The organism is Phenylobacterium sp., from assembly GCF_030651185.1.
Taxonomy (GTDB): domain Bacteria; phylum Pseudomonadota; class Alphaproteobacteria; order Caulobacterales; family Caulobacteraceae; genus Phenylobacterium.
In genome coordinates this window covers 164,115-218,531 of the sequence record NZ_JAUSCJ010000041.1, presented here as the reverse complement: position 1 = coordinate 218,531, position 54,417 = coordinate 164,115, and the positions used below count along the sequence as shown (strand labels likewise).

General features: G+C 68.9%; 60 protein-coding genes (2 of these 60 running past the window's edge). 28 read left to right on the top strand and 32 right to left on the bottom strand.

Going from position 1 to position 54,417, the window contains the following annotated elements; genetic code table 11:
* On the bottom strand, positions 1-820 hold the start of the coding sequence (locus tag Q7J39_RS20515) for a TonB-dependent receptor (protein ID WP_304829938.1). It extends 1,457 nt beyond the left edge of the window; the window shows 820 of its 2,277 coding nt (coding positions 1-820); it begins with the start codon at positions 818-820; its stop codon lies off the left edge, out of view.
* 70 nt (positions 821-890) lie between these two features.
* Entirely contained in the window at positions 891-1,268 is a 378-nt protein-coding gene (locus Q7J39_RS20510; RefSeq protein WP_304829935.1) for a DUF2946 family protein, read from the bottom strand.
* 144 nt (positions 1,269-1,412) lie between these two features.
* Here Q7J39_RS20510 and Q7J39_RS20505 point away from each other — a divergent pair, with 144 nt between their 5' ends.
* The 7 genes from Q7J39_RS20505 (at position 1,413) to Q7J39_RS20475 (ending at position 7,412) form a co-directional block, all read left to right on the top strand.
* A complete protein-coding gene (locus Q7J39_RS20505; RefSeq protein WP_304829932.1) occupies positions 1,413-1,889 on the top strand; it encodes a PaaI family thioesterase in 477 nt (158 codons plus the stop codon).
* Positions 1,889-2,938 carry an alpha/beta fold hydrolase gene (locus Q7J39_RS20500; protein ID WP_304829929.1) on the top strand — a complete coding sequence of 350 codons (1,050 nt, stop codon included), beginning with the start codon at positions 1,889-1,891 and terminating at the stop codon, positions 2,936-2,938. The genes Q7J39_RS20505 and Q7J39_RS20500 overlap by 1 nt, the downstream gene beginning before the upstream one ends.
* Before the next feature lie 84 nt (positions 2,939-3,022).
* Entirely contained in the window at positions 3,023-3,253 is a 231-nt protein-coding gene (locus Q7J39_RS20495) for an aa3-type cytochrome c oxidase subunit IV (RefSeq protein WP_304829926.1), read from the top strand.
* 184 nt (positions 3,254-3,437) lie between these two features.
* A complete protein-coding gene (locus Q7J39_RS20490) occupies positions 3,438-4,571 on the top strand; it encodes a Re/Si-specific NAD(P)(+) transhydrogenase subunit alpha (RefSeq protein WP_304829923.1) in 1,134 nt (377 codons plus the stop codon).
* A gap of 17 nt (positions 4,572-4,588) precedes the next feature.
* Entirely contained in the window at positions 4,589-4,933 is a 345-nt protein-coding gene (locus Q7J39_RS20485; protein WP_304829921.1) for an NAD(P) transhydrogenase subunit alpha, read from the top strand.
* On the top strand, positions 4,930-6,354 hold the full coding sequence (locus Q7J39_RS20480; RefSeq protein WP_304829918.1) for an NAD(P)(+) transhydrogenase (Re/Si-specific) subunit beta: 1,425 nt from the start codon (positions 4,930-4,932) through the stop codon (positions 6,352-6,354). Before Q7J39_RS20485 ends, Q7J39_RS20480 begins: the two co-directional genes overlap by 4 nt.
* Positions 6,355-6,668: 314 nt before the next feature.
* Positions 6,669-7,412 (top strand): M23 family metallopeptidase, encoded by a 744-nt coding sequence (locus Q7J39_RS20475; protein ID WP_304829915.1) that lies wholly within the window; start codon positions 6,669-6,671, stop codon positions 7,410-7,412.
* Here the strand turns inward: Q7J39_RS20475 and Q7J39_RS20470 are convergent.
* A complete protein-coding gene (locus Q7J39_RS20470; protein WP_304829912.1) occupies positions 7,402-7,803 on the bottom strand; it encodes a hypothetical protein in 402 nt (133 codons plus the stop codon). The genes Q7J39_RS20475 and Q7J39_RS20470 overlap by 11 nt on opposite strands.
* A 116-nt stretch (positions 7,804-7,919) precedes the next feature.
* Between Q7J39_RS20470 and Q7J39_RS20465 the strand changes: the two genes are divergently transcribed.
* Together Q7J39_RS20465 and Q7J39_RS20460 are read left to right on the top strand one after the other, a co-directional pair.
* Entirely contained in the window at positions 7,920-8,423 is a 504-nt protein-coding gene (locus Q7J39_RS20465; RefSeq protein ID WP_304829909.1) for a hypothetical protein, read from the top strand.
* A 47-nt stretch (positions 8,424-8,470) separates the two neighbouring features.
* A complete protein-coding gene (locus Q7J39_RS20460) occupies positions 8,471-9,334 on the top strand; it encodes an alpha/beta fold hydrolase (protein ID WP_304829906.1) in 864 nt (287 codons plus the stop codon).
* Here Q7J39_RS20460 and tilS read toward each other — a convergent pair.
* The 14 genes from tilS to Q7J39_RS20390 all read right to left on the bottom strand — a co-directional run bounded on the left by tilS (position 9,331) and on the right by Q7J39_RS20390 (position 20,729).
* Entirely contained in the window at positions 9,331-10,542 is a 1,212-nt protein-coding gene (tilS, locus tag Q7J39_RS20455) for a tRNA lysidine(34) synthetase TilS (protein ID WP_370690129.1), read from the bottom strand. The genes Q7J39_RS20460 and tilS overlap by 4 nt on opposite strands.
* Positions 10,539-11,387: a tol-pal system protein YbgF gene (ybgF, locus tag Q7J39_RS20450; RefSeq protein ID WP_304829902.1), complete on the bottom strand. Its 849-nt coding sequence runs from the start codon at positions 11,385-11,387 to the stop codon at positions 10,539-10,541. Before ybgF ends, tilS begins: the two co-directional genes overlap by 4 nt.
* A gap of 124 nt (positions 11,388-11,511) precedes the next feature.
* Positions 11,512-12,048 (bottom strand): peptidoglycan-associated lipoprotein Pal, encoded by a 537-nt coding sequence (pal, locus tag Q7J39_RS20445; RefSeq protein ID WP_304829899.1) that lies wholly within the window; start codon positions 12,046-12,048, stop codon positions 11,512-11,514.
* Positions 12,049-12,177: 129 nt separating this feature from the next.
* The gene (gene tolB / locus Q7J39_RS20440) at positions 12,178-13,473 is read right to left on the bottom strand and encodes a Tol-Pal system beta propeller repeat protein TolB (protein WP_304830126.1); all 1,296 of its coding nucleotides are present in this window, start codon (positions 13,471-13,473) and stop codon (positions 12,178-12,180) included.
* A 23-nt stretch (positions 13,474-13,496) separates the two neighbouring features.
* Positions 13,497-14,318, bottom strand: a complete 822-nt coding sequence (locus Q7J39_RS20435) for an energy transducer TonB (protein WP_304829895.1) — start codon at positions 14,316-14,318, stop codon at positions 13,497-13,499.
* A 7-nt stretch (positions 14,319-14,325) separates the two neighbouring features.
* Positions 14,326-14,820 (bottom strand): ExbD/TolR family protein, encoded by a 495-nt coding sequence (locus Q7J39_RS20430; protein WP_304829891.1) that lies wholly within the window; start codon positions 14,818-14,820, stop codon positions 14,326-14,328.
* A gap of 3 nt (positions 14,821-14,823) precedes the next feature.
* Complete coding sequence (gene tolQ, locus Q7J39_RS20425; protein ID WP_304829887.1) at positions 14,824-15,534, bottom strand: protein TolQ; 711 nt, start codon at positions 15,532-15,534, stop codon at positions 14,824-14,826.
* A gap of 75 nt (positions 15,535-15,609) precedes the next feature.
* A complete protein-coding gene (locus tag Q7J39_RS20420) occupies positions 15,610-16,047 on the bottom strand; it encodes a YbgC/FadM family acyl-CoA thioesterase (RefSeq protein WP_304829884.1) in 438 nt (145 codons plus the stop codon).
* Positions 16,044-16,415, bottom strand: a complete 372-nt coding sequence (locus Q7J39_RS20415) for a hypothetical protein (protein WP_304829881.1) — start codon at positions 16,413-16,415, stop codon at positions 16,044-16,046. Before Q7J39_RS20415 ends, Q7J39_RS20420 begins: the two co-directional genes overlap by 4 nt.
* A 42-nt stretch (positions 16,416-16,457) precedes the next feature.
* Complete coding sequence (gene ruvB, locus Q7J39_RS20410; RefSeq protein ID WP_304829878.1) at positions 16,458-17,492, bottom strand: Holliday junction branch migration DNA helicase RuvB; 1,035 nt, start codon at positions 17,490-17,492, stop codon at positions 16,458-16,460.
* A 49-nt stretch (positions 17,493-17,541) separates the two neighbouring features.
* A complete protein-coding gene (ruvA, locus tag Q7J39_RS20405; protein ID WP_304829875.1) occupies positions 17,542-18,156 on the bottom strand; it encodes a Holliday junction branch migration protein RuvA in 615 nt (204 codons plus the stop codon).
* Complete coding sequence (ruvC, locus tag Q7J39_RS20400) at positions 18,153-18,653, bottom strand: crossover junction endodeoxyribonuclease RuvC (protein WP_304829872.1); 501 nt, start codon at positions 18,651-18,653, stop codon at positions 18,153-18,155. Before ruvC ends, ruvA begins: the two co-directional genes overlap by 4 nt.
* Positions 18,654-18,727: 74 nt before the next feature.
* Positions 18,728-19,882: an acyltransferase gene (locus Q7J39_RS20395; protein ID WP_304829870.1), complete on the bottom strand. Its 1,155-nt coding sequence runs from the start codon at positions 19,880-19,882 to the stop codon at positions 18,728-18,730.
* Positions 19,883-20,021: 139 nt separating this feature from the next.
* Positions 20,022-20,729 (bottom strand): hypothetical protein, encoded by a 708-nt coding sequence (locus Q7J39_RS20390; protein WP_304829867.1) that lies wholly within the window; start codon positions 20,727-20,729, stop codon positions 20,022-20,024.
* A gap of 83 nt (positions 20,730-20,812) precedes the next feature.
* On the opposite strand from Q7J39_RS20390, the gene Q7J39_RS20385 reads away from it, so the two are divergent.
* Positions 20,813-21,241 (top strand): PaaI family thioesterase, encoded by a 429-nt coding sequence (locus tag Q7J39_RS20385; RefSeq protein ID WP_304829864.1) that lies wholly within the window; start codon positions 20,813-20,815, stop codon positions 21,239-21,241.
* Positions 21,242-21,341: 100 nt separating this feature from the next.
* Here the strand turns inward: Q7J39_RS20385 and Q7J39_RS20380 are convergent, their stop codons facing one another.
* Positions 21,342-21,773, bottom strand: coding sequence for a VOC family protein (locus Q7J39_RS20380; RefSeq protein ID WP_304829860.1), 432 nt, complete (start codon positions 21,771-21,773; stop codon positions 21,342-21,344).
* Between the two features lie 86 nt (positions 21,774-21,859).
* Positions 21,860-22,279, bottom strand: a complete 420-nt coding sequence (locus Q7J39_RS20375; protein ID WP_304829857.1) for a hypothetical protein — start codon at positions 22,277-22,279, stop codon at positions 21,860-21,862.
* Between the two features lie 77 nt (positions 22,280-22,356).
* On the opposite strand from Q7J39_RS20375, the gene cytX reads away from it, so the two are divergent.
* A complete protein-coding gene (cytX, locus tag Q7J39_RS20370) occupies positions 22,357-23,649 on the top strand; it encodes a putative hydroxymethylpyrimidine transporter CytX (protein ID WP_304829854.1) in 1,293 nt (430 codons plus the stop codon).
* Here cytX and Q7J39_RS20365 read toward each other — a convergent pair.
* Positions 23,621-23,890: a hypothetical protein gene (locus tag Q7J39_RS20365; RefSeq protein ID WP_304829851.1), complete on the bottom strand. Its 270-nt coding sequence runs from the start codon at positions 23,888-23,890 to the stop codon at positions 23,621-23,623. The genes cytX and Q7J39_RS20365 overlap by 29 nt on opposite strands.
* 222 nt (positions 23,891-24,112) lie before the next feature.
* Between Q7J39_RS20365 and Q7J39_RS20360 the strand changes: the two genes are divergently transcribed.
* Complete coding sequence (locus Q7J39_RS20360) at positions 24,113-26,230, top strand: ATP-binding protein (protein WP_304829848.1); 2,118 nt, start codon at positions 24,113-24,115, stop codon at positions 26,228-26,230.
* Positions 26,231-26,271: 41 nt separating this feature from the next.
* Positions 26,272-27,078, top strand: coding sequence for an acyl-CoA thioesterase II (locus tag Q7J39_RS20355; RefSeq protein WP_304829844.1), 807 nt, complete (start codon positions 26,272-26,274; stop codon positions 27,076-27,078).
* On the opposite strand, the gene Q7J39_RS20350 is transcribed toward Q7J39_RS20355, so the two are convergent.
* Positions 27,075-28,496, bottom strand: a complete 1,422-nt coding sequence (locus tag Q7J39_RS20350; protein WP_304829841.1) for an aminotransferase class V-fold PLP-dependent enzyme — start codon at positions 28,494-28,496, stop codon at positions 27,075-27,077. The two genes, Q7J39_RS20355 and Q7J39_RS20350, sit on opposite strands and share 4 nt — an antisense overlap.
* Positions 28,497-28,614: 118 nt before the next feature.
* The gene (locus Q7J39_RS20345; RefSeq protein WP_304829838.1) at positions 28,615-29,358 is read right to left on the bottom strand and encodes a YebC/PmpR family DNA-binding transcriptional regulator; all 744 of its coding nucleotides are present in this window, start codon (positions 29,356-29,358) and stop codon (positions 28,615-28,617) included.
* Between the two features lie 109 nt (positions 29,359-29,467).
* Here Q7J39_RS20345 and Q7J39_RS20340 point away from each other — a divergent pair, with 109 nt between their 5' ends.
* Positions 29,468-29,689 (top strand): hypothetical protein, encoded by a 222-nt coding sequence (locus Q7J39_RS20340; RefSeq protein WP_304829835.1) that lies wholly within the window; start codon positions 29,468-29,470, stop codon positions 29,687-29,689.
* On the opposite strand, the gene Q7J39_RS20335 is transcribed toward Q7J39_RS20340, so the two are convergent.
* The 6 genes from Q7J39_RS20335 to Q7J39_RS20310 form a co-directional block, all read right to left on the bottom strand.
* Positions 29,670-30,080, bottom strand: coding sequence for a hypothetical protein (locus Q7J39_RS20335; RefSeq protein WP_304829830.1), 411 nt, complete (start codon positions 30,078-30,080; stop codon positions 29,670-29,672). The genes Q7J39_RS20340 and Q7J39_RS20335 overlap by 20 nt on opposite strands.
* Positions 30,077-30,658, bottom strand: a complete 582-nt coding sequence (locus Q7J39_RS20330; RefSeq protein WP_304829828.1) for a histidine phosphatase family protein — start codon at positions 30,656-30,658, stop codon at positions 30,077-30,079. Before Q7J39_RS20330 ends, Q7J39_RS20335 begins: the two co-directional genes overlap by 4 nt.
* Positions 30,655-31,440, bottom strand: coding sequence for an SDR family NAD(P)-dependent oxidoreductase (locus Q7J39_RS20325; RefSeq protein ID WP_304829825.1), 786 nt, complete (start codon positions 31,438-31,440; stop codon positions 30,655-30,657). Before Q7J39_RS20325 ends, Q7J39_RS20330 begins: the two co-directional genes overlap by 4 nt.
* A 34-nt stretch (positions 31,441-31,474) precedes the next feature.
* Positions 31,475-31,909: a DUF3995 domain-containing protein gene (locus Q7J39_RS20320; RefSeq protein ID WP_304829822.1), complete on the bottom strand. Its 435-nt coding sequence runs from the start codon at positions 31,907-31,909 to the stop codon at positions 31,475-31,477.
* Positions 31,906-32,739, bottom strand: coding sequence for an alpha/beta fold hydrolase (locus tag Q7J39_RS20315; protein ID WP_304829819.1), 834 nt, complete (start codon positions 32,737-32,739; stop codon positions 31,906-31,908). The genes Q7J39_RS20320 and Q7J39_RS20315 overlap by 4 nt, the downstream gene beginning before the upstream one ends.
* A gap of 159 nt (positions 32,740-32,898) precedes the next feature.
* Positions 32,899-33,864 carry a zinc-binding alcohol dehydrogenase family protein gene (locus Q7J39_RS20310; RefSeq protein ID WP_215338356.1) on the bottom strand — a complete coding sequence of 322 codons (966 nt, stop codon included), beginning with the start codon at positions 33,862-33,864 and terminating at the stop codon, positions 32,899-32,901.
* Positions 33,865-33,961: 97 nt separating this feature from the next.
* Here Q7J39_RS20310 and Q7J39_RS20305 point away from each other — a divergent pair, with 97 nt between their 5' ends.
* From Q7J39_RS20305 to Q7J39_RS20270, 8 genes are all read left to right on the top strand, one after another.
* Complete coding sequence (locus tag Q7J39_RS20305) at positions 33,962-34,645, top strand: VOC family protein (protein WP_304829814.1); 684 nt, start codon at positions 33,962-33,964, stop codon at positions 34,643-34,645.
* A 63-nt stretch (positions 34,646-34,708) separates the two neighbouring features.
* Positions 34,709-36,400, top strand: a complete 1,692-nt coding sequence (locus Q7J39_RS20300) for an alpha/beta hydrolase (RefSeq protein ID WP_304829811.1) — start codon at positions 34,709-34,711, stop codon at positions 36,398-36,400.
* 289 nt (positions 36,401-36,689) lie between these two features.
* Positions 36,690-37,208 carry a hypothetical protein gene (locus Q7J39_RS20295; RefSeq protein WP_304829808.1) on the top strand — a complete coding sequence of 173 codons (519 nt, stop codon included), beginning with the start codon at positions 36,690-36,692 and terminating at the stop codon, positions 37,206-37,208.
* Positions 37,209-37,312: 104 nt separating this feature from the next.
* Complete coding sequence (locus Q7J39_RS20290; RefSeq protein ID WP_304829805.1) at positions 37,313-37,954, top strand: hypothetical protein; 642 nt, start codon at positions 37,313-37,315, stop codon at positions 37,952-37,954.
* A gap of 8 nt (positions 37,955-37,962) precedes the next feature.
* Complete coding sequence (locus tag Q7J39_RS20285) at positions 37,963-39,129, top strand: hypothetical protein (RefSeq protein ID WP_304829802.1); 1,167 nt, start codon at positions 37,963-37,965, stop codon at positions 39,127-39,129.
* Positions 39,130-39,146: 17 nt separating this feature from the next.
* Complete coding sequence (locus Q7J39_RS20280) at positions 39,147-39,608, top strand: DUF1425 domain-containing protein (RefSeq protein WP_304829799.1); 462 nt, start codon at positions 39,147-39,149, stop codon at positions 39,606-39,608.
* Positions 39,609-39,635: 27 nt separating this feature from the next.
* Positions 39,636-40,493 carry a hypothetical protein gene (locus Q7J39_RS20275; protein WP_304829796.1) on the top strand — a complete coding sequence of 286 codons (858 nt, stop codon included), beginning with the start codon at positions 39,636-39,638 and terminating at the stop codon, positions 40,491-40,493.
* 213 nt (positions 40,494-40,706) lie between these two features.
* A complete protein-coding gene (locus tag Q7J39_RS20270; protein WP_304829793.1) occupies positions 40,707-41,609 on the top strand; it encodes a patatin-like phospholipase family protein in 903 nt (300 codons plus the stop codon).
* A 48-nt stretch (positions 41,610-41,657) separates the two neighbouring features.
* Here the strand turns inward: Q7J39_RS20270 and Q7J39_RS20265 are convergent, their stop codons facing one another.
* Together Q7J39_RS20265 and Q7J39_RS20260 are read right to left on the bottom strand one after the other, a co-directional pair.
* On the bottom strand, positions 41,658-42,821 hold the full coding sequence (locus Q7J39_RS20265) for a DegT/DnrJ/EryC1/StrS aminotransferase family protein (RefSeq protein WP_304829790.1): 1,164 nt from the start codon (positions 42,819-42,821) through the stop codon (positions 41,658-41,660).
* 240 nt (positions 42,822-43,061) lie between these two features.
* On the bottom strand, positions 43,062-44,585 hold the full coding sequence (locus tag Q7J39_RS20260; RefSeq protein WP_304829788.1) for an AMP-binding protein: 1,524 nt from the start codon (positions 44,583-44,585) through the stop codon (positions 43,062-43,064).
* Positions 44,586-44,984: 399 nt separating this feature from the next.
* On the opposite strand from Q7J39_RS20260, the gene Q7J39_RS20255 reads away from it, so the two are divergent.
* Positions 44,985-46,484, top strand: coding sequence for an ATPase domain-containing protein (locus Q7J39_RS20255; RefSeq protein ID WP_304829786.1), 1,500 nt, complete (start codon positions 44,985-44,987; stop codon positions 46,482-46,484).
* Positions 46,481-48,148: a response regulator gene (locus Q7J39_RS20250; protein WP_304829783.1), complete on the top strand. Its 1,668-nt coding sequence runs from the start codon at positions 46,481-46,483 to the stop codon at positions 48,146-48,148. The genes Q7J39_RS20255 and Q7J39_RS20250 overlap by 4 nt, the downstream gene beginning before the upstream one ends.
* On the opposite strand, the gene Q7J39_RS20245 is transcribed toward Q7J39_RS20250, so the two are convergent.
* Together Q7J39_RS20245 and Q7J39_RS20240 are read right to left on the bottom strand one after the other, a co-directional pair.
* Positions 48,145-48,549 carry a DUF2177 family protein gene (locus Q7J39_RS20245; protein WP_304829780.1) on the bottom strand — a complete coding sequence of 135 codons (405 nt, stop codon included), beginning with the start codon at positions 48,547-48,549 and terminating at the stop codon, positions 48,145-48,147. The two genes, Q7J39_RS20250 and Q7J39_RS20245, sit on opposite strands and share 4 nt — an antisense overlap.
* A gap of 12 nt (positions 48,550-48,561) precedes the next feature.
* Positions 48,562-49,590, bottom strand: a complete 1,029-nt coding sequence (locus Q7J39_RS20240) for a cyclopropane-fatty-acyl-phospholipid synthase family protein (RefSeq protein WP_304829777.1) — start codon at positions 49,588-49,590, stop codon at positions 48,562-48,564.
* Positions 49,591-49,721: 131 nt separating this feature from the next.
* Between Q7J39_RS20240 and Q7J39_RS20235 the strand changes: the two genes are divergently transcribed.
* The 4 genes from Q7J39_RS20235 to Q7J39_RS20220 form a co-directional block, all read left to right on the top strand.
* A complete protein-coding gene (locus Q7J39_RS20235) occupies positions 49,722-51,062 on the top strand; it encodes an NAD(P)/FAD-dependent oxidoreductase (RefSeq protein WP_304829774.1) in 1,341 nt (446 codons plus the stop codon).
* A 2-nt stretch (positions 51,063-51,064) separates the two neighbouring features.
* A complete protein-coding gene (locus Q7J39_RS20230; RefSeq protein ID WP_304829771.1) occupies positions 51,065-51,844 on the top strand; it encodes a DUF1365 domain-containing protein in 780 nt (259 codons plus the stop codon).
* 248 nt (positions 51,845-52,092) lie between these two features.
* Complete coding sequence (locus Q7J39_RS20225) at positions 52,093-53,892, top strand: ABC transporter ATP-binding protein (protein WP_304829768.1); 1,800 nt, start codon at positions 52,093-52,095, stop codon at positions 53,890-53,892.
* Positions 53,889-54,417, top strand: partial view of an ABC transporter ATP-binding protein gene (locus Q7J39_RS20220; protein WP_304829765.1) — the start only. Its footprint extends 1,337 nt past the window's final position; the window shows 529 of its 1,866 coding nt (coding positions 1-529); the start codon lies at positions 53,889-53,891; its stop codon lies off the right edge, out of view. The genes Q7J39_RS20225 and Q7J39_RS20220 overlap by 4 nt, the downstream gene beginning before the upstream one ends.

The window sequence follows — 54,417 nt, the reverse complement described above, 5'->3', positions numbered from 1 at the left end:
GGCGAAGCTGGTCCTGCACGACATGGACCGGCGAGGCGGCGCCGAACACCGGGCTCGCCAGCCGCTTGTCGTCATAGGCGCCGGTGACAGGTGTTCCCGTCCCCGTTGTGGCGGTGAGCAGGTTGTAGGTCATCGACTGGCCGACATTGTCGAAATGCCGGAACCCGCCGCGCACGCTCCAGGGACCAGCTTTCTGCTTGTAGGAGGCGCCGCCCTCGGCGCTGTAGCCTCGGAAGGTCTGGTCGAAGCCGTACTCCTGGAACGGCATGACGAAGGTCTGGGCCGAGGCGTAGACCTCCTGGCCCTCCGGGGCGCGGGTGGTGACCGAGATCACCCCGCCCATGGAGTTGCCGCCGTAGCGGGCCGAATAGGGACCATAGACGATGTCGAACTGGCGCACCTCCGACGGCCCGACCACGTTCCACTTGGGCGGATAGTCGTACCGGTTGCCCAGGAAGTTGGAGACCACGAAGCCGTCCACCAGAACCAGGGTCCGGGCGCTCTGCACCGTGTTGGCGCCGCGCAGGGCGACCACGGCGTTGTCGTCGCCCGCGAAGCGTTTGCGCACGAAGAAGTTCGGCGCGTACTTCATCAGGTCTTCGACATTGATGGCGTTGATCGCCTCGAACTCGGTCTGGCCGAGCGAGACCGAGAGCCCGCGGGGCTGCACGGTGATGGGGCGGTCGCCCTGGCCAACGACGATGAGTTCGCTGACGGTTCCGGCGTCGCCGCCTTCAGCGGCGTGGGCGGCGGGGGCTTTGGCGAGGAAGGCGATGGCGAGGGCGAGCGGCGAAACGCCGCCGCGCAGATAGCGCAGCATGATCTTGGAATCCGATAATCCGAACGGAAAGGGCCGGCCGCGCGGAGCGGGCCGGAGCTTGGGACGTCGTTCAGAGTCGGGCGGGTGGTCCTGTGGTGGGGGGCGGCGGGGCGGCGAGGCCGAGGCCGGGGCGCTGGGTGGAGGGCAGCAGGGACGCCGCCACCCGGACCAGCGGCATGGGCGTGATGACCGCGATCAGCTGGGGCGCGACGACCGCGGCGCCGGTGGCGGCGAAGGTGCAGGCATGGCTGGGTCGGTCGGACTTTGAATCGTCGTCCGTGTGGCCCTGGTCATCGATCGCCTGGAAGCGGCCCTCGGCGTCGATGGACATCATCACCGCGCCCTGGGCGGTGCAGATCTCCAGGGTGGGCAGCGACGCCCGGTCCGGCGACAGCATGAAGCCGGCGGGAAGCAGCAGGCGCACGATCAGGGCGAGAGCGGCGAGCATCAAGCCCGCGTCCCCCCATCCTTGCGATCCTTGCTGGCGCCCCACCATGCCGCCCGCCTAGACCCGCAGCGCCCGCCTTGTCCAGATGCTTTCCCACGGGACAGGGCTTGCCATTCGGCGACCGCCCGTTCATTTCCCTGCGCGATGTCCGATGATCTGACCGAAGTCCAGACCGCCATCGTCCCCGATGGTTTTGTCATCAACCTCTGGAACCGGGGGTTCGGCCGCACGGTCGGGCCGTTCTATTCCAGCCGCGACGCCGCGACCGGCGACGAGGTGATGGCCTTCCGGGTCGAGGAGCACCACGCCAACGGCATGAACAACTGCCACGGCGGCATGCTGATGAGCTTCGCCGACATGGCCTGGGGCCGGGTGATCTCCAACAAGCGCGAGATCGGCTGGGTGACCGTGCGGCTGACCACTGACTTCCTCTCCGGCGCCCACATGGGCGACTGGGTGGAGGGGACCAGCGAGATCATCACCGAGCAGGACGACGTCTTCACGGTCCGGGGCCGGATCTGGTGCGGCGACCGCACCCTGATCACCGGCACCGGCGTCTACAAGGGTATCCGCTCGATCTCCCGCAAGGCGGGCGAGCGAGAAGTGCGAGGGGTGGCCTGATGGCTCTGGATCCGGCGATCAAGGAAGGCGCGCCCGTCGGCTACGACGACCGTCCCATCCATTCCGAGCCCGGCAGCCTGCCGCCTCAGGTGCAGGCGCCGCTGGCGCCGTTCCGCGGCCGCCATCCCGATGCGCCGGAATGGTTCCTGGACGCCATCGCCCAGGAGCCGGAGCGCAGCTTCGTCACCTCGCTGGGCACAAAGATCGAGGCCCTGACCTGGGGCGAGCTGGGCAAGCCGGGTTTGCTGCTGGTTCACGGCAACTCCGCCCACGCCGACTGGTGGAGCTTCATCGCCCCCTATCTGGCCCAGGACTACCGTGTGACCTCGATGTCGCTGGCCGGCATGGGCGCGTCGGACTGGCGCGAGAGCTACGCCTTCCAGGACTTCGCCGAGGACGCCGAGGCCGTGGCCCGCGCCACCGGCCTCTATGAGGCAGGCAAGCCGATCTATATCGGCCACTCCTTCGGCGGCAGTCAGGTGTTCTTCGCCGCGGCCGCCCACCCGGAGCGCATGCGCGCCGCGGTGCTGGTGGACACCGGCTTCGGCGGTCCGCCGCCGGACTCGCCGGAGGCCAAGCGGATGCAGGAGCAGCAGGTCCGCAATATCCCCACCGGGGATCGCGCCGCTCGTGTCTATCCGACGGAAGAGGCGGCGCTCGCCCGCTTCCGCTTCATGCCTCCCCAGGTGGCCGGCAACCTGTTCATCGCCGACTTCATCGCCCGCCGCTCCCTGAAGCGCGCGCCGCTGCCGGATGGCGGCGGGGAGGGCTGGACCTGGCGGTTCGACCCGGCGATGTGGAACAAGCTCGACCGCAGCGTGATGATGGGCATGACCGCCGAGGGGCCGCCCAAGGTCACCGTGCCCCTGGTGCACATCTATGGCGACCGCTCGGTGGTGAAGTCGCGGATCAGCGACGACCGGCCCTCACCCCTGCCCAAGGACATGCTGGAGATCGCCATCCCCGATTCGGCGCACCACATCATGGTCGACCAGCCCCTGGCGCTCATCGCGGCGCTGCGGGGGCTTCTGGCCCGCTGGCCCGGCTGAGATACAAGGCGCTCTTGAGCCGACGGGGCGGACCGTGTAGGTCCGCTTTCTCCCATTGCTTCCCAAGTTGAGAGACGCCCTTCTATGGCTTCCGAATATCACCGCGGCGACATGGACATTTCCGAGCAGGTCGCGACGTTCAACCTGTTCAACGGCCTGACCAAGTGGGGCTCGCTGTCGATCGCCGCCCTGATGGTGCTGCTGGTGGTCTGGTTCTGCACCCCCGCGGGCTTTCTGGCCGGCTTCATCAGCGCCGCCGTTATGACCGTTCTGGGCGTCGTCTTCCTGCGCGAAAAGCCCGACGCCGCACACTAAGGTGGCTGGCGCGCGATCGCCGCGCGCCGTCCTGAAAGACCTGTCGGGCGCGCCGGATCCTCGGCGCGCCCGATGTCGTTTGGGTGATTCAAACAAACGTTCGGATATCCCAGGTCGATAGCTGGACAAGCTCAGCCTGCCCCCCGTATGGTCCGGCCAACACTGACTTGGGGGAAACAGGCGCATGGCCGTCATAGCCGTCACCACTGAACGCCGCGCCGGCGAGACCCGGGTCGCCGCCGTCCCCGAGACGGTGAAGAAGCTGATCGCCGCCGGATTCTCGGTGGTGGTCGAGAGCGGCGCCGGAACGGCGGCGGCCTATCCCGACGCCGACTATCAGGCCGCCGGCGCCGAGATCGCCAAGGACGCCAAGGCCGCCATCGGCAAGGCCGACATCCTGTTCAAGGTCCGCGCCCCCGAGGCCGCCGAGATCGCGGCTCTGAAGTCCGGCGCCCTCGTCGTGGCCCTGCTCAACCCGCACATGGACAAGGACGCGCTGAACGCCATCGCCGCCAAGGGCGCGACGGCCTTCGCCATGGAGTTCGTGCCGCGCATCACCCGGGCCCAGGTGATGGACGCCCTGTCCTCCCAGGCCAACCTGGCGGGCTATCGCGCGGTGATCGAGGCCGCCGAGGCTTATGGCCGGGCCATGCCGATGATGATGACCGCGGCGGGCACTGTCGCCGCCGCCAAGGTCTTCGTGATGGGGGTCGGCGTCGCCGGCCTGCAGGCCATCGCCACGGCGCGCCGTCTGGGCGCTGTCGTCACCGCTACCGATGTCCGTCCCGCCACCAAGGAACAGGTCGAGAGCCTCGGCGCCAAGTTCCTGGCGGTCGAGGACGAGGAATTCAAGAACGCCCAGACCGCCGGCGGCTACGCCAAGGAGATGAGCGCCGAGTACCAGGCCAAGCAGGCGGCCCTGGTGTCCAGCCACATCGCCAAACAGGACATCGTCATCACCACCGCCCTGATCCCCGGCCGCCCGGCGCCCAAGCTGGTGAGCGCCGAGCAGGTGGCCTCCATGCGCCCCGGCTCGATCCTGGTGGACCTGGCCATCGAGCAGGGCGGCAATGTCGTCGGCGCCAAGCTGGGCGAGGTGGCGGTCACCGCCAACGGCGCCAAGATCCTCGGCGTCGCCAACCTGCCCGGCCGTATCGCCACAGACGCCTCGGCCCTTTACGCCCGCAACCTGTTCGCCTTCGCCGGCCTGCTGCTGGACAAGGAGGGCAAGTTCGCCCCCGACCTGGAGGACGAGATCCTCAAGGCGGCCCTGGTCACCCAGGGCGGCAAGGTCGTCCACCCCGCGCTCAACAGCTAGATCCCAAGGAGGAAACGATGGAAGCCGTCGATCCCACAGTCTTCCGCCTGGCGATCTTCGTGCTGGCGATCTTCGTCGGCTACTATGTCGTCTGGAGTGTGACCCCCGCCCTGCACACCCCGCTGATGGCGGTGACCAACGCCATCTCCTCGGTGATCATCGTCGGCGCCCTGCTGGCCGCCGCCGCCAGCGGCGGGCCTGATGCGGGCCTGACCCAGAACGTGATGATCTCGAAAGGGGCCGGCGCCATCGCCGCCGCCTTCGCCGCGGTGAACATCTTCGGCGGCTTCCTGGTCACCCAGCGGATGCTGGCCATGTACAAGAAGAAGGACAAGCCCGTGCAGAAGGACGCCGCGAAGTGAACGCCAATCTCGCGGCCATCGCCTACATCGTCTCGGGCGTCCTCTTCATCCTTGCCCTGCGCGGCCTGTCCAGCCCCACCACCAGCCAGGCGGGCAACCGCAACGGCATGATCGGGATGGCCATCGCGGTGGGCACCACCCTGCTGACCCTCTGGGGCCAACAGGCGCTGGACACCATCACGCTGGGCCTGATCGTCGGCGGCGTCGCCATCGGCGGCACGGTCGGCGCGGTGATCGCCCGCAAGGTCGCCATGACCTCCATGCCGCAGCTGGTGGCCACCTTCCACAGCCTGGTGGGCGCCGCGGCCTGTCTGGTGGCTGTCGCCGCCATCTACACGCCCGCCGCCTATGGCATCCTCGGCGAAGACGGCACGATCCACATCAACTCCCTGGTGGAGTTGTCGCTCGGCCTGGCCATTGGGGCCGTGACCCTGACCGGCTCGATCATCGCGGCCCTGAAGCTGAACGGCAATATGAGCGGCGCGCCGATCATGCTGCCGGGACGCCACCTGCTGAACATCGTTATCGCGCTGGCCATCGTCGCCCTGGTGGTGGTGCTGGTGATGGGGGGCGGGCAGCCTGAGGTCATCTGGGCCTTCTGGGCGATCCTCTTCCTCAGCCTGCTGATCGGGATCACCCTGATCATCCCCATCGGCGGCGCCGACATGCCCGTCGTGGTCTCCATGCTGAACAGCTATTCCGGCTGGGCGGCGGCGGCCCTCGGCTTCACGCTCGAGAACGTGACCCTGATCATCACCGGCGCGCTCGTGGGCTCGTCCGGCGCGATCCTCAGCTACATCATGTGCAAGGCGATGAACCGCAGCTTCATCTCCGTGATCCTGGGCGGGTTCGGGGCTGATGACGCGGCCGCGGCCAGCGGCGGCAAGGTCGAGACCCGGCCGGTCAAGCAGGGCTCGGCCGAGGACGCGGCCTTCATCATGAAGAACGCCTCCAAGGTGATCATCGTCCCCGGCTACGGCATGGCCGTCAGCCAGGCCCAGCATGCCCTGCGCGAAATGGGCGACAAGCTGAAGGAAGAGGGCGTGGAGGTGAAGTACGCCATCCACCCCGTCGCCGGCCGGATGCCCGGGCACATGAACGTGCTGCTGGCCGAGGCCAATGTGTCCTATGACGAGGTCTTCGAGCTGGAGGACATCAACGCCGAGTTCGCCAGCGCCGACGTGGCCTTCGTGATCGGCGCCAACGACGTCACCAACCCGGCCGCCAAGACCGACCCCACCAGCGCCATCTACGGCATGCCGATCCTGGATGTCGAAAAGGCCCGCACCGTGCTGTTCGTGAAGCGTGGCATGAGCTCCGGCTATGCCGGGGTCGAGAACGAACTCTTCTTCCGCGACAACACCATGATGTTGTTCGGGGACGCCAAGAAGATGGTCGAGGGGATCCTCAAGGGTCTCTGAGCGGTCACCACCGCGCGCCGCCGGAGTCTTCGCAAGGACCCGGCGGCGGCTTCCTGCCAATTTGCCGCAGGTTTGTAAGAACACCGTTTACCAGTGGACTCTATGGTGGCGCTTCGTTCGCCGCCGCGACAATAGGTCAAAGGTAAATCATTAACCCTGCCGCTTTTTCGTCCAAAAGCCCCGGCATCTAGCCCACGCACATCCGTGGGAAATGGTCGAAGCTGGTCCGCACACCTCTAGCGGACGCTTTTTAAGCTCGACTGTACTGGAAGAGGTTCCGCTTGTTTTCGAAGTTCTTGCCGACAAAAGACCGCGTGCGCCATTTCGGCCTGGAGGCTGCCTTCGCCGGCGCCCTGGCCCTGGGAGTCGCCACGGTCGCCTATGCGGCCCTGCCCAATGTCGCCAAGCCCGAGAGCAAGCCCGTTGTCGTCGAGGCTCCGGTCGAGGACGCCGCGCCGCCGGCCCCGCCGCCGGCCTTCGAGTGCGGCAATCCGGTTCCGGGTGAGAAGATCAACTCCCCCTTCGGCCTGCGTCGCCTGCCCTGGGAAGACCGCGGCCGCCTGCATGAGGGCGTCGATATCGCCGGGCCCACCGGGACCCGCGTGGTCGCGGTGTCCGACGGCATCGTGAAACGCTCTGGCGAGAGCCCTTCCTATGGCCGCTATGTCGAGGTCGAGCACGGCGTGGGCCTGACGAGCTTCTACTCCCACCTCGGCAAGATCGAGCGCGGCGTGAAGAAGGGAAGCTACGTCGAGGCCGGCAGGACGGTGGGCCGCATGGGCTCGACAGGCACCTCCACCGGCCCGCACGTCCACTTCGAGATCCGCCAGGACGGCAAGCCGTTGAACCCGCTGGTCTTCATTGGCCGCGAATTCGCCACCAAGGCCGACCTGCCCATCAAGCTCGGCGCCTATGTCTCGCCCCGCGTGCGCCTGGCCACGGTCTCCGAGATTCCGGAGAGCAAGAAGGCGCTGATGGAGGCCAAGGCCGGCAAGGGCAAGAAGTCCAAGAAGGGCAAGCGGGTCCGCGAGACCCTGACCTTCGCCGCTAATTCCTAGCCTTGCCTGAGGCGCGGTCCGCCGCCACGGCCGCAATCAGCACTGCGATCACAAGGCCCACCCGCGTCCACAGCGGATAGGCGGTCGTGGCCATCGTCCAGGCGGCGAAGGCCAGGAACAGGCCGCTGACGATGCGGCCGGCCAGGGCCCGGCGTCCGGCGATCAGGTTGGCGCTCCAGGCGCCGCCCAGCGCCCCCAGCAGCCAGGCCAGAATGGCGCCGACCTGCGCGCCGAAGGGCAGGACCGCGGTGGCCGCGCGGATGGCCGCAGGATCGGTGAGGTTCACGCCGGCCGGCGGCGGGAAGATCGTGTTGGCCGCGCCGTCGACGGTGCCCAGCACGACAAGCCCGATCAGGGGCCCGAGAATCACCGCCAGAATCAGCCTCAGCATGGTCGAATTCCTCTCCCTGGGACCGCAAACCTAGCCCCTGTAAGGGTTCCGCGCACGGCCTTGTGTGTGGCCAAGCTTCTGCCCATCCTCGTGTCATAAAAACGAGGAAACGACCCATGCGTTCAGGCTTCAGCGGGCTTGCGCTCGCGTCCGTCCTTCTACTGAGCAGTTCTCTCGCCGCCTGCGGGAAGAGCGAACCCGCGGCTCCGGCGGCGCCGGCGAGTCTGGCGCTGTCCACCGCCGAGGGCGCCCACGGCATCCTTCCGGCCCAGAGCGTCGAGATCAAGACCAAGGGCTCGGTCGCGACCGTGGCCATGACCCCGAACTGGCGGGTGGGGGGGCGGCAGCTGAATATCATGTGGTACGCCGGCGCCAGCCAGACCAAGCGCTTCTTCGTGGTCACCGAGACCGGCGCCGCGGCCGACCAGCCGGGCTTCCTGGCCAATCCGGAAACCGGGGTGCGCAATGTGCGGGTCTCTTTCGATGGCGGCGCGCCGGTGGCCTTGAAGCCCACCACCCCCCGCGCCCCCTTCGACGTGCCGGCCGGCGCCAAGGCGGTGACCCGGGTGGAGATCGACTACGGCCCCTCCGAGGCGCCGCAAACGGTTGTCTGGAAATAGCCCCAAACGGACTTGCGTGAGACCTGGGCGGCGCCTAGGTCTCGCCCATGGCCAAGGCGGGTTTCCATCCCACGCGCGGAGAGCTCGTCGACATCGGCGGGCGGCGGTTGCGCGCTGTGCGGGCGGGACCTGAGAGCTCCCGGCCGCTGATCGTCTTGGAGTGTGGCGCCTTCGGCTGCGCCGCCGACTGGGCGGTCGTCCAGCAGCGTCTGGCCGACAAGGGCCTGCGCAGCCTGGCCTATGACCGGGCGGGTCTCGGCTATTCCGATCCGGGCCCCCGGCCCCGCGACGGCCGGGCCATCGCCATCGACCTGGAGATCCTGCTGGCTCATGTGGGCGAGGCTGGCCCGCTGATCCTCGTGGGCCATTCCATGGGCGGCCTGCTGCTGCGGGTGTTCGTCGGCCGCAACCATGACCGGGTGGCCGGCGTGGTGCTGGTGGACGCCGTCACGCCGGAGACCATCGAGAGTCCCGGCGCCGCCCGCGTGATCAACGGCTTCCGCAACGCCATGAGGCTGGTCGGCCGCTGGTCCGGCCTTGGCTTCATGAAGCCGTTCGCCCTGGTGGTCGGCGACAAGATCGGCCTGGAGGGCGAGGCCTCCATCGAGAAGCGCCGCATCTACGGCCTGGCCAGCCACGCCCACTGGTCGGCGGAGGAGGTGGTCCATTGGGCGGCGACCTCGGCGCAGGGCCGCGAGATCGGCCACTATCGTCCCGACCTGCCGGTGGCGGTGGTCAATGCCGGGGCCACGCGATTGCCCGCGCGCCTGAAGGCGATCCAGGCCGCCCCGGCCCACGCCTCGGCCCGCGGCTATGTCGCCGACATCGCCGGCGCCAACCACTCGACCCTGCTGGGCAAGCGTTTCGCCGATCCGATCATCGTCGGGATCGAGCACGTGATGGCGGGCTAGGCCGGTTCCATTTGCATGACGCCACAGACCGCCCGCAGGCGGTCCAGGGCCAGGGGACGCGCCGAGACCCCCGGGATCGCCGCCAGCAGGGGCGAGCCTTCGCCGTCGATGAAGGGCAGCGCGCCCCGCGCGCCGGCCGGCAGACGCTGCAGGGCCGCGCGCTGAAGGCGCGAGAGCCCGGCGGCGTGGCCGGTCAGGGCCCGGATGGTCAGCGGCCGCGCGGCGGTGATCTCGAGGCGCCCGTCCCAGACGTCGGTCTCCCCGGCGGCCAGGGTCAGGGCGGCGAGGCCGCCCCGCCGAGCCTCTCCCGCCTCGCGCAGGAACCGCCCCTGGTCCCCATCCGCCTCGATCCGCGCCCCGGCCAGGGTGGCGGTGAGGTCGGCGTCTCCCCTGAGCGCCTCCGCAAGACGCTCAAGGCGGGCGCCACGGGGCGGCCGACTGGTTCCGGCGGCGCAGAGGCAGGCGGCGGCGAGGAAGGCCTGTGACGCCTCCCGCAGGCGCTCGCGGGGCAGGCCGAGCCCGCCCGCCAGATCGGTCACGGCGCCGGCGAGATCGGCGAGGTCCGGAGCCATTGCGATGTCGTCGGTCTCGATGCCCGTCAGGCCCGCCCGAGCGCGAGCCCGGGCGAAGCGGCTATCCTCGTTGGCGGGGTCCTCGATCCAGGTCTCGCCGTGGGCCGCCAGCCAGACGCGGAGCTCGGCGCGGGTCTGGGCGAGCATCGGTCGCAGCAGGAAGACGCCGCGGCCCTCGGGCCAGGCGGGCGACGGGGCCCATTCCCGCGGGCTCGGGGTCGTGGCGCCGGCCTGACGCATCGCGGCGGCCTCCAGGCGGTCGCTGGCGGTGTGGCCCATCAGGACCACCTTCGCGCTCGCCGTGCGGGCGGCGTCGGCGATCAGGCGGTGCCGGGCGGCCCGCGCCGCGGCGGGCAGGCCGGTGGCGGGCTTGTCGCCCTCCCAGGCGAGCGCCTGAAAGTCCGCGCCGAGCCGGTCGGCGGTGGCGGCGCAGGCCTGGGTCCAGGCGGCGCTTTCAGGGCGCAGGCGATGGTCGACGGTGAGGATCAGCAGGCGCCGCCCGTGGGCCCGGGCCCAGTCGGCGGCGATCAGGGCCAGGGCCAGGGAATCCCCGCCCCCCGAAAGCGCCAGGGCGATCGGCGCGAGGGAGGCGCTCAGCAGTCGGCGGTCTAGAACCTCGTGGACGGCGGCGGTCAGACCGCGCACTTGGCCTGGGTCCGGGCGGCGGTGGCGCGGTCCTTCACGGCGGCGGTCGCCTTGGGATAGCGGCGGTCGAACTCGCCCAGGATCTGGCAGGCGTCGGTGGGCTTCTTGATGGCCACCAGCGAACGGGCCAGTTCCACCGTGGCGTCGGGCGCCCAGGCGGTGGCGGGCCAGCCACGGATCGCGCCGATATAGGCCTGGGCCGCGTCGGCGTTGGCGCCGCGGGCGGCCAGAGTCTTGCCCAGCCAGTAGCGGGCCTCCGGCGCCTTGGCGCTGTCCTCATAGCGGCCGACATAGTCGCGGAACGCCTCTTCCGCGCCGGTGTAGTCGCCGCCGAGCATCAGCTGGCGGGCGGCGGTGAACGCCTCCGACGCGGTCTGGACCGGGGCGGCGGCGTAGGCCGAGCCGCCGGCGAGGTCCGGCGCCGGGGTGTCAGGCGCGGGGGCGACCTGGCGCTGCTCGACGCCGCCCAGGCGGTCGGCCAGGGCCTTGTTGTCGCGCTTCACGGCCTCGGCGTCGCGCTTGACCAGTTCCAGGTCGTGGTTGGTGGTCTCGAGCTGGCCGTTTACCCGGGTCAGGGCCTGTTCAAGGTCGGCGATGCGCCGGGTCAGTTCCTGCAGCTGGTAGTCGGTCTCGGCGGGCTGCACGACCACCGGCTTTCCGGAGTCGCGGCCCTGGAAGACGATGGACCGCAGCTCGCGCATCACCTGTTCCATGCGGTCCAGGCGCCGGGCGTCGCGGGCGTCCAGGGGATCGATGGGGGTCTGGGCCAGGGCGGGCGCGGCGCTGACCAGGGTCAGGACGGCGGCGGAGGCGAGGGCGAGGCGGCGAAGGGTCATGCGGTCATCATCTTCAGGTCGGGTGGGCCAAATTGGGGCCCGTCCAAAGGATTAGTCCAGAACGCAAAGAGGGGTCCCGCTGCGGGGACCCCTCTCGCACTCTCCTCGAACTGAACTTCAGCTCTTAGCGCGCGCCGCCGGTGATGGCGGTGTGGCCGTTCCGGTTGCGCTGATAGGCGTCCTCGCTGGTGCCCGGATCGATCGGGCGTTCCTTGCCGAAGGACACCGTGGAGATCCGCGCCGGCGAAACGCCGCGGCTCACCAGATATTCCCGGACCGAGTTGGCGCGGCGGGCGCCAAGCGCCAGGTTGTATTCCCGGGTGCCGCGTTCGTCGGCATTGCCTTCGATGCGCACCATCACGCTGGGATAGCGCATCAGCCACTGGGACTGGGCGTCCAGCACCGGGCCGGCGTCGGAGCGGATGTCGTACTGGTCGAAGTCGAAATAGACCCGGTCGCCGATGTTGACGACGAAGTCCTGGATCGAGCCGGGGACCACGTTCCCGACGCCCGGGCCAGGGCCCGGTTGCGACGGATAGCCGGGGCCGGGGCCAGGGCCGACGCCCGGACCGGGCTTGGGCTTGCTGGCGCAGGCGGCCATGGACAGAGCCGCGGTGGTGACAAGCGCCAGTCGAAGGGCGTGCTTGGTGCTGAAGCTCATGTCGGGCTTCTCCTTAAGCTGGGTTTCGCCGGCGCCAACCGCGCCATTCACTAATCTGTACCTGCATTTTGATGTGCCGGACATTTCAAATGACCGCCACTATGCAAACGTTACACCTGAATTCTCTCATCAGTTGAGCAGCGGAGACCAGGCTGGGTCTGATCCGGAGCCCGGATAGGGCGCCGGGCGCAGGATCCGACCTGTTACATCCACCGTCCACAAACGCGGAGGTCCGCCTGATGTTTCACGGCTGAACATCAGCACGCGCCCATTCGGCGCCCAGGTGGGGCTCTCGTCGAGATAGCTGGTGGTCAAAAGCCGCTCATCCGAACCGTCCGGGCGCATGACCCCAATGTGGAACTCCCCGCCCGTCTGCTTGGTGAAGGCGATGAAGTCCCCCACGGGGCTCCAGACCGGAGTGGTATAGCGGCCAGATCCGTAGGAAATGCGACGAACCCCCGAGCCGTCGGAATTCATGATGTAGAGCTGGGGTGAGCCGCCGCGGTCGGAGTTGAAGACGATCTTGGTCCCGTCCGGCGAGAACGAGGCCGAGGTGTCGATGCCGGGGTCGGAGGTCAGGCGCGCCGAGACTCGGCTCTTCAGGTTCATCACATAGATGTCGCTGTTGCCGCCCCGCTCCACGGAGAAGGCGACGCGGCCGCCATCGGGCGAGAAGCGCGGCGCATAGACCATGCCCGGGAACTGGCCGATGCTTTCGCGGCGCGCCGTCTCCAGATTGAACAGATAGATGGCCGAGCCCTCCGGCCGCAGGGTCATGTAGGTGATCTCCTGGCTGGTGGCCGAGAAGCGCGGCGACATGACGATGTAGGAGCCGTCGGTCAGATAGCTGGGATTGGCCCCGTCCTGGTCCATGATGGCCAGGGTCTTGGTGCGGTTGATGCGGCCCCCGGTCTCGGAGACGAAGACGATGCGGGTGTCGAAATAGCCCTTCTCCCCGGTCAGCCGTTCATAGACGGCGTCGGAGATCTTGTGGGCCACGCGGCGCCAGTTCTCCGGCGTGGAGGTGAACTGCAGGCCCAGCAGCTGCTGCTCGGAATAGATGTCCCACAGGCGGAAATCGACCCGCAGCCGGCCGCCCTCGACGGTGACCTGGCCGTTGACCAGGGCCTGGGCGTTGATCGCCTTCCAGTCGGGGAAGCGCGGCTGGACCGCCACGTTCAGGCCCTTCTCGATATGGACCTGCTGGCCGATGGGGGCGAAGAGGCCCGAGCGTTCCAGGTTGCCGGTGATGACCTGGGCGATGTCGGCGCCGCGGGTTCCGCCAAAGGCTGGAATGGCGATGGGCAGGGGCTGGACGTCGCCCTTGTTCACATCGACCTCGATCTGGGCTGCGGCTGGCGTGGCCACCGACACCGTGGCGAGCATGAGGCTGGCGAGAGCCAGGCAGAGGGCCTTCAGTCGCATCGGACGGGTCTCCTTTAGGGCGCTCATTGGCAGGCTTCCTGGGCGTTGAAGGTGGGGGCCCAGGCCTGGCCGTAGACTTCGCGGGGCAGGGCCTTGTCGGCGGCGGCCTGGCGGACGGCGCGGATGGCGCGTTCCGCGGCGGCCCGGACGACGGGATTGGACGAGGATTCCTGGCCGCCGGCCTCGACCGCGCCCACCACTTGGCCGGTAGCCGAGAGGGTGAAGGTGACGCGCACCCGCACGTCGCGCCCGCCCTCGACCTCGCAGTTGGGGTTCCAGCGGCGCTCAATCTGAGAGACCAGGCCCGCCAAGGCGCTGGCCGAGACCCCCTTGCCTGCCCCGGCGGCGGCGCGCGCCTCCAGCGCGGTCTCCTGCTTGGTGGGGCCCTTGGCGGCCGACGAGGCCTTGCCGCCGGAGGGGCGGGACTTGGCGATGCTGGCCGAGAGCGCGTCGAGGTCGAGGGCCTTCTGCGGCTTGGCGGCGGGTTTCTGGACGCCCTTGGCGTTTGGATCGACCGTAGGCTTGGCCACGGCCGGCGCGGGCTTGACGGGGCTTGGCGCGGGGAGGGGCGCGGGGGGCGCGGGGTCGGGCACGGGCGCCTCGACGGCGGCCTCGGGCGGCGCGTCGGCGACCGGCTGCTCGGTGGTGGCCATCTGCGCCTGGGCGGCCTGGGCGGCGGCGCGCAGGTCGGTGTAGGTGGCGTTGGAGATGATGTTCACCGGCACGGTGGTCCCGACCTGGGTCGGTTCCTGCGGCCAGGAGATCAGGGCGGCCACGATCACGCCGCCGTGCAACAGCACCGACACGATCATCGCCGCGGAGAAGTCCGACCGGGTGCGCATCATGCCGGCCTCAACCCGCCGGAGCGTCCGGGGCGGGGGTCCCGCCGGAGGAGGGGCCGCCGGTGTCGGTGATCAGGTTGATCGAGGTGAAGCCGGAGGTCGACAGCGCCGCCATCACCTGGGCGACGATCGAATAGGAGGCTCGGCCGTCGGCCCGCACATAGATCGGCTTGGTGGTGTCGCCGGCCATGGCGCGCAGGCGCGGCGAAAGGCCGGCGAAGACCACGGGTTCCTCCTGCACGAACAGTGAGCCGTCGGCGCGGATGGAGACCGTCAGCGGTTCGGACTGGTCCTGCATGGAGCCGGCCTCCGTCTTCGGCAGCTCCACGGGAACCCCCACCGTCAGCAGCGGAGCGGAGATCATGAAGACGATCAGCAGCACCAGCATCACGTCCACCAGGGGCGTGACGTTGATCTCCGACAGGGCGCCTCTGCGGCCGCCACGGCGGCGCCTGCGGCCGCCGCCGCCTGAGGCTGAGAAGGCGTCATGGCTCGAGATCGCCATGGCTCAGGTCCGGTCCGCCAGCCGCCGCTGGATGGCGGTGGAGAGGTCGTCTGCGAAGCCCTCGAGGCGGCCGGCATAGCGCGAGGCGTCGGTGGAGAACTTGTTGTAGGCGATATAGGCCGGGATGGCGGCGATCAGGCCGATGGCGGTGGCGAACAGGGCTTCGGCGATAGAGGGGGCGACCACGGCCAGGTTGGTGTTCTTCTGGATGGCGATCTCCTGGAAGGCCTGCATGATCCCCCAGACGGTGCCGAACAGTCCGATGAACGGCGAGGCGGTGGCGACGATGGCCAGCGAGCCGAGACCGTCCTCCACCCGCTGCGCCTCGCGGGCGATGGTGGTGTCTAGCACCCGGTCGATCCGCTGGATCAGGAAGGCCGCCTGGCTGTCGGTGGACAGGCCCTTGCCGCGGGCGTCGCGCCACTCGCGCAGGGCGCCCTGCAGCATGCGGGGCAGGGCGTGCTTGGGTCGCTCGCCGGCCTCGGCGGCGATGTCTTCAAGGCTGCGGCCGGAGGACACCTGGTTCTCGAACTTGTCGGCCTGACCGTTCAACACGCTGAAGCGGAAGAACTTGTCGATGATCACGGTCCACGACCACAGGGACGACAGCGCCAGGCCCGTCATCACGCTCTTCACCACCCAGTCGGCGCGCATGAAGAGGGAGATGAAGGAGAAGGTGTCGGCGGTGATCGCGGCGGGGACTGCGGGGTCCATGCGGCCTGGGCTCCGTGGTTTGCGTCCGGCCAGGATTGGCTTGGGACGGCGCAGTGTCGAACTTATGGCCAAGCCCTAGCAAAAGAGAGGCCGAAGCGTCGCTATGAGTTCTTTAGGCGGCTTTCGTGGCCGTCCTGCGAGATCGATACAGGCGGCCTCGACAACCGCCTGCGCAATCAGCTGCTCGCCACGCGTGATCCTCTGGTCGATGAACAGGCGAGGTCCCGCCATCCGGTCATAGGTGGTGCGCACCAGCAGCGCGTCGTCGATCCGGGCCGGCGCCTTGAAATCGATCTCCAGCCGCACGACGGTGAACGCCGCCGGGTCCGGACGGTCCAGCAACTGCGCATGACCGATGCCCGCGACCCGCAGGAAGTCGCTGCGGCCACGCTCGAAGAACCGCACGTACTGGCCATGGTAGACGACGCCGGTGAAGTCGGTGTCCTCGTAGTAGATGCGGACCGGCAGGCGGTGTTCGCGCCCGACGATCTCGCCGGCATAGGGTTGGGTCATGGGCGTCGGTCCTGCAGCATGGCCGAGGTGAGGAGGGCGCCGACCCCGAACAGCAGCCAGGCCGCGCCGTTCACCAGGCGCGCGGGGTTGGAGGCGTAGAGCTCGGGCGACCAGGTCATGGCCACGGCGTCCAGCAGCACCCCCACCAGGCAGATGATGGCCGCGGTGGGCAGGCGGGGCGTCTGGCCCCCGGCGGTGAGCCGGTGGACGCTGCTCAATAGCACCGGCGCCAACAGGGCGGTGAGGCCAAACAGGATCGCGGTGACGTATCCGCCGCTGAACACCCCCCAGGGCATGGCCAGCCGGATGAACACCGCGGCGAGGAACCAGAGCACGGCGCCCAGCAGGATCAGGGAAAGGGTACGCATCGCCCCCTTATGCCCGGCGGGGGGGCGAGGGCCAATGCCCGCTCACTCCTCCTCGAACAGCCCCGCCTGTCCGCCCGCCTGGACCTGCGGCGGCGGGGTCAGGCCGATGTGGGTGTAGGCCTTGGCGCAGACCATGCGGCCGCGCGGCGTGCGCTGGATGAAGCCCTGCTGCAGCAGGAAGGGCTCAATGACGTCCTCCACCGCGTCGCGGGCCTCGGCGATGGCGTAGGCCAGGGTCTCCACCCCGGCCGGGCCGCCGCCATAGTTCTCGATCAGCGCGCGCAGGTAGCGGCGGTCCAGCGCGTCCAGGCCCGCCTCGTCCACGTCCAGCCGCGCCAGGGCCTTGGCGGCGACCTTCTGGTCGATGAGGGTCGCGCCGTCGGCGGCGGCGAAGTCGCGGACCCGGCGCAGCAGGCGGCCGGCCACCCGCGGGGTGCCCCGCGCCCGGGCCGCGATCTCCAGGGCCCCGTCCGGCGACAGTTCCAGGTTCATCTTCCGCGCCGCCTGGGTCAGCACCTTCTGCAGCTCTGCGTGGGTGTAGAACTCCAGGCGCAGGGGAATGCCGAAGCGGTCGCGGAGCGGCGTGGCCAGCAGCCCGGCGCGCGTCGTGGCCGCCACCAGGGTGAAGGGGGCCAGATCAATGCGGATCGAGCGGGCCGAGGGGCCGTCGCCGATGATCAGGTCGAGGACGTGATCCTCCATGGCCGGATAGAGGATCTCCTCCACATTGGCGGGCAGGCGGTGGATCTCGTCGATGAAGAGCACGTCGCGGGGTTCGAGATTGGTCAGGATGGCCGCGAGATCTCCGGCCTTGGCCAGCACCGGGCCCGAGGTCGCGCGGAAGTTCACCCCCAGCTCACGGGCGACGATCTGGGCGAGGGTGGTCTTGCCCAGGCCGGGCGGGCCGAACAGCAGGACGTGGTCCAGGGCCTCCTCGCGGGCCTTGGCGGCCTCGATGAAGACCGAGAGATTGCCCTTGGCCTGCTCCTGGCCGACGAACTCAGCCAGGGTCTGGGGCCGCAGGGCCTTGTCATGGCTCTCCAGGGGGACCTCCTCCCCCGAGACCAGGCGGGTCATATCTTTTCCTCCCCTGCGAAGCGGGGGAGGAAAAGCGCCACATCAGCCTTCAACGCCCCAACTCCTGCAAACCAGCCTTGATCAGGGCCTGGACAGTGGCCTCGTCGCCCAGGCGCAGGGCCGCCTGCTCAACGACGCGGCGCGCGTTCACCTCGGCTATCCCCAAGCCCATCAGGGCCGAGACCGCCTCGCCGGTGGCGGAGGGGGCACTCGGCGCCGGCGTCGTGGCGGTGGCGTGGAAGGCGGCCACCGGACCGTCGGTCAGCGGCTTGTCCTTCAACTCGGTGACGATGCGCAGGGCAAGCTTGGGGCCGACGCCGTTGGCGCGGGCCACCGCGGCCTTGTCCTCGCGGGCGGCGGCCTGGGCGAGCTCGCCCGGCGACAGGATGTCCAGCACGCCGAGCGCCGCCTTGGGGCCGACCCCCTGGATGGATTGCAGGACCACGAAGGCGCGGCGCTCGTCGCGGCCGAGGAAGCCGTAGAGCCGCATGCCGGTGGCCTCCGACCACTGGGTCTCGACGTGCAGCACCGCCTCCTCGCCCAGGGCCGGCAGGTGGCCGAGCGTGCGCGATCCGCAGCGGACCACATAGCCGACGCCGGCGACGTCGATTAGGGCGTCCTCCTCGCCGACCTCCGCAACCAGGCCCCGCAGCCGCCCGATCACGCCACGGCTCCGAGTTGGCGGGCCTTGCGGGCGTGGGCGTGGGCGATGGCGACGGCCAGCGCGTCGGCGGCGTCGGCGCTGGCGGGCCCGGCCTTGGGCAGCAGGCGGGCGATCATGAAGGCCACCTGGGTCTTGTCGGCGGCCCCGGTGCCCACCACCGATTTCTTGACCACGGTGGCGGCGTATTCCGCCACGGGCAGCCCGGCGCGGGCCGGCGCCACCAGGGCCATGGCGCGCGCGTGGCCCAACTTCAGGGCCGAGGCGGCGTTGTTGTTCATGAAGGTCTCCTCCACGGCCGCCTCGTGCGGCGTGTGCTCGGCGACGATGGCGCTAATGCCCTCGAACAGGGCCAGCAGGCGCTCGGAAAACGGCAAGGAGTCCTTGGGTGCGATCACGCCGTGGGCCACGTGGGTCAGCCGCGCCCCGTCGATCTCGATCACGCCCCAGCCGGTGCGGCGAAGACCCGGATCGAGGCCGAGGATACGGATGGCGGTCATGACGGGACTCAAGGCGTGTTCGGGATATGTTCCGGTGATACAGCGGCCTTCAGGGTTAAGGAAGGGTGTTCTGGTCAGGCCGTCTCGGCGCCCGGTTGGGGGCCGGCCTCGGGTCGGGCGGTGGTGCGTTGGCCGATCCGGCGGCCAAGATTCATCCCCGGTTCTTCGATCAGCCGGTAGAGGCCCCAGGACAGGGGCGTCAGGACCGCGAGCGTGACCAGGACGGCGACCGGGAACCGCACGCCTGAGCCGCCCGGCAGGGTGTTGATGCTCGCATAGGCCCCCACGCCGGTGAGCGCCGAGATCACGTACGGATGGGTGAGGTAGAGGCTGAAGCTGATCTTGCCCAGGAACCGGGTGACGCGATTGGAGAGGATGGCCGGCGGGTTCTGAGCCATGGCCAGGCAGAGCAGGGCGAATGGCGCGCCCCAGAGGGCTTGGAAAACCGTGTTGCCGATCCGGCCGGGCATCAGGGGCGTCGGCCAGACGGCCATGCCGTACAGGACGAGCAGGCCGGCGACGGCGGCCACCAGAGCGGCGCCGCCCAGCCGTGGCGACATGTGCCGATAGCTGAAATAGGCCAGCAGGCCGAAGCCGAAATAGGGCAGGTTGAACAGGAAGCCGTGCTGGATAAAGGCCCCGGGCACGTCCCCCAGCAAGTCCATCCTCAGGGCGAAGAGCACCGCCGCGACGGTGGCGGCCACCGTGCCGATGGCGGCGGACACCGGCCCCCGTACGGCCATCAGGACCAGGGGAAAAATAGCGTAGAACACCATCTCCACCCCGATGGACCATGAGGCCGGGCTGATCCCCTCGACGAGGTCGGGGAACAGATTGAAGACGAAGGCGAGATTGGCGGCGATCTCCCCAACCCGGGCTCCCAGCGAGGACGTGTTGCCGACGGTCAAAAGGTTGTAGGCCACCATCGCGTAGAACAGCGGCGCGATCCTGAAGACGCGCCGCAGATAGAACTTCCACACATCGGCCGGCGCCCCCAGCCGACCCTCATAGCCGTAGGCGAGGCTGAAGGCGCTGACGACGAAGAACAGCGGCACGCCGAAGCCGAAGTACCACTTCATGAACTCCAGGCTGTGTGGAAGGGGCGTGCCGGTCAGGTGGATGACGTGGAAGATCACGATGGCGCAGGCCGCGTAGGCGCGCAGGGATTCGATGCCGCCAAGGTGGGGACGGCTCGCGAGCCCAGGGACGGTGGCGGCGTTGGTCGGCATGGCGCCCCCCCCGACGGATTGCTGAGGCGCAGGGTCTATCCCTAGCCAAGCCGACAAACAACCTTGAGGCGTGGGCTTCGCGCGAGTCTCAACTAGCCGTTTGAAGCTTGGCCATGGCGCGCTCGTATGACCCCGCGGGTCAGCCCCGCATCTCGACCGCGAGAATCTGGTGCCCGGGTCCCTTGCGCACCACCAGGTCGGCCTGGTCGCGGGCGGGAAGGATGTGATCGCGGAGATTCTTCAGGTTGACCTTCTCCCAGACCATCCTGGCCAGTCCCTCCACCTCGGGCCGGCTCATGGCGCGGAAACGGGCGTAGAACGAGGTGGGATCATGTTCGGCGGCCTCCCACAGGCCCATGAAGCGGGCGATGTACCAGGCCTCCAGGTCGTACTCCGGCGCGTCGAGATAGATCAGGCTGTCGATCAGGGACGGGCCGTGGGTGGGGATCAGGTTCAGACCCTCGATCACCAGGACGTCGGGCCGATCGATCGTGCGGGCCAGCCCCGGATCGACATCGTAGGTGACGTGGGAATAGCCGGGAAAGACGGTTGGCCCGTGGCGCACGTTCTCCAGGGCCGCGCGCAGGGCGGTGTGGTCGTAGGAGGGCGGGAAGCCTTTCTGGTTGGAGAGGTCGAGTTCGGCGAGCCGGGCGTTGGAGAACAGGAAGCCGTCGGTGGCCACCTGTTCGACCGTGGCGCCGTCGGCGGCCAGATGCTCGGTCAGGGCTCTGGCGAAGACGCTCTTGCCCGCCGCCACCGCCCCGGTGATTCCCACGACAAAGGTCCCGGACGCCGGACGCCGCGCGGCCAGGCGGACCACCACCTCGGTCAGGTCGATCTGCGGCATGGGTTCCCCCGGCTTCCAGCGCGTGGACCCTGACACAAGGACCTGATCCTGGGCTAGATGGCGCCAGCAAACGGGGGAACCACATGGCCACGACCAACCGCACGTCCGTCGAGGACTTGAACCGCGCCAATGAGGGCAAGCTGCCGGGTCATCTAGGCCTGACCGTCACCGAGGTCGCCGATGGCCGCGTCGTGGGGCGCTTCGACGTGCGGCCTGACCTGGTGGCCCATACCGGCTTCCTGCTGGCCGGCTGCCTGCTGTCGGTGGCCGATATCCTCTGCGCCTACGGGGTCTCCACCGTCTGGCCGGAGGGCGCCAGCGGCTTCACCACCGCCGAGGTGAAGTGCAACTTCATGAGCACCCTGCGGGAAGGCGCGGTGGTTTGCACCGCCCAGCTGCTGCACGGAGGCCGCACGACCCAGGTCTGGGACGCCACCCTCACGGACGGCGCCACCGGCAAGCTGATGGCCGCGTTCCGCTGCACGCAGATCATTCTGTACCCGAGGGCCTAAAGCTGGAGCCGCGTACAATTCCCGTCATCCCGGACGCCGATCGGCGATCCGGGACCCAGGGGGGATGGCTGCGGCCCTTGGGTCTCGGGTCTTCGCTGCGCTACGCCCGGGATGACGTCGTGGCGGATTGCGCTTCACCCTTCGCGGGCGGCGCCTGCAGCAGTTCGATGGTGTAGCCGTCTGGGTCCTTGGCGAGGCCCACGACCGCGCCGCCCAGGCTGGCGATGGGGGCGGGCTCGCGGATGATGGTCATGCCGTCGGCCTTGATGCGGTCGCTCACCGCCTTGGGGTCGGTGACGTAGAACACCAGCTTGATCGGGTTGTCCTTGTAGTTCCGCGCCGAGCCGTCGGTGTAGTGCATCAGCACCACCGCGGTGCGGCCCTCGAAGGCCACGACCACCTCGTCCATATAGTCCAGCTTGAAGGTCTGAACCTGCTTCATGCCCAGGACTCGAGTGTAGAAGTCGGTAGAGCGGGCCAGGTCGCTGACCCCGATGCCGGTGGCGCCGAGATAGTCGGGAGAGCGGGGCATGGGTGTTTCCTTGTCAGCTACTTTCGTTGTCGCCTGACCATACCGGAACAAAGGTTTTGATGGATAGGGCCCAGGCCCTCGACGTCCTACCGATCCCTTCGGAACTTCGCCGCGTCCGCCGCCAGGGACGACTGCATCTTGGCCTCCACGTCCTCCTCGGCCTGATAGGGCAGGCTTCCGGCCACGCCACGGATGGCGAGCCAGAGCTGCAGGCTGAACTGAGGCAGGATCTTGAGAGGGCGGCGTTTGTCGGTTACGTCCCAGCCAGCGGCCTCGAAGGCCTCGACCTGATCTCGTTCCGGCTTGCGGTCGATCCTGTCCCAGTCGGCGGGCAGGGGGACCTCGTCGGCCTCGTCGATCGTCAGGCCGAAATTGGCGCGGCTGACCTCGTCCAGTTGCGGAAACTCCGCCTGCGCCCCCGGCTCGCGCAGGGCGGGCTTCATGACGGAGGCGAATTCCAGGTCGGCGATGCCGGGCAGGTCGATCAGGCGGCGCAGGGTGCTCATGGCGCGGAGTTTAACCCAGAGCCCGGCGCGGCCCAAGCGAGGCTGGCCGCGCGGCCCCCGCCTGCTACACCTTGACCATGCCCGCCCCAGACGACTCGTACGACCCCCTGAAACCGGTCCCGGCGATCCGCCGGATCTTCGCCACCGGCGACGCCTTCTCCCTGTGGTTCAGCCTGGGCATCGGCCTGCTGGTGCTGCAGGCCGGGGCCTTCCTGGTGCCGGGCCTCAGCCTGCCGCATGCGCTGGCCGCCATCGTGGTGGGGTCGTCGCTGGGTGTGCTGCTGCTGTCGCTGGCTGGCGTGGTGGGGGCTGACACCGGGCTCTCGGCCATCGCCAGTCTGAGGCCGGCGCTGGGCGTGCGGGGGGCGGCGATCCCCGCGGTGCTCAACGCGGTCCAGCTCACCGGCTGGGGCGCCTTCGAGATCATCGCCATGCGCGAGGCCGCCGACGCCCTGGCCAAGCAAACCTTCGGCGTCTCCAATCCGCTGGCCTGGACCCTGCTGTTCGGCGCCCTGGCCACCGCCCTGGCGGTGATCGGGCCGGTGTCCTTCGTGCGCCGTTTTCTGCGCGCCTGGGGCCTGTGGCTGCTGCTGGCCGGTGCGGCCTGGCTGAGCTGGAAGCTGCTGGCCGATTACGACCTGCCGGCCTTGATGGCCAAGGCGGGCACCGGCGAGATGAGCTTCGGCGCGGGAGTCGACCTGGTGGTGGCCATGCCGCTCTCCTGGCTGCCGCTGATCGCCGACTATTCGCGGTTCGGCCGTTCGCCGCGCCAGATGTTCCGGGGCACGGCGGCGGGTTACCTGCTGGCCAACATCTGGTTCTTCAGCCTGGGCGCCTGTTACGCCCTGGCCTCGGGCGGCGGGGACGGCATGCTGCTGAGCGCGCTCGCGGCCGCCGGCGGCGGCGTCGCCCTGCTGATGATCCTCATCGACGAGACCGACAACACCTTCGCCGACATCCATTCGGCGGCGGTCTCCACCGCCACCCTGGTGCGGGCGCGGCCAAGCCGGCTGGCGATCGGCTACGGCCTGATCTGCACCGCCATCGCGGTGGCCGCCCCGCTGGCCAGGTACGAGGGCTTCCTGCTGCTGATCGGCTCGGTGTTCGCGCCCCTGTTCGGGGTGCTGCTCACCGACCACTTCATCGTGCGCGGCCGGACCATCGAGGCCGATGACATCGATCGCAAGGGCGGCGCCTACTGGTTCGTTGGGGGCTTCAGCCTGCGCGGCCTGGCTGCCTGGATCGTCGGCATCGCGGCCTACCAGGCGGTGACGCGGCTGGCGCCTGGTCTCGGGGCCACCCTGCCGGCCTTCGGCGTCGCCGCGGCCGCCTACATGTTGCTTACGACCGTGCGGCCCCGCCGCTCGTGATGTCCTTGATCAGCGCCTGGAGCTGCGGTTTGCCGCCGGCGTTCCAGACGGCCTTCATGTGGTCGAGGGTGCGGGCGGCCGCGTCCTCGAACTTCCAGTCGCAGTCCTCGAAGCGGCAGTCCTTGAACACCGGGGCCTCGCCGCCGGCATAGACCAGGCGGCACTTCTGGAAATCGCAGTCGTGGAAGGTCTCGCCGTCGAGCTGGACGGTTTCACGGGTGAAGGAGGTGGAGCTTTGCATGGCGAGATCTTCCTGAGGTCTTTGGGGCGAGGCGGCGGGCCCACCGCGAAGGTCGCGGGTCAGGTTCGGAGAAGCGCTCGGCAGGGCGGCTAGACACCTGAACGGCGGGGAGAAAGCAAGCTTGCGCTACTCAAATCGGAGCTAGGCGAAATAGTCGCACCCTCGATTAGCACTCCGGGGGCGCCAGAAAAGCTATGAAGGGAATCGGAGGGACCGGACGAAATGCGTCAGAATTGGCTTCGGAAAGCGGGCGACGTTCCATTTCGCGCGCGCCTGGATCAGGCCATCACCGGCATCCGCGAGGCGACCCCGGTCCGTTTGGTGGTCTGCCTCTGCGCCTTTGTCATTTTTACCGTGCTCCTCAGCCCAGTCCAGGCGGCGGTCTGGCTGATCACCGTGCTCGTGATGGAGATCTGGGTGCTTCGCGCCATCGCGCGTTATCGGCGTGGACCCGTGGATCGACGCGCCCGTTTCGGAGTCCGGGGGGCCATGATCGGCGTGGTCCTCTGCTGGACCACCCTGGCGCTTCTGCTCTGGCGCGACGCCGGCCTGGCGGGCCAGGCCTGCGCGCTGATCCTGGTGATGACCCTCGTCGCGGTGTCCATCCTGCGGTTCTTCAGCACCCCGGCGATCTTCGTCGTCGCCGGCTCGGCGCCCGCCCTCGTCACCTTCCTGTTCCTGGGGTTCCGGGAGGGGCGTGACCTGACGGACCTGCTGGCGATCAGCCTGGCCCTGAGCCTCAGCGTCGTCTTTTCCCTGGGCCGCGCCATCGCGACGCCCTCGGCCCAGGCCCAGCAGTTGCGGATCAACGACACCCTGCGCGAGCTCCAGATCCTGACCGACAACGTCACCGACGTGATCGCGCGCACCGATATGGCCGGCGTCCACACCTATCTTTCGCCCTCGGTGGAGAAGGTGCTCGGCTATCGCCCCGAGGAACTGATCGGGGTCTCCCGGGCGGATATTGTCGACCCGGCCTATTATGCGCTCATCCTCGAGGCCAGCGCGCGGATGCAGGCCGATCCTGAGCGGTCGGAGGTGATCACCTGCCGGGTCCGCCACAAGGATGGCCGCTGGCTGTGGATCCAGACCAACGCCAAGCTGGTCTATGAAAATGGAATCCCGGCGGCGGTCATCGACGTCAGCCGCGACATCACTGAACAGGTGGCCAAGGACCTGGCCCTGCGCGAGGCCAAGGCCGAGGCCGAGAGCGCCACCCAGGCTAAGGCCGACTTCCTGGCCAATGTCAGCCACGAGATCCGCACCCCGATGAACGGGGTGCTGGGCGCCCTGCAGCTGCTGGAGCGCGAGCCCATCTCGCCCGAGGGTCGCGAGCTGATGCGCCAGGCCGCCGACTGCGGGCTGATGCTGTCGCAACTGCTCAACGACGTGCTGGACTTCTCGAAGATCGAGGCCGGCCAAATCGACCTGACCCCCGCGCCGATGGATGTCGGCGAGGCCCTGGACGCCGTGATGGCGCTGCTGGACGGCCAGGCCCGCGCCAAGGGAATCGAGCTGTATCGGGAAATCAGCGGAGCGGACCTCTGGATCGCCGCCGACCCGGTGCGGGTGCGGCAGGCGATGTTCAACCTGCTGGGCAACGCCATTAAGTTCACCCCGGTCGGCCACGTCGCCGCCCGCCTGACGGTCACGACGGAGCCCGACGGCCAGCGCCACGTCCGGCTGGAGATCGAAGACACCGGGGTCGGTATCCCGCACGAGGCCCAGCCCCATCTGTTCGAACGATTCCGCCAGGCCGAAAGCTCGACGGCGCGGCGCTTCGGCGGCTCAGGCCTGGGTCTCTCCATCACCCGGGCGCTGGCCCAGCTCATGGGCGGGGATATCGCCTTCACCAGCACCCAGGGTGTGGGCTCGACCTTCTGGCTGGACTTCACCGCCCCGGCCGCGACCCCGGTCCTGGCCTCCCCGGTGGACGAGGGGCTGCTGGAGGGCGTGCGCATCCTGCTGGTGGAGGACAACCCCACAAACCGTCTGGTGGCCCGCACCCTGCTGACCCGCCTGGGCGCGCAGGTGGCCGAGGCCGAGGACGGGCTGGTCGGCCTGAACGCCGCTCGCGATGGCGGCTTTGATCTGATCCTGATGGACGTGCAGATGCCCAACATGGACGGCATCGAGGCGACGCGGGCCATCCGCGCCCTGCCAGGCGTCGTGGCCCAGACCCCGATCATCGGCCTGACCGCCAACGTCATGACCCACCAGCTGGGGGCCTATCGCGCCGCCGGCATGAACGGGGTGGTGGCGAAACCGATCGCGGTCGCCGCCCTGATCGGTCAGATCGCCGGCTTGCTGGGTGAGGACGACACCGCCATCGCGGTCTGAAAATAGAGGACAGGCGCGGCTGAGCGGCGTATCGGCCCGCCATGACCGAACTCTTCTTCGACCTGCAGCCGACCCATAACCCGCACCGCTGGTTCATGCCCCTGACGCCGGCCGTCTGCGTGGGCCCGCCCGGCAACCTGTTCATGTACGGCGGCATCGGCCTGGCCAGCGCCATCGCGGCCATGGAGCGGACCTGCGGACGGCCGGTGATCTGGGCCACGGCCCAGTACCTCTCGTATGCGCGGCCGGGCTCGGTGGTGGACCTGGACGTCCGGGTGCCGGTGCAGGGCAAGTACAACAGCCAGGCCCGGGTGATCGGCCACGTCGGCGACCAGGAGATATTCACCGTCAACGCGGCGCTGGGCGCGCGGCCCAGCACCGTGTCCCACCAGTGGGTGAGCATGCCCGACATGCCGGCGCCGGAGGATTGCGAGCGCTCGGTGCTGTGGGGCGACCAGGGCGACAACCTCAACGGGCGCCTCGATGTGCGCATGGCCAAGGGCCGCTATGGCGAGGGGCCGCGCACCGGCCAGCTCAGCGCCGATGGCCGGCTGGTGATGTGGATCAAGCCGGTGGAGGACTACGCCGTCGACGCCAGCATGCTGGCGATCGTGGCCGACTATGTGCCCTCCGGCGTCGGCGCGGCGCTCGGCCGCCAGGGCGGCGGCAACAGCCTGGACAACACCCTGCGCATCCGCCGGATCGTCCCCACCCGGTGGGTGCTCTGCGACATCCAGATCACCGGCATCCACGGCGGCTTCGCCCACGGCATCATGAACCTGTTCGCCGAGGACGGGGAGCTGATGGCCACCGCCAGCCAGTCGGTGATCGTGCGGATGATGGACTAGGATCGGCGCCCCGCAGGGCTGCCCGCCCGGATCACGTGCAGGGCGTTCAGCGCATATTCCACGTCCTCCACCGTGTTGCGGAAGCTCGGCGTCAGGCGGACGTGGCGTTCGGCATAGGGCGAGACCGAGCCGATGATCTTGTAGTTCCGCAGCCGCCGGGACACGCCGTCCGACGACAGGCCATCGACATCAAAGGCGACGATGCCGGCCGACAGCCGCGGATCGCGGGGCGTGCGCAGGCGAATGTGGGGCATCTGGACCAGGCCCTCCTTCAGGCGGCCGGCCAGCTCCACGGTGCGGTTGCGGATATTGCTCTTGCCCACCTGCTGGTGGAAGCCGAAGGCCTCGCTCAGGGCCCAGACCTGCTCGAAGGCCTTGAAGCCGCCGGGCGTCATCCGCGCCCCGGTGGTAGGGCCCGGATCGTAGCCGCCGAGCCAGGCGGAATAGGCGCCTTCCGCCAGGAAGCTCGGCACGGTGGGCTCGACCCGGGACCAGCCGAGCGGGGTGCCGAAGATCACGCCCGTGCCCCGCGGCCCGAACAGCCACTTGTGGCAGCCGGCCACCAGGAAGTCGCAGCCCAGCGCCGGCAGGGTCGTATCCTCCACCCCGAACCCGTGCACTCCGTCGACGCAGAACAGCACCTTCTCGTGCGGCGCGCGGTTGGCGTTGATGGGGATCAGCGCGTCGGCGATCGCCCGGATCGGCATCTTCAGGCCGGTGGAGGAGTGCACCCAGGTCAGGGCCAGGACGCGGGTCTGGGGTCCGATATTGGTGATGATCCGCCCGACGATCTGTTCGACCGTCACGGTCTCCACCCGTTCGAACAGGCTGATCTTGCGCACCGTCCCGCCACCGCGCAGGGCGGCCAGCCGCAGGCTCTCGTGGGTGACATAATAGTCGTGGGTGGTGGTCAGGACCTCCTGGCCGTAGCGAAGGCCCAGGCCGTTGTAGAGCAGGCCGATGCCGGAGGTGGTGCTTTCACACAGGGCGACGTTCTGCGCCGGCACGCCGAAATAGGTGCCGGCGGCGGCGCGGGCGGCGTTCTGAAGCGGCCGGTTGTTCCTCTCCAGATAGCGGACCGGATTGGCGTCCAGGGCTCGGCGGTGGCGGTCAATGGCGTCGCGCACCGGCTTGGGGTTGGACGCAAACAGCATGGCGGAGAGATCGACCTCGCTCCAGTCCAGGGCCCACTGGCTTCGCACCCAGGCCCAGTCGACAGTTCCCGGCGCGGGCGGCGGCGGGCCGGGCTGGGGCGCGGCGGGAACATGGGGCTCGCCATCAGCGAAGTCGGGATCGGTGGGGGCTTCGCTCTCCTGCGCCAGGACGGCGGGCGCGAGGGCGGCGGCGCTCAGCGCGAGACCCGAGCGCGCCAGCAGGTCACGCCGGCTGGGCGCGTCGCCGCGGGATTTCGAAGCCATGGCTCCCCCTCTTGGACTGTCCTGGCCGACAGCCCGAGGCGGATAGTCAGGTCAGAGTCCGCGGCGTTCACCCTGTTTCTTGCCCAGGATGAATCGGGAGCGGTATTACTCGGCAGGGTTAGCCGAACTTCTCCATGTCCTCGTCGGAGATCTCGTAGTCGCCGTAGACGCTCTGGACGTCGTCGTCGTCCTCGAGGGCGTCCAGCAGCTTCATCAGCGTGCCCACGGGATCGCCGCTGATCGGCGTGCCGCCCTTGGCGCGCCAGATGATCTTCGTGGACTTGGCCTCACCGAGGCTGGCTTCGAGGGCGGCGGCGACCTCGGCGAAGGATTCGTAGGCGGTGAAGATGGTGTGGGTCTCCTCGTCGGACTCCACATCCTCGGCGCCGGCCTCGATGGCGGCCTCCATCACCTTGTCCTCGCTGCCGACCTTGGCCGGATAGACGATTTGGCCCAGGCGATCGAACATGAAGGCCACCGAGCCGGTGGCGCCCATGTTGCCGCCGTTCTTGGAGAAGGTGGACCGGATGTTGGCCGCCGCGCGATTGCGGTTGTCGGTCAGGCCCTCGACGATCAGGGCCACCCCGCCGGGGCCGAAGCCCTCGTAGCGCACTTCGTCATAGGATTCGGCGTCGCCGCCGGCCCCCTTCTTGATGGCCCGGTCGATATTGTCCTTGGGCATGGACTCCGCCTTGGCGTTGGCCACGGCCAGCCGCAGGCGGGCGTTCATGGTGGGGTCGGGCAGGCCCGACTTGGCGGCCACGGTGATCTCCCGCGATAGCTTGGAGAACAGCTTGGAACGCACCGCGTCGGCACGTCCTTTGCGGTGCATGATGTTCTTGAACTTGGAATGTCCGGCCATGAGTGGTCTGTTGTTCTCGTTCAGGCGGTGGGTTGAGGGCTTCTAACGCCAGGGGGCGCGGAAGGCCAGCGGGGGAGGAACCTCCCCGATTTCGAAGGGTTTGAGTGGCATGAAAGAGCAGTACGAACCGATGAGCGACTATGCCGAGGCGTGGGACGGATCCCTCATCTACGGCAAGGAGTCCCGTCGGACGGGGTTGGGCCCGGTGGCCGCATCGAGCGCCATGTTCGGAACCTTCCTTCTGGGCGCCTTGGTGGGCGTTAGCGTCATGGTGCTGCTGCGCCAGCTGGATGACGCCAACGACGGCGGGGTCATCCTGCGTCGGGTCTAGGGCGCGCCCTCAGGGCGACCAGACACAACGCGCACCCGATCAGCGAGGCGGCGCCCATGCCGTAGCGCTCGACGTCGCCCTGGGCGGCGAGATTGCCCAGCGTGTTCAGCGCGAGCTGGATCGCAAGAACCAGATTGATCCACCAGAAGGGCCGGTGGGGAAGCCCCACCCCCAGGTCTCCAGCGCGGACCAGCATGACCGCGGCGGCCAGGACGAGATAGACGGCCGCGCCGGTGCTTGCCGCCCGCAGGCCGTCGGGCAGGACAGGCGAGCTTGCGCCGCCCCACGCCATCCTGCCGAATGGGGCGCCCAGGGCCAGGGCGACCTGGAATGCGGCGAAGGCCAGGCAGAACCCGGCCGCCCCCCGCGCCGCGGCGCGTCCGGGGGTCATGCCGGCTCGCAATCGATCTGGGCGATGGTCCCGCCGACCAGGGCGTAGATGGCGTCCTGCGGCACGGGCAGGGTCAGCAGCGCCTCGCGGGGCAAGCCGCCATAGATGCCGCGCAGGAATCGGCCGGCCAGGCCGTGGGACACCAGGATGAGGTTCTCCGCCTCGCTGACGCTGGCCAGCCAGGCGGCCAGCCGCGACCAGATCGCGTCGAAGCTCTCGCCGTCCGGCGATTGGAAGTAGCGTTCGGGATAGGGGATGTCGTCTGGCCGCCGGGCCTCCAGGTCCTCAAGCGACAGCCCGTCCCAGGAGCCCATGCTGGCCTCGGCGACGCGCGGATCGAGGCTGGGGATCAGCGCCCCGCCCATCGCCTCGCAGATGATCCCCGCCGTCTGTCGCGCCCGGCCGAGCGGGCTCGCCACCATCCGCCAGCCGGTGGTGTCGGGCACGAGCCGGCTGAGCAGTTCGCCCATCCGCCGCGCCTGGGCTTGGCCCAGGGCGGTGAGGGGCGAGTCCGACGCGCCCTGATAGCGGCGCGCCAGGTTCGACTCCGTCTGGCCGTGACGGACGAGATAGATCACCGCTTGCGGCGCACGACCGGGTGGGACGAGGACAGGCCGCCGTCGACGACGATGGCCTGTCCGTTGACGTAGGAGGCCTCGTCACTGGCCAGGAACAGGGCCGCGTTGGCGATCTCGATGGGCACGCCGCCGCGGGTCATGGGGTTGAGCTGGCCGATCTTCTCCTCGTTGCCGCGCGCCCGGGCGCCGTCGAAGATCGGCTGGGTCATGCCGGTCTCGATCAGGCCGGGGCAGATGGCGTTGACCCGCACGCCGGTGCCGTAGAACTCGTTGGCTGAGGTCTGGGCCAGGTTGATGACCCCGGCCTTGGAGGCCGAATAGGGCGAGCCGCCCGCGCCCGAGCGGATGCCGGCCACCGAGGCGGTGCAGATGATCGAGCCCTTGCCCTTGGGGATCATCACCCGGCTGGCGTGCTTCACCAGCAGGAAGGCGCCGATCAGGTTGACCCGCAGGATCTCCGCCCAGAAGGCGCCGTCCTGGTCGTCGAAGCCGGTCCAGCCACCAGAGATGCCGGCGTTGGCCCAGGCCACGTCGAGTCCGCCGTATTCCGAGATGGCCCGGGCCACCAGGCTGGCGACGAAGGCTTCGTCACCGGCGTCGCCCGCCAGGGAGACGGCCTTGCCGCCCGCATCGGTGACCATTTTCGCGGTCTCATGGACGGTGTCCATCTTGTCGGCCAGGACCAGGCTGGCGCCCTCCTGGGCGAACAGAACCGAGGCCGCGCGGCCGATGCCGGAGCCCGCGCCGGTGATGATGGCGCTCTTGCCGGAAAGACGTCCCATGGAGATTCCTTTGCTCTGAATAGGGGCCCGGCTGTCAGCCGAGGATGAAATTGACCACCAGCCCGCCCGCGATCAGCAGGCAGAGCGGCGAATAGTAGAGGCGGTTGAGCCCGTAGAAGCTCGTGGCCCGCGCCTGGCGCCAGAGGGCCGGGACATAGCCCGCGATCCCGCGGGCCAGGAAAACCAGGGTGATGGCGATATAGGCCAGGGCGAAGGTCGGCCGCCAGGGGCCGTCCCAGGCCTCGACGCTGAACATCAGCACGGTGAGCGCGGCGCCCAGGATGGCCGTGGCCACCAGGGCGGTCAGCCAGGTCGGCGGCAGGCCCGCGCCGGGGCGGGCCCCCATCACCTTGTCCGACAGCGACACCGGGTCCTTGCCCGGCCAGTAGATCCCGGCCGCCCAGGCAAAATGCAGCAGGCTGATCGCGGTCAGCACCGTCGCCAGGGTCAGGGCGACGGGGTTGGTCACTTGCTCTTGGCCACCGCGGCCAGGATGGCGTCGGCGACGATGTCGTAGAGGGCCGGCGGCACGTCGTGGCCCATGCCGGGGATCACCCGCAGCTCGGCGGCGGGAATGGCGGCGGCCGTCGCCTCACCGCCGCGCAGCGGCACCAGGGGATCGTCGGCGCCGTGCAGGACGACGGCGGGAACCTTGAGGGTCTTCAGGGCCTCGGTCCGGTCTCCATAGGCGCGGATGGCGGCCATCTGGCGGGCCGAGCCGGTGGGATTGAAGGCCCGGCCATGCTCGGCGATCACCCGTTCGCGCAGGGCGCCCTGCGGCCAGGGATAGCCCGGACTGCCGATGGTCTGCGCGTTGGCGACGCCGTGGGCGATGAAGGCCTCGCGGTCGGCGTCCGGGTTGGGCGGCGCCACGGTCAGCACCGCGCCGGCCTCCGGCGTCGGGTCCATGGTGCCCGGCGCGCCGCTGGCCGACATGATCGAGGTCAGCGAGAGAACCCGGTCGGCGTGCTCGATGGCGATCACCTGGCTGATCATCCCGCCCATGGAGACGCCGGCGATATGGGCCTTGTCCACGCCGACGGCGTCCAGCACGGCCATGGCGTCGTTGCTCATGTCCGACAGGCTGTAGGCCTGGCCCGGCTGGAACCAGGTGGACAGCCCGGTGTCGCGGTTGTCCATGCGGATGGCGCGAAAGCCCTTGGCGGTCAGCTTGGCGCAGAAGGCCTCGGGCCAGCGGGTCATCTGGGAGCCCAGGCCGTTGATCAGCAGGATGGTCTCGGGACCGGAGCCGAAGACCTCGTACTCGATCGCCGCGTCGCCGTTCTTAGCCTTGGGCATGGATGTCCTCCCTGATGATCTGATGCTGGGTGTGACCCCCAGTTTCGTCATCCTAGGCCTTGTGCCTAGGACCCCTCCAGCCGTTGCTCAAGCCTTGCGGAATGAAGCCGTGAGAGGGGTCCTCGCCACGAGGGCGAGGATGACGGAGGTAGGTTGGTCTTACGGCACCATCACCACGCGGCCGACGGCCGCGCGGCTTTCGATATAGGCGTGGGCGGCGGCGGCTTCCGACAGCGGGAAGACCCGGTCGATCACCACTTCCAGCTCACCCTTGGCGGCGTCGTTGATCAGTCTTTGTACGTTGTCGTGCACCCGGTCGGTGCCGATCTCGGCGCCGAGGAACACGCCTGAGACAGAGCGGTTGCCGCCCATCAGTGAGCCGACGTCGACGACCATGGGTTCGCGCCCGGCGTTGCCGACCAGGGAGACCCGGCCGCGATAGGCCAGGGAATTGATCGAGCCCTGCAGGGTGGAGCCACCGACCGAGTCGACAACGACGTCCGCGCCCTTGTTGTCGGTCAGGCGGCGGACCTCCTTGGCCACATCGCTGCGGGTGTAGTTGATGCCGTGGTCGAGACCCAGGCGCTTGAGCTTTTCCAGGCGCTCGTCGGAGGAGGCGGTGGCCAGGATCAGGCCCGCGCCGGCCCGCTTGGCCAGCTGGATGGCGGCCACGCCCACGCCCGAGGCGCCGGCCTGGATCAGGACGGTCTCGCCCTTCTTCAGGCGGCCGAACTCGAACAGGCAGTCATCGGCGGTGCCGAAGGTCACCGGAATCGCGGCGGCCATCTTCACGTCGTAGCCGTCCGGGATGACCCAGCAGTTGCGGGCGGCCACGGCGCGCAGGGCGGCGTGGCTGCCGTAGTTCATCAGCGTCGCGACCTTCTGGCCGACCTTCAGGTGTTCGACCTCGGGGCCGACCTCGATGATGGTTCCGGCCGCCTGATAGCCCACCACGTGCGGTTTGGTGACCAGTTGGCCGCCGAAGCGGCTCAGGACGTCGCCGCCCTCGATGGCGATGGCCTCGACGGCGATGATCACGCCCTTGGGGTGGCACTGCGGATCCGGCACGTCCTCATATTTCAGGACTTCGGGCCCGCCGTTCTCGTAATAGACAGCTGCCTTCATGGGAGGTCTCCTAATGACTTAAAACAATTGTTTGACTTGGGTCTCACGCCCAAGCCGGCTAGGCAAGTCGAGGAAATCTAAAGGCGGACGCGACGTCATGGAACTGGCGAAACCACGGGTCGACATCGGGCTGTCCACCAATCACCTCGAACCCATGCTGGCCTTCTGGCAGGGCGAGGCGGGTATTCCCTTCGACCACCTGCTGAAGATCCGCCGCGGCCAGGACCAGCACCGCCACGACGCCCTGGGCTCGGTACTGAAGATCAACCACCATGCCGACCCCCTGCCCGACACCCCCGCCACCGGTTACCGCGAGCTGATCGTCGCCCGGCCGGGGCTGACGGCGCCGAAGGCCCTCACCGATCCGGACGGCGCCCGCGTGACCCTGGTTCCGCCCGGCCACGAGGGTGTCACCCAGATCGGCATCCGCCTGGCGGTCCGCGATCTCGCCGCCCATCGGAGATTCTATACCCACGGCCTGGGCCTCACCGAGGAGACGCCCGGCGCCTTCCGGGCCGGCGAGACCCTGCTGATCCTGGAGGAGAGCCCCGACGCGCCCTCCGACGCCGGGATGTCGGGCAAGGGCTGGCGCTACATCACCTTCCAGGTGTTCAAGGTCGACGAGGAGCACGCCCGCATCCTGGAGAAGGGCGGCCGTCAGGCCATGCCCCCCACCACCCTGGGGACCACCGCGCGCATCTCCATGGTGCGCGATCCCGACGGCAACTGGATCGAAATCTCCCAGCGCGCCTCCATCGTGGGAACCCTGGGCGCGCACTGAGAATTTGCGGTTCCTCGAACGCGTTCGCTAGAGTGCGGGGCGCGGGGGGAATCAGTTTCAGTCATGGACGATACGAAGAGCGCCAATGTCGCCCTGGTGATCGAGACCATGTACCAGGTCGCCGCCAATCCCGACTCCTGGCAGCAGCTCATCGACGCCCTGGCCGACGCCGGCGACCTGCAGGACATGCCCCCCGAGGCGGCGCAGGACATGGCCCGCAGCCAGGATGTCGCCCGCCTGACCGCGCGGCCCGAGGAGGGCCCCATCCCCGCCGGGCGCAACGACATCGGCTGGATCGTGCTGTCGTCGCGGCGCAAGGTGCTGGCCGCCAACACACTGGCCCGGGATGTGATGGCCTCAAGCCTCGGGCGGATGAAGGTCGGGGCCGAGCTTGGCTTCGACGACCCCGGCAACGCCGAGGCCCTGACCCGGGCCCTGGCCCAGTCCCGCGCCCAGGCCGGGGGGCAGACCATCCTGCGCCTGGATCGCGGCGAGGACGATGGTCCCTGCTTCGCCTATGTGGCGCCCGCCCGCGCCCTGCCGGGCGTCGCCGACGCCGCGGCCATCGAGCTGGCCGACGACGACCAGGCCTATGCCCTGATCTTCCCGGCGGTGGAGGAGACCGGCAGGCTGTGGTCGTCCATCCGCGAGAGCTTCGGCCTGACGCCGGCCGAGCTGCGCCTGGCCCGCAAGCTGCGGGATGGCCGCTCGCTGAAGGAGGCCGCCGACGAGCTGGAGGTCAGCGTCAACACCCTGCGCAACCAGCTCCGCGCCATCTTCGACAAGATGGGGCTGAAGCGGCAGAGCGACCTGATCCGGGCCCTGACCCAGCTCTCCTCAGTGGCCAGCGCCATCGAGATCCAGACCCCCGGCATGATCCCCCTGGCCAGCGCCGACGCCCCGCCGGTGGTGGCGATCACCCTGCGGGATGGCCGCCGCCTGGCCTATCGCGACTATGGCGTTCCCGCCGGCCGCTCGGTGCTGATCTTCCATGAGGGCCTGGGGTCCAGTCTGTTGCCGCCGGGGGCTCAAGGCCTGGCCTGCGAGCTAAACCTGCGGCTGATCTGCGCCGAACGGCCGGGGTTCGGACAGTCAGACCCCAGCCCGGACTATAGCTTTGACAGCGTCGCCGATGACATGGTGGAGCTCTGCGACCAGCTTGGCCTGTCCGAGGTCCGCATCGGCGCCATCCTCTCCGGCGCGCCCTCGGCCCTCCAGACCGCCATCCGCCTGGGGCCCCGCGCCGCGGGGGTGCTGCTGTGCTCGGGGCGTCCGCCCCGGCCGGTCAGCGAGATCCACCACAAGAACCCGCTCACCCTCTTCCGCTCGCGGATCGAGAACAATCCGTGGGTGATCGAGACCTTCTACGCCATCCTGCGCCTGCGGATGTCGGCGCAGCTGGTGGAACGCGTTGTCCGCGGCTCGGTCGGGGGCTCCCCGGGTGACGCGGCCTATTTCGACGAGAACGCCCACATCGCAAGCTACATCGCCACCTATGTCGGCGAGGCCCTGGCCCGCACGAGCCGCGGGGCGGCCGACGAGGTGAAGGCCTTCCGCCGCGCCCGCAACCTCACCGTCGCCGACCTCGCCTGTCCGCTGGAGGTCTGGCACGGCGACCAGGACGTCTTCGCGCCCCTGGCCGATCTGCTGGACTATCTGGGGGACAAGCCCCGCGAGGTTCGGGTGGTCCCCGGCATCGGCCACCTGATGGCCTTGAAGCATTGGGACGAGGTCCTGCGCCGCGCCGCAGCCTGAGACCCCCCAGATCGGGGCGCATAGTCCGTTTGGATCATGCGGGGACGGGCGCGAGCCGTCAGACAGGGTTTGCGAACTCTAAAGACCTACCCCCAAGGGTCGACCGAGTGTCCTGTCATTCCTGTCCAAGGCGCGCCCGCGCCTGCCGCCGAAGGTGGTGTGTGGACCCGAGCCGACAGGATCCCGGCCTCTCGCGGGGACGGCTTGTCGGCGGACCTGGAGAGCGTCCGCCGGTGAGCTGAACGATCACCCGTGAACCCACAATTCAAAGGCTGGGGGGCCAACCGAGATGAAGAAGATCCATATTCCCGTCGTCGTCGCCGGGGCTCTGATGCTGACGGCCTGGGGCGCGCCGCCGATCGCCGCCCCGACCGCGCTCACCGCGCCCGCCCCCATCGAGGGCTCGGCCGGCAAGTACGCCTCGCCCTTCACCTCCGACGGCGTCACCGCCGGCTGGGTGACCAAGTCGATGTCGGTGAAGGCCGCCGGCCAGATCGGTTCGATGGCGGGCAACTACGCCGGTCAGAAGGCCATGGAACAGGTGCCCTTCGTCGGCGGCTTCCTCGGCAAGAAGGCCGGCGCGGCCATGGGCCGGGGCATCGCGCTGAAGTCCATCGGCGGCGAGGAGTTCCTGCGCGCCTCGACCGACCTGTCCTTCAATTCGCTGAACGACATGGCGCTCTACATGTACGTCAACCACTCCACCAACCCGGAGTACCAGAAGATCCTGGACGCGACCTACGCGATCTATCCGGACTTCCAGGTCGCCTACCTGCCCGCGCTGCAGAGCGCCTCGGTCGGCAAGTAACCACAGGCCAAACACGGGGATTCGGCCGCGTGTCGGGCGCGGCCGATGACCCTCTGAAATTTCAGGCGGCCACCCCAAGGGCCGTCCACGCCAAGGGGGCGATCATGCGCATTCAAACCACCACCATCGGCCTGCTGGCCGCCCTCGGCTTCGCGGCCGCCGGACCGGCCCTGGCCGCGCCGAAGCTGAAGCCGCAGGGCTCGGCGACGGTCTATCGCGACACCACCACCTCCGACGGGGTGCGGGGCGTGGGCACCGAGAGCCAGGACATCGTCTCCATGGCCGACGCCATGTTCCGCGATCTGCTGAACGTGCCGGAACTGATGAATCGCCCGACCCCGCCGCGGATCATCGTCGACCCGAAGTTCTTCCGGAACGAGAGCTCCGAGATCATCGACAAGGCCCTGATCACCGACCGCATCCGGGTCAACCTGCTGCGCGCCGCCGGCGGCCGCATGCGCTTCATCGGCCGCGAATACGCCGGGGCGGTGGAGGAAGAACGCGCCCTGAAGGACGCCGGCAAGGTGGACGTCGGCACCACGGGCCGCACGCGGGCCCAGGCCGGCGCCGACTACCGCCTGGTGGGCCGCATCGGCACCCGGGACGCCATCGACACCCGCACGGGCACGACCTCGCGGTTCAGCCAGTACACCTTCGAGCTGCTCGACATGGAGTACGGCGAAATCATCTGGTCGAACCTGTACGAGTTCAAGAAAGAGAACCGCGACGACGTCGTCTACCGCTAGGTCCGACGATGAAACTCGCAGCCCTTTCAGGGGCGCTTGCGGTCGCCGCCTTCGGCTCGGCCCAGGCCAAGCCGCCGCCTCTCCTGCCGCCCGTTCCCTATGACGCGGGACCGGAAATCTTCGTCGACCGCCTGGCCAGCGACCTGCCCACCAATCGGGTCCTGAACCAGATGGAGATCGGCGCCCGGGCCTTCTGGCGCGCCGACTACGCCACCGCAAAGCCGGCCCTGGACGACGCCATCCTGCGCGTCGACTCGGTGTTCGCCGACAACGCCAACGCCGCCAAGGCCCGCAAGCTCTGGTACGACGAAGGCTCCAAGGACTTCAAAGGCGAGCCCTACGAGCGGGCCATGGTGTTCCTGTACCGTGGCCTGATCTACCTGCACGACGCTGACTATGAGAATGCCCGGGCCGCCTTCCGGCGCGGCCTGATGCAGGACGCCTTCGCCGAGGAGGACCAGAATCGGTCCGACTTCGCCCTGCTGCTGTTCCTCGACGCCTGGGCCAGCCATCTCAACGGCGACACCGACCTGCGCGACGAGACCATGGTCCAGCTCAAGAAGCTGCGCCCCACCTATGGCGGCATCGGCGAGAAGGACGACACCCTGGTGCTGGTGGAAACCGGCATGGCCCCGCGCAAGCTGGGAGACGGCGCCAGCCACTCCTTCTTCGTCTACCGGCGCGGCAAGCCGATCCTGGAAAACCAGGTCCAGGTGATGAACGGCGCGGCCCCCATGCAGGCCTATCCGATGGAGGATATCTTCTATCAGGCCTCCACCCGCGGCGGCCGGGAGATCGACAAGATCCTGGCCGGCAAGGCCCAGTTCAAGGCCACTACCGGGGGCATCGGCAGCTTCCTGTCCGACACCACGGTGGCGCTGTCGGAGAACAACGGCGCATTCAGCGCGGGGGGCCAATACGGCGACGCCGTCGCCGCTGTCGGCGTGCTGTCCGGGGTGCTCCTGATCGTCTCCTCCAGCTCCAAGCCCCAGGCCGACGTCCGCACCTGGAGCTCCCTGCCCGACACCGTCCACGTCCTGACGATGGGGGCCGGCGGCAGGAGCCTGAACCTCACCGCCAACTTCCTCAAGGCCGGCGTCCCGGTGGCCGAAAAGCCCGTCACCTGCGCCACCGACGCCAACCGCAAACAGCTGTGCCTCGTGCGCGCCCACTAAAAGAGAACGGAAATCCCATGACCTCCTTCCGCAAACACCTGACCATTGTCGCCGCCACCGCCGTGCTCGGCTTGGGCCTGGCCGCCTGCGAAACCACCCCGCCCGAGGGTGGCGTCCGCATCGACCAGCAGAACAACATCCGTCCTGAGCTGAACTCGGTCCGGGTGATCGACAACACGCTCGCCAAGTACGTCGGCCGCAAGTTCAAGGTCGACAGCCTGCTGGACACCGAGGGCGCCTACGTCTCCACCGGCCCCACGGGCTTCAAGAAGATCACCGTCCAGATCCGCAACAAGACCAATGTCGCCCTGCCGCTGCAGGTGCGCGCCAGCTGGTACGACCAGAACGGCGTGCCCACCGACGGCGCCCAGGCCTGGACCAGCCTCTTCGTCCAGCCCAACGCCATGGTGACCTTCGAGCAGAACTCGGCCCGCCTGAACTCGGCCCAGTACTACGTCGAAATCCGCGGCGCCGACTAAGCGCGTCTCAAGACTCAGGAGGGTTCGATGTCGAACCAAACCAAGCTCTTCGCCACGGCGCTGACGGCCCTCCTGGTCGCCGGCCCCGCCATGGCCCAGCCGTACCGGCCCCAGGCGCCGGCGGTGACCTATCGCGAGGGCATGCCCGACGTGAACACCCCGCCGCCCAGCGCCAATCCGGACGCCGGCAACTACACGTCCTCGTCGAGCTTCGCGCGCTGGTACGCCGGCGCCGGGCGGCCCACCATGCTGATGTTCTGGAACCGCCAGCTGATCGAGGACGCCACCAGCCAGTACGACAGCGTCCAGACCACCAGCTCGGCCGGGATCGCGGTCGGCCAGGGCGCCGCCGTGCGCGGCCGGGGCTGGGCGGCCAGCGCCTCCAGCGGCATGGCGGCCTCGGCCAGCGAAAGCCGCCAGTACCAGGAGCGGATGACCGACTCGAGCTACGGCTTCCGCAGCAACAACTTCACCCGCAGCGTCGAGAGCTCGATCCTCAACACCTTCCTGTCGGCGGGCGCCCGGATCGTCGATCGCGAGGCGGTGATCCGCAAGGTCTCGGCCAAGCAGTCCCGCGAGGACCGGATGGACATCCAGTACCTGGAGACCTTGGCCATGGGCCAGGGCATCCAGTACCTGATCGAGATCCTGCCCGACGATGACGCCTCGTCGCCCACCGGGGTCACCTTCACGGTCAAGGTCACCCACCTGCCCACCTCCACGGTGCGGGCCCAGTTCACCACCTCCGGAAATCCGCCGAAGGGCGAGGCCAAGTGGGTGGCGGTGAACGGGGCGGGCTTCGAGAAGCGCAGCGGCCCTAGCCGCCAGACCCCGCAGCTGATCGGCGCCCAGGTGGCCTACGACACGATGACCAAGCTTCGCTAGGGCCCAGGCTCTGGCGCACGGAAAGGGCCTGGAGATGGCCCGTCGTCTTTCCTTCGGGCGGGACGGAACGGCTGGGCTTGGGGGAGTTACCGGCCGGATCTCCAGACAGGCGTGGCCACCCCCCGGCGGCCACGCCTGTCGACCTTTTGATGGACATCGCCATTGCCCCGTCCGACCCTGTCTCCAACGAGAGCGTGCAGGGAAGGGACCACCATGACCACGAAAGCCTTGGTGCTGGGCGGCGGCGGGCCGGTGGGCATCGCCTGGGAGTCGGGACTGATCCAGGGGCTGGCCCAGGGCGGAGTTGATCTCGGCAAGGCCGATTTCATCATGGGAACCTCGGCGGGGTCCTTCGTGGGCGCGCGCCTGGCCCTGGGGGCCGACGCCGCCACCCTGGCCGACCCGATCCTGGCCGAACCCCCACCGGCGCCGCGTCCCGAAGGACAGGCCAAACCGGCCTCGAGCGCGCCCGCGGCCGACCTCTCGGTCCTGGTGAAGATGATGGCCGAGGCGCAAGGCGGCGTCCGGGATCCGCAGGAGGTCCGCGCCGAGATCGGCGCCTTCGCCTTGGCCGCCCAAACCCCGGACGAGGACACCTTCATCCAGAGCTTCGGCCGGTCCTTCGCGGGCCTGCCAGACGACGCCTGGCCCGAGCGCGGCTACGCCTGCTCGGCGGTCGATGCGATCACCGGTGAGTTCCGTATGTGGACCAAGGACTCCGGCGTTGGCGTCACCCGCGCGGTGGCCTCGTCCTGCGCCGTGCCCGGCGTCTATCCCCCGGTCACCCTGGAGGGCCGCCGCTACATCGACGGCGGCATGCGCTCCACCCTTAATGCCGACCAGGCGACGGGCTACGACCTTGTCGTCGTGGTCCAGGTGCGCGGCGGGGCCACCGCCGGAGCTGCGGCCCAGGCCACGGCCGCCCGTGTCGAGGCCGAACTCGACGTGCTGCGCAAGGATGGCGGCAAGGTGGTGCTGATTGGCCCCGATGCGGGCAGCCAGGCGGCCATGGGCCTCAACCTGATGGACTTCCGCAAACGCGCTAATGCCGCGCGGGCCGGCCTGGCGCAGGGGTTGGCCCAGGCGGCGGAGCTGAAGGCGGCCTGGGCTGGGTAACCTTTTCCTCCCCCATGAATGGGGGAGGAAAAGGGTCGTGGCTGCTTGCTACCCGTTCCGCTTCACGAAGGCCCGGATCGCGGCGATCACCTGGTCCTGGTGGTCGGCGGTCAGGTAGGGGTGCATGGGCAGGCTCATCACCTTTTCCGCCGCCGCGTCGGTGACCGGCAGGCCGCCGGGCGCGGGGTAGCGGGAATAGATCTCCTGGCGATGGATCGGGATTGGGTAGTAGACGGCGCTGGGAATCTCGGCGGCCTTCAGGTGGGCCGCGAGGCCGTCGCGGTCCTCGGTTTCGATGGTGTACTGCGCCCAGACGCTGACCCCGCCTTCGATCACCTTAGGCGTGCGCACCACGTCGGACAGCCCCGCGCCATAGCGGTCGGCCACCCGGTTCCGAGCGGCGATCTCGTCGGCGAAGATGGTCAGCTTCTGCAACAGCACCGCAGCCTGGATGGTGTCCATCCGGCTGTTCATGCCGATCCGCATGTTCAGGTACTTGGGGTCGTGGTCGAAGGTCTTGCCGGCGATGTCGGACTTCACCGCCTGGCCGTGGACCCGCAGGGAGACCAGCAGGTCGTGCAGCCGCTCGTCCTTGCACAGCACCGCCCCGCCGTCGCCGTAGCAGCCCAGGGGCTTGGCCGGGAAGAAGCTGGTGGTGGTGACGTCGGCCCAGGCGATCGGGTGCTGGCCATTCAGCGTGCAGCCGAAGCCCTGGGCGGAGTCGGCGATCAGCTTCAGGCCGTGCTTCTTGGCGACAGCGCTGATGGCCGGATAGTCGGCGGGCTGGCCGAACAGATCCACCGCGATCACCGCGCGCGGGGTCAGCTTGCCCTCGGCCTTGATGGCCTCGATGGCGGCGTCCAGCTTGACGGGATCGAGGTTGTAGGTGTCGGGCAGGACGTCGACGAACACCGGCGAGGCGCCCACCAGGGGCATGACCTCGGCGGTGGCCGCGAAGGTGAAGGAGGGGCAGAAGACCGCGTCGCCGGGGCCAATGCCCCAGGCCATCAGCGGCAGCTGGATCGCCTCGGTGCCTGACCCACAGGACAGCACGAAGGGCGCCTGGCCGAATTCGCCCAGCTCCTTTTCCACCTGGGCGATCTCGGGGCCCATGATGTAGGCGCCTGAGCGCACCACCTTGAGGATCGCATCCTCCAGCGGCTGGCCGAGACGGGACCGCTGGGCCTGGAGGTCAATGAACGGAATCGGCATGGGTCGGAGTCCCGGGTCACGAAGCGGCGCGCTTCATGACACGGCGAGTCTAGCCAAGCCAAACACGCTTGTTGTCGAAAAATTGCGGGGAGACCTAACCCTCGCCCCCTTCAGGGGGAGAGGGAAGGGTGGGGGAGACGCGCAGCGGGCTGCGCGTCTCAGCCTCCGAGCGGCAACGGAAGCTCAGAAAGAACCCTCACCCTACCCTCTCCCACAAGTGGGAGAGGGGGTGACAATCCCCTAGATCTGCCGGGCGCGGCCTTCCCAGTAGGGGGCGCGGACCTTGTTGCGCTGGATCTTGCCGGCTTCGGAGCGCGGCAGTTCGGTGACGAAGTCCAGGCCGCGGGGCACCTTGTAGGCGGCCAGGGTCTGGCGACCGAAGTCCAGGATCTCCTGGGCCAGCTTGTCCGACGGCTCGTAGCCCGGCTTCAGCATGATCACGGCGCGGACCTGCTCGCCCCACTCATCGTGGGGGATGCCGACGGTGGACGAGTCGGCCACCGCTTCGTGCTTGATCAGCTCGTTGTCGATTTCCTGCGGGTAGATGTTGACCCCGCCCGAGATGATGGTCTCGGCGTTGCGGCCGGTGAGGAACAGGTAGTCGTCCTCATCGAAATAGCCGACGTCGCCCATGGTGAAGAAGCCGTCGCGCCGGTTGGCGTTGGTCTTGGCCTCGTCCTTGAAATAGGTGAAGCCGCCGCCGGGCGGGAGCTGGTGATAGATGCCGCCGGGCACGCCGGCCGGCAGCTCATTGCCTTCCTCGTCGAGGATGCGGACCTGCAGCATCTGCGGGCGCTTGCCGACGCTGCCGGGCTTCTTCAGCCACTCCTCGGAGGTGATGGCGAAGCCCGCGCCGCCCTCGGAGCCGGCATAGTACTCGCTGAGCACCGGGCCGAACCACTCGATCATGGCGTGCTTGACCTCGGGCGGGCAGGGGGCCGCGCCGTGGACCACATACTGCACGTGACTGACGTCGTGCTTGGCTTTCACCTCAGGCGGCAGGGCCAGCAGACGCTGGAACATGATCGGCACCAGGTGCAGGTGGGTGACCTTCTTCTCCGAGATGGTCTTCAGGACGTGCTCGGAATCCCACTTGTCGATGAAGTGCAGCGGAATCCCGGCGTTCATCGAGGCGTTGACGTCGAAGGCCAGGGGGGCGGCGTGGTAGGCTGGGCCGGCGCACAACTGCACCGAGGTCTCCGGGGCGTAGCCGCGCAGGGCCAGGGAGCTGGGCGGGATCACCGGCGGCTGGGCCCGGTGCACGCCCTTGGGCCGACCGGTGGTGCCGGAGGTGTACATCATCTGGTTGCCGCGGACCGGGTCGGGGATGTCCGAACCATCCTCCGCCGCCAGGGTGGCGTCGTAGTTGAGGAAGCCTTCGATATCGCCGCCCACCGACAGCTTGATCAGCAGGTCGGGGCATTCGGCGGCGGCGGACGCGGCGGCGGCCACGCGGGACTCGGCCACCAGGGCCTTGGCCTCGCAATCCTTGATGATGTAGGCGATCTCGTCGACCGTCAGGTGCCAATTCACCGGGGTGATGCGCAGGCCGCTGCGCTGGGTGGCCGCCAGGGCCTCGATGAATTCGGCGCGGTTGGAGCAAAGCAGGGCCAGGCTGTCGCCGGCCTTCAGGCCCGCCTTGCGCAGGGTGCGCACCAGCTTGTTGGCGTTGGCATTGACCTCGGCGAAGGTCTTTTCTCGGCCCGAGGGGTCCACCACCGCGGTGCGGTCGGGCGCCTGATCGGCCCAGAAGGCTACGGTCATGCCGTGGTTGGCTGATTCATCCAGAGCCGCGATAAATTCCTCGCGTGTTTTAAAATCTTCCATCTCAAATTCCTCCCGTCGCCCGGTGGCCGGCAGCGGCTTTCACGCGGTGCAATCAATTTTGTAGGTCCCGGCGCGGCGTCTTGTCGGAAACCGTGAGCGCAATATGCCCACGCGTGACCGTTCCGTTCCGGAAACCCACCATCACACGGCTTGCCGCGCCCGACAATGTCTCCGGAAATCCGGCCGCCGACCGGATGCGGAACCCGGGCCTGGGAACGGCGTTGGCGGCCGCGCCGGGGAGCCCAAAGCCAACTTGGCCGTTGTGTGCTGTCGACGACGGTGCGTGGCGACACGCGCCGATAGGATCGTCTCCCTTGGAACCACGCGAGTAGGCGCTTGACTGTTCAGACCAAATTTCCGGCGGAGCTTGCGAGCACCGGCATCAAGGGCCTCGACGACATCCTGCGGGGCGGCCTGGCGCGCAACCGTGTCTACCTGATGGAAGGCGCGCCCGGGACCGGCAAGACCACGGCGGCCATGCAGTTCCTGATGGCCGGCGCCGCCGAGGGCGAGCCGGGGCTCTACATCACCCTGTCGGAGACGGGGGACGAACTGCTCGCCACCGCCGCCTCCCATGGTTGGACCCTGCCCGATCTGGTGACGATCTTCGAGCTGATCCCGCCGGAGAATCTGCTGGACGAGCAGCAGCAGCAGAGTTTGCTCTATTCCTCCGACCTGGAGTTGGGGGAGACTACCCGGCTGATCTTCGAGTCGATCGAGAAGGTCAGGCCGACGCGGGTGGTGATCGACAGCCTGTCGGAAATCCGCCTGCTGGCCGGCGGCTCCCTGCGCTATCGCCGCCAGATCCTGGCGCTCAAGCACTACTTCGCCAAGCACGGCGCCACGGTGCTGATGCTCGACGACATGACCACCGACGCCAATGACAAGACTGTCCACAGTGTCGCCCATGCGGTGATCCGGCTGGAGGAGCTGGCACCTGTCTACGGCGCCGAACGTCGCCGTCTGCGGGTGGTGAAGTACCGGGGTCAGCAGTTCCGGGGCGGCTTCCACGATTTCATGATCCGCCATGGCGGCCTGGACGTCTTCCCGCGCCTGGTCGCATCGGAGCACCGCGTCGACTTCAAGCGAGAGGCCCTGGCCAGCGGCGTCACCCAGCTCGACGCCCTGCTGGGCGGCGGCGTGGCGCGCGGCTCCTCGACCCTGGTGCTTGGCCCGGCCGGCGCCGGCAAGTCTCTGGTGGTGATGGAGTTCGTGGTGGCCGCCATCAAGCGCGGCGAGAAGGCGGCCATGTTCATCTTCGACGAGGAGCTCGGCCTGCTGTTCGCCCGCGCCAAGGGGCTGGGGATCGACCTTGAGGCCCTGCGCGCGTCGGGCGCCCTGCTGATCGAACAGGTGGACGCCGCCGAGCTGGCGCCCGGCGAGTTCACCCACAAGGTCCGCGAATGCGTGGAGACCCAGAACCTCCAGACCATCGTCATCGACAGCCTTAACGGATACCAGGCCGCGATGCCCGAGGAGCAGTTCCTGGTGCTGCACATGCACGAACTGCTGACCTTCCTGAACCGCCGCGGCGCCACCACCTTCCTCACCGTCGCGCAGCACGGCCTGGTGGGGGACATGAAGGCGCCGGTGGATGTCACCTACCTGGCCGACACCGTGATCCTCATGCGCTACTTCGAGGCCTCGGGCCGGGTCCGCCGGGCGCTCTCGGTGATCAAGAAGCGCACGGGCGCCCACGAGGACACCATCCGCGAGTACCAGATCGACCATCGAGGGCTCACCGTCGGCGGGCCGCTGGAGGGTTTCCAGGGCGTGCTGCGCGGGGTGCCGGTCTATGTGGGCCATTCGGAGTCGCTGCTGGAAGAACGGGTATGACCAGTCTCGCCGCCCTGCGCGAAGAGACCGCCCTCATCCTGACGCCGGCCGGTCGCGACGCCCAGATCGCCGCCAGCCTGCTGGGGGAGGCGGGCATCCAGAGCCGCGCCTGCGGCAGCGTCGAGGCCCTGTGCGGCGAATTGGCGGAGGGGGCGGGCTTCGCCCTGCTGGCTGACAACGCCCTGCTCAATGTCGACATCGGCTGCCTGTCGCGGTGGGTCCTCGAGCAGCCGCCCTGGTCGGACTTTCCGTTCCTCCTGCTCACCGAGCGCGGCGGCGGACTGGAGCGCAATCCCCAGGCCTTCCGTCTCACCGAGACCCTGGGCAATGTCATCTTCCTGGAGCGGCCGTTCCATCCCACCAGCCTGGTGAGCGTGGCCCGAACCGCCTTGCGGGCCCGGCGCCGTCAGTACGAGGCCCGCCAGCGCATCGACGAGATCCGCGAGGCCGAGCAGCAGCTTGAACGCCGGGTGGAGGAACGCACCGGCGAGCTGGCCGCCGCCAATCGCCAGCTGGTGGGCCAGATCGAAGAGCGCGAGAAGGTCGAGGCCGCCCTGCGCCAGGCCCAGCGTCTGGAGGCCATCGGCCAGCTCACCTCGGGCGTCGCGCACGACTTCAACAATCTGCTCACCGTGGTGCTGGGCAATGTCCGCCAGCTGGCCAAGGCCGAGACCAATCCCATCACCCGTCGGCGCCTCGACATGATGGAGCAGGCCGCCCAGCGGGGCGCCAAGCTCACCGCCCAGCTGCTGGCCTTCTCGCGCCGCCAGAAGCTGGAGCCGCAGCTGGTCAACCTCAACCAGACCGTGGAAAGCATGCGCGACCTGCTGCAGAGCACCATGGCCTCGCACGCCCGCATCGAAACCGAGCTGGATCCCGATCTCTGGGGGGCGATGATCGATCCGACCCAGATCGAGCTGGTGATCCTCAACCTGGCCATCAACGCCCGCGACGCCATGGAGGTCGGCGGCGTCCTCACCGTCAGCACCGCCAACGCCACCCTGGGCCCGCCGCGCCGCGCCGAGGAGCCGCCGCCCGGCGACTATGTGATGGTGGCGGTCTCCGACACCGGCTCTGGCATGTCGCCCGACGTGCTGGCCAAGGTGTTCGAGCCCTTCTTCACCACCAAGGCGGTGGGCAAGGGGTCAGGGCTTGGTCTTTCCCAGGTGTTTGGTCTGGCCAAGCAGTCCGGCGGCGGGGTGCGGATCGACACCGCGCCGGGCGAGGGGACCTCGGTGAAGGTCTACCTGCCCCGCTGCGACGACGCCCAGGCCCCGCGCCCCGCGACCCGTGAGGCGCCGCTGGGGGTCGATGGCCGCCCGGTGGTCCTGCTGGTGGACGACGACAGCGCGGTGCGCGAGATCACCGCCGGCATGCTCGACGAGCTGGGCTACGCCGTGGTGGAGGCCGGCAGCGGCGGCGCGGCCCTGGAGACGCTGCAGCAGCGACCGGACATCGACCTGATGCTGCTGGACTTCGCCATGCCCGGCATGAACGGCGCCGAGGTGGCCCGCGAGGCCAGCGCTCGGCGGCCGGACCTGCCCATTGTCTTCGTCACCGGCTATGCCGATGTCGAGGCCCTGGCCCACGCGGGCGAGGCCGGCGTGATCCAGAAGCCCTTCGGGGACCATGAGCTGGCCAGCAAGCTGCGGGCCGTGCTCTAGCTGAACTTCGCGCTCGCCCAGCGGAGGGCGTGATAGCCGGCGGTGGCGGCCAGCGCGGTGACGAAGGTCCCCCACAGGATGTCGGCCACGGTGATCTTGGTGGCCCAGACCTTCAGGGTGGCCTGGTTGGTGAGGTCGTAGGTGGCGTAGCACATGGCGCCCACGATCGCCCCGGTGGTCATGGCCTTGGTCCAGGAGGTGGCCGGCGACACCGCCAGCAGCATGATCCCCAGGATATAGACCAGGTAGAAAACCGCCGCGGCCTTCAGGTTCACGTCATCGGCCAGGATCGGGTTGAGGGTCGGCCGATAGAGCCGCTCGTTACTGAAGATCAGCCAGACGGCGTCCACGGCGGCGAAGACCAGGCCGGTGGCCAGGTAGGCGATGGTGTATTTCAGCATCTCAGGGCTCCCTCAGGCCGGCCGCAGGCGGTAGTGGCTGACGCCCCATTCGGCGCCGCCGCGATGTCCGAACAGGCCGGCGGTGGCCAGGAAGAACAGCCGCCAGCGCCGCCGCCACAGCACCGCCTGGTCGCCATAGACCGCCCGCAGCACCGGCCGGATGATGGCGGCGTTGCGGTCGTAGTTCTCCAGCCACTGGTTGGCGGTGGTCTCGTAGTGGGCGCCGCTCCAACGCCAGTCGGCCTCCACCGTGAACAGGTCGGGGAACTGCGCCATCAGGTCGTGGCTGGGCATGACGCCGCCGGTGAAGAAGTGCTGGCCGATCCAGTCGGCCTCGTCGTTCACGTCGAACCGGTAGGGCGTGGTCCTGTGGGTGAAGACGTGGATGAACATCGCCCCGTCCGGCTTCAGCCAATCCTTCGCCCGGGTCAGCAGGCCGCGCCAGTTGGCCATGTGCTCGAACATCTCCACCGAGACGATGCGGTCAAAGCCGCCCGCCGGCGGCTGGAAGTCATTCATGTCGGCGGTGATGACCGTCAGGTTGGTCAGGCCCAGGGCCGCCGCCCGCCCGCGGATGAACTCGCCCTGGCTCTTTGAGTTCGACACGCTGGTCACCCGTGAGCGCGGCAGGTTGCGCGCCATCCACAGCGACAGAGACCCCCAGCCGCAGCCCAGTTCCAGAATGTGTTGCCCGTCCCTCAGGTCGGCATGGGCGGCGGTCTCGGCCAGCGCCTTTTCCTCGCCCTCCTCCAGGGTGACCGCCCCCTCGCCATAGAGGCAGCAGGAGTATTTCAGCTGCGGGCCCAGCACCGCCTCGAAGAAGGCGGCGGGCAGCTCATAGTGCTGGTCGTTGGCCTCGCCGGTGTGTTCGGCGATCGGCCGCTGCGCCATCTCCAGGGCGAACCGGGCCGGCGCGTCCGCCGGCGCGTCGGCCAGGTTGCGGCGCGCATTGGCCACCAGGAAATCCACCGCGGCGCGGCGCACCAGGTCGGGCAGGGGCGCGCCCTCGAAGGCTTGGATGGCGTTGGCGACGAGACTCATGGGCGGTCCTCTGCGGGCTCCCGAAAGAAGCCTTCAGCACCGATACGGATGCAGCCGCGCGCTGGATGCGGCGTTTGCATCCACGGACATGCGCCTTGCGTACCTCCACCGTGCCAACCCCAGGAGGTCCCGTGACGCCCAGCCCCGACAAGCCGCTCCGCATCGCCGTCGTCGGCGGCGGGATCGCCGGCCTCTCCGCCGCCTGGATGCTGGGGCAAAAGCACGCCGTCACCCTGTTCGAGGCCGATGGCCGGCTGGGCGGCCACGCCAATACCGTGGAGGCGCGCGACGCCGCGGGCGTGACGCCTGTGGACACCGGTTTCATCGTCTACAACCCGCCCAACTACCCCAATTTCACCGCCCTGCTGGAGCACCTCGGGGTCCCCAGCCAGCCCGCCGACATGGCGCTGAGCGTCTCCCTCGACGACGGGGCCTTCGAATATTCCAGCGGCGCGATCTTCGCCCAGAAGCGCAACCTGTTTTCGGCCCGGTTCTGGCGGATGCTGCGCGACGTCAACCGATTCTACCGCAGCGGCCCCAAGGACCTCGCGGGCCTGGAGGCGCCGCTCACCTCGCTGGACGACTATCTGTTGCAGAAGGGCTACGGCCAGGCCTTCCGCGACGATCACCTGATCCCCCAGGCCGCCGCCATCTGGTCCACGCCGCTCGCCGCCATCCGCGACTATCCGGCCGCCTCCCTGATCCGCTTCTTCCAGAACCACGGCATGATGACGATTTTCGGCCGTGGGGCCTGGCGCACGGTCACCGGCGGCAGCCGGGGCTATGTCGCCAAGCTGGCGGCCGCCTTCCAGGGCGAGGTCCGCGCCGGCGCCCGCGTGGTCTCCATCCGCCGCGACGCCCTGGGCGTCGAGCTGCGTGACGCCCAGGGGCATGCCGAACGCTTCGACCAGGTGGTGATCGCCACCCATGGCGACCAGGCCCTTCGCCTGCTGGATGACGCCACGCCGGAGGAGCAGCGCCTGCTGGGCGCCTTCAAGTACAGCCGCAACCTGACGGTCCTGCACACCGACCCCGCCCTGATGCCCAAGCGCCGCAGCGCCTGGACCAGCTGGAACCACATCGGCAAACGCGCCACGCCCGGCGAGGGCTGCGTCACCTACTGGATGACCCGGCTCCAGGGCCTGAAGACCGCCACCGACTATTTCGTGACCCTCAATCCCACCAAGGAGATCGCGCCCGAGGCCGTCGTCCATACCGACGTCTACGAGCACCCATTGTTCGACGCCGGCGCGATCGCCGCCCAGCGGGAAATCTGGTCGCTGCAGGGGGTGCGGCGCACCTGGTTCTGCGGCTCCTATCTCGGCCACGGCTTCCACGAGGACGCCCTGCAGTCAGGCCTGGCCGTCGCCGAGGAACTGGGCGGTGTCCGCCGTCCCTGGACGGTGGCCGACGAGTCCGGCCGCATCCACCTGGACGCCGTCGCCCCCGCTCCCGCCGAGCAGGCCGCCTGACCATGACAGTCTCCGGCCTCTATTCCGGAGTCACCACCCACACGCGGTTCCGGCCGCGCGGCCACCGGCTGCGCTACGCCATCTTCATGCTGCTGCTGGACCTGGATGAACTGCCGGCCCTGGACGCCCGACTGAAGCTGTTTGGCCAGGACCGCTTGCGGCTCACCAGCTTCTCGCAGCGCGATCACCTGGACGGTTCAGCCACGCCGCTGAAGGCCCAGGTCGAGGCCCACCTGGCCGCCGCCGGTATCCCCCACGGCGGTCCCGTCCGCCTGCTTTGCATGCCCCGCATCCTGGGGGGCGTGTTCAATCCGCTTAGCGTCTACTTCTGCCATCGCCCCGACGGCGCCCTTTCGGCCATCCTCTACGAGGTCAGCAACACCTTCGGCGAGCGGCACAGCTACCTGATCCCCACCCAAGGCCAGGGCGTCATCGAGCAGGGCGCGCCCAAGGCCTTCTATGTCTCGCCGTTCATGGACATGGACCTCGCCTACGCCTTCCGCATCAGCCCTCCGGCCGACGACGTCTCCATCACCGTCGACGTCCATGACGCGCAGGGCCGCCTGCTGGCCGCCAACTTCGCCGGCCTGCGGACCGAGCTCACCGACGCCGCGATCTGGCGGGCCTGGCTCCGCCACCCCTTGATGACCCTCGGCGTGATGGCCGCCATCCACTGGGAAGCGTTGAAGATCTGGCGCAAGGGCGAAAAACTCCGTCCCCGTCCCAAGGCGCCGAGCGCGCCCGTGACGGTGGTTCCTGCCGCCCAGGTCAGCGCCGCCTAGACGCCTTTCCTCTCCTGCGCAGCGGGGAAGGAAGAGTCATAATGCCGCCAAATCCCGGCGTAGACACATCAACGCAATGATCCCCGCCTATTCGCCGTCTGCGTCAAAACAGGTGTGGCGCACCCAGGACGGGCGCCGCAGAATGTTTCCATACTAGACGATGGAAATTTGAGATGAGTGATTCACACCCCTCCCGGCGGGGTGCGGCGTCGGCTGCGTCCGAGCCAATCCAGGTCGATGTGAAGACTATGCCCCGCGTACTGCAGCGGATCGTTGGTCTGGCGTTCAACTACCCGTGGTTGGTGGCCCTGGCCATGGCCGCCTCGCTGGGCGCGGCGCTCGCCAGCCTGGCCCTGCCGCGCCTGCTGGGCCGCGCCGTGGACCAGGCGCACGGCCTGCTGCTGCAAGGCGCCGACCATGCCGACCAGGCCCGCCAGGCCTTGCTGATCACCGCCGGGCTGGTGATCGGGGCCACCATCGTGCGCGGCGCCATGACCATGTGGTCGGGCTATCTCGGCGAACTGGTCAGCCAGAAGGTCGGCCACGACCTGCGCCTGCAGTTCTTCCAGCAGCTCCAGCGACTGTCCTTCGGCTTCCACGACCGCATCCACTCCGGCGACCTGGTGACCCGCGGCATGCTCGACCTGGAGGGCGCGCGGGTCTTCATCCAGGGCGGTCTGATGCCGATCCTGACCCTCGTCCTGCTGCTGGTCTTCGCCTCGTGGCAGATGCTGGCCATCGACCAGACCCTGGGGCTGATCGGCCTCGCGTTCGTGCCCTTCTCGGCCCTGGCGCTCGGCCGCATGGGCTTCCTGCTGCGGGTCACCTGGCTGCGCTTCCAGGAGTTGATGGCGCAGCTGACCCTGACCATGGAGGAGAACCTCCAGGGCATCCGCGTGGTCCGCGCCTTCGCCGGCAAGGCCTTCGAGATGGCCAAGTTCGACCAGGCCTCGGTGGACGCCCTGGCCTATTCCTACAACCGCATCACCCTGCGCTTCCGGGCCGTGGCGGTGATGCAGGTCACCTTCAACGCCTCCATGGCCGGCGTCCTCTGGTACGGCGGTCACAAGGTGGCGGCGGGCACGATGAGCGTCGGCACCCTGACGGCCTACCTCACCTACATGACCCTGCTGCAAGGCCCGATCCGCCAGATCGCCATGATCTTCAACGCCGCGGCGCGGGCCACCTCCTCAGGGGCGCGGGTCTTCGAGGTGCTGGACCTGGAGCCGGAGATCGCCGACGCGCCGGACGCCAGGCCCCTGGCGCCGGCCAAGGGGGTGCTGCGCTTCGACAGCGTCGACTTCGGCTATGTGCCGGGCAAGCAGATCCTCAGCGGCGTCGACTTCGAGGTCGGGCCCGGCCAGACCCTGGGCATCGTCGGCCCGCCCGGCTCGGGCAAGTCCACCATCGCCAACCTGATCCCGCGCTTCTACGAGGTCACCGGCGGCGCCATCACCATCGACGGCGTCGACATCCGCGACGTGACCCTGCCGTCCCTGCGCGAGTATGTCGGCCTGGTGCAGCAGGAGGCCTTCCTGTTCGACAGCTCCATCGGCCACAACGTCGCCTATGCCGATCCGTGGGCGGAGGAGGCGCGTATCGTCGGCGCCGCCAAGACCGCCCAGATCCACGAACACATCGTCGGCCTGCCCGCCGACTACGAGACCCGGGTCGGCGAGCGAGGCGTGGCGCTGTCGGGCGGTCAGCGGCAGCGGATGAGCATCGCCCGCGGCGTGGTGCCCGGCCCCGGGGTGATGATCTTCGACGACTCGACGGCGGCCATCGACGCGGTGACCGAACGCCGGGTGCGCGACGCGCTGTCCGAGGCGACCCGCACCAAGGCCACCATCATCATCGCCCACCGCCTGTCGTCCCTGATGCACGCCGACCAGATCATCGTCCTCGACGAGGGGCGGGTGGTGGAGCGGGGGACCCATGCCCAACTGCTGAAGGCCGGCGGCGTCTATGCCGACCTCTATGAACTGCAGTCGCGGTCCGACGCCTCGGCCACCCTCGACGACGTGACCTTGGAAGGGGCCCCCGCGTGACCGACACCGCCGCCAACGCCGCGCCCAAGCGCACCGCGCCCCGGGCCTCCCTCGGCTCGTCGGAGGGGGACGACATCTTCGGGGCCTTCGACGTCAAGGTCGCCCGCCGGTTCCTGGCCTTCCTGGGGCCCCACAAGCGCGCCCTGGTCATCGCCCAGGTGGCGGTGCTGATCTCCGCGGCCACGCAGGTCGCGGTGCCGGCGATGATCGGCGCGGCGGTCAACGCCGCGGTGGCCAAGGACGGGCCGCTGCTGGACCGCACCCTGATCGTCTTCGCCGCCGTGGCGGCCGCCTACGCCACCTTCTTCTTCATCGGCGAATGGCTGTCCTCGCGCCTGGCCCAGCGGGTGATCTTCGACATCCGCCGCAAGATGTTCGCCCACTTCCAGGACGTCTCCCTGTCCTTCATGGACAAGACCCACGTCGGCCGGATCATGGCCCGGCTGCAGGGCGACGTGAACGCGCTCCAGGAGTTCCTGGAGAACATGAACGGGGCGATCGGCGACTTCGTCATGCTGCTGGGCA

Coding starts and splice junctions, on each gene's coding strand:
- Q7J39_RS20510 (WP_304829935.1), bottom strand. CDS start 1,268: ATGCTCGCCGCTCTCGCCCTGATCGTGCGCCTGCTGCTTCCCGCCGGC.
- Q7J39_RS20505 (WP_304829932.1), top strand. CDS start 1,413: ATGTCCGATGATCTGACCGAAGTCCAGACCGCCATCGTCCCCGATGGT.
- Q7J39_RS20500 (WP_304829929.1), top strand. CDS start 1,889: ATGGCTCTGGATCCGGCGATCAAGGAAGGCGCGCCCGTCGGCTACGAC.
- Q7J39_RS20495 (WP_304829926.1), top strand. CDS start 3,023: ATGGCTTCCGAATATCACCGCGGCGACATGGACATTTCCGAGCAGGTC.
- Q7J39_RS20490 (WP_304829923.1), top strand. CDS start 3,438: ATGGCCGTCATAGCCGTCACCACTGAACGCCGCGCCGGCGAGACCCGG.
- Q7J39_RS20485 (WP_304829921.1), top strand. CDS start 4,589: ATGGAAGCCGTCGATCCCACAGTCTTCCGCCTGGCGATCTTCGTGCTG.
- Q7J39_RS20470 (WP_304829912.1), bottom strand. CDS start 7,803: ATGCTGAGGCTGATTCTGGCGGTGATTCTCGGGCCCCTGATCGGGCTT.
- Q7J39_RS20465 (WP_304829909.1), top strand. CDS start 7,920: ATGCGTTCAGGCTTCAGCGGGCTTGCGCTCGCGTCCGTCCTTCTACTG.
- Q7J39_RS20460 (WP_304829906.1), top strand. CDS start 8,471: ATGGCCAAGGCGGGTTTCCATCCCACGCGCGGAGAGCTCGTCGACATC.
- ybgF (WP_304829902.1), bottom strand. CDS start 11,387: ATGACCCTTCGCCGCCTCGCCCTCGCCTCCGCCGCCGTCCTGACCCTG.
- pal (WP_304829899.1), bottom strand. CDS start 12,048: ATGAGCTTCAGCACCAAGCACGCCCTTCGACTGGCGCTTGTCACCACC.
- tolB (WP_304830126.1), bottom strand. CDS start 13,473: ATGCGACTGAAGGCCCTCTGCCTGGCTCTCGCCAGCCTCATGCTCGCC.
- Q7J39_RS20435 (WP_304829895.1), bottom strand. CDS start 14,318: ATGATGCGCACCCGGTCGGACTTCTCCGCGGCGATGATCGTGTCGGTG.
- Q7J39_RS20430 (WP_304829891.1), bottom strand. CDS start 14,820: ATGGCGATCTCGAGCCATGACGCCTTCTCAGCCTCAGGCGGCGGCGGC.
- tolQ (WP_304829887.1), bottom strand. CDS start 15,534: ATGGACCCCGCAGTCCCCGCCGCGATCACCGCCGACACCTTCTCCTTC.
- Q7J39_RS20420 (WP_304829884.1), bottom strand. CDS start 16,047: ATGACCCAACCCTATGCCGGCGAGATCGTCGGGCGCGAACACCGCCTG.
- Q7J39_RS20415 (WP_304829881.1), bottom strand. CDS start 16,415: ATGCGTACCCTTTCCCTGATCCTGCTGGGCGCCGTGCTCTGGTTCCTC.
- ruvB (WP_304829878.1), bottom strand. CDS start 17,492: ATGACCCGCCTGGTCTCGGGGGAGGAGGTCCCCCTGGAGAGCCATGAC.
- ruvC (WP_304829872.1), bottom strand. CDS start 18,653: ATGACCGCCATCCGTATCCTCGGCCTCGATCCGGGTCTTCGCCGCACC.
- Q7J39_RS20395 (WP_304829870.1), bottom strand. CDS start 19,882: ATGCCGACCAACGCCGCCACCGTCCCTGGGCTCGCGAGCCGTCCCCAC.
- Q7J39_RS20390 (WP_304829867.1), bottom strand. CDS start 20,729: ATGCCGCAGATCGACCTGACCGAGGTGGTGGTCCGCCTGGCCGCGCGG.
- Q7J39_RS20385 (WP_304829864.1), top strand. CDS start 20,813: ATGGCCACGACCAACCGCACGTCCGTCGAGGACTTGAACCGCGCCAAT.
- Q7J39_RS20380 (WP_304829860.1), bottom strand. CDS start 21,773: ATGCCCCGCTCTCCCGACTATCTCGGCGCCACCGGCATCGGGGTCAGC.
- Q7J39_RS20375 (WP_304829857.1), bottom strand. CDS start 22,279: ATGAGCACCCTGCGCCGCCTGATCGACCTGCCCGGCATCGCCGACCTG.
- cytX (WP_304829854.1), top strand. CDS start 22,357: ATGCCCGCCCCAGACGACTCGTACGACCCCCTGAAACCGGTCCCGGCG.
- Q7J39_RS20365 (WP_304829851.1), bottom strand. CDS start 23,890: ATGCAAAGCTCCACCTCCTTCACCCGTGAAACCGTCCAGCTCGACGGC.
- Q7J39_RS20360 (WP_304829848.1), top strand. CDS start 24,113: ATGCGTCAGAATTGGCTTCGGAAAGCGGGCGACGTTCCATTTCGCGCG.
- Q7J39_RS20355 (WP_304829844.1), top strand. CDS start 26,272: ATGACCGAACTCTTCTTCGACCTGCAGCCGACCCATAACCCGCACCGC.
- Q7J39_RS20350 (WP_304829841.1), bottom strand. CDS start 28,496: ATGGCTTCGAAATCCCGCGGCGACGCGCCCAGCCGGCGTGACCTGCTG.
- Q7J39_RS20345 (WP_304829838.1), bottom strand. CDS start 29,358: ATGGCCGGACATTCCAAGTTCAAGAACATCATGCACCGCAAAGGACGT.
- Q7J39_RS20340 (WP_304829835.1), top strand. CDS start 29,468: ATGAAAGAGCAGTACGAACCGATGAGCGACTATGCCGAGGCGTGGGAC.
- Q7J39_RS20335 (WP_304829830.1), bottom strand. CDS start 30,080: ATGACCCCCGGACGCGCCGCGGCGCGGGGGGCGGCCGGGTTCTGCCTG.
- Q7J39_RS20325 (WP_304829825.1), bottom strand. CDS start 31,440: ATGGGACGTCTTTCCGGCAAGAGCGCCATCATCACCGGCGCGGGCTCC.
- Q7J39_RS20315 (WP_304829819.1), bottom strand. CDS start 32,739: ATGCCCAAGGCTAAGAACGGCGACGCGGCGATCGAGTACGAGGTCTTC.
- Q7J39_RS20310 (WP_215338356.1), bottom strand. CDS start 33,864: ATGAAGGCAGCTGTCTATTACGAGAACGGCGGGCCCGAAGTCCTGAAA.
- Q7J39_RS20305 (WP_304829814.1), top strand. CDS start 33,962: ATGGAACTGGCGAAACCACGGGTCGACATCGGGCTGTCCACCAATCAC.
- Q7J39_RS20300 (WP_304829811.1), top strand. CDS start 34,709: ATGGACGATACGAAGAGCGCCAATGTCGCCCTGGTGATCGAGACCATG.
- Q7J39_RS20295 (WP_304829808.1), top strand. CDS start 36,690: ATGAAGAAGATCCATATTCCCGTCGTCGTCGCCGGGGCTCTGATGCTG.
- Q7J39_RS20290 (WP_304829805.1), top strand. CDS start 37,313: ATGCGCATTCAAACCACCACCATCGGCCTGCTGGCCGCCCTCGGCTTC.
- Q7J39_RS20285 (WP_304829802.1), top strand. CDS start 37,963: ATGAAACTCGCAGCCCTTTCAGGGGCGCTTGCGGTCGCCGCCTTCGGC.
- Q7J39_RS20280 (WP_304829799.1), top strand. CDS start 39,147: ATGACCTCCTTCCGCAAACACCTGACCATTGTCGCCGCCACCGCCGTG.
- Q7J39_RS20275 (WP_304829796.1), top strand. CDS start 39,636: ATGTCGAACCAAACCAAGCTCTTCGCCACGGCGCTGACGGCCCTCCTG.
- Q7J39_RS20270 (WP_304829793.1), top strand. CDS start 40,707: ATGACCACGAAAGCCTTGGTGCTGGGCGGCGGCGGGCCGGTGGGCATC.
- Q7J39_RS20265 (WP_304829790.1), bottom strand. CDS start 42,821: ATGCCGATTCCGTTCATTGACCTCCAGGCCCAGCGGTCCCGTCTCGGC.
- Q7J39_RS20260 (WP_304829788.1), bottom strand. CDS start 44,585: ATGACCGTAGCCTTCTGGGCCGATCAGGCGCCCGACCGCACCGCGGTG.
- Q7J39_RS20250 (WP_304829783.1), top strand. CDS start 46,481: ATGACCAGTCTCGCCGCCCTGCGCGAAGAGACCGCCCTCATCCTGACG.
- Q7J39_RS20245 (WP_304829780.1), bottom strand. CDS start 48,549: ATGCTGAAATACACCATCGCCTACCTGGCCACCGGCCTGGTCTTCGCC.
- Q7J39_RS20240 (WP_304829777.1), bottom strand. CDS start 49,590: ATGAGTCTCGTCGCCAACGCCATCCAAGCCTTCGAGGGCGCGCCCCTG.
- Q7J39_RS20230 (WP_304829771.1), top strand. CDS start 51,065: ATGACAGTCTCCGGCCTCTATTCCGGAGTCACCACCCACACGCGGTTC.
- Q7J39_RS20225 (WP_304829768.1), top strand. CDS start 52,093: ATGCCCCGCGTACTGCAGCGGATCGTTGGTCTGGCGTTCAACTACCCG.